The following is a 57,671-nucleotide window of genomic DNA, read 5'->3' as shown; positions in this document are numbered from 1 at the left end:
CTGTTGCAGGCAACCTGATTCAGACCGCGCCAGTGCCGGTTATGGTTGTCCCATAGGTTGCAGTTTCGCCAACACAATAATCCTTCATCGAAATTCGAGGAGTTCGGGATGAACCGAATTATCATTGCCCTTCTGGCAACCCTCGCCTTTGCCAGTCAGGCACAGGCAGGAATAGACGAATCGATCAATGCTTTCACCGCCCCCATCGCCCAATTCGTAGGCACTGTTGTTTTCTTCAAAATCTCCGTAGCTGGTGCTCAGTTGCCCTTAGTGGTGCTGTGGCTGGTCATTGGCGCAGTGTTCTTTACCATCTACATGGGCTTCATCAATTTGCGCGGGTTCAAACACGCGATCGAACTGGTTCGTGGCGACTATGCTGACCCAAACAGCTCGGGCGAAGTATCCCACTTCCAGGCCCTAGCGACTGCCGTCTCCGGTACCGTTGGTATTGGTAACATTGGTGGCGTTGCCATTGCTGTTACCATAGGCGGCGCGGGCGCCACCTTCTGGCTGATCGTGGCCGGCTTTCTGGGTATGTCCACCAAATTTGTAGAATGTACACTAGGGGTAAAGTACCGCACCGAAAATCCAGACGGGTCTGTCTCGGGAGGACCAATGTACTACCTGCGCAAAGGATTTGAAGAGCGCGGCATGCCAGGGTTTGGCAAATTCATGGGTACATTTTATGCTGTTGGTATCTTCATCGGCGCACTCGGCATCGGCAACATGTTCCAGTCGAACCAAGCTTATGTTCAGCTGAACACCGTAGCTGGTGGTGCACTGGACGGTTACGGGTGGCTTGTTGGCCTAATCCTAGCTGGTGTGGTTTTCGCAGTAATCATCGGTGGCATCAAATCCATCGCACGCGTCACTGAAAAAGTTGTGCCATTCATGGCCATCTTTTACTGCTTCTTCGCCATCATCGTGATCTTACTGAACTTCTCATCCCTTCCTATGGCAATCAGCAACATCTTTACCGGAGCCTTCACAGGTGAGGGTGTAGCAGGTGGTGCACTTGGCGCTTTGATCATTGGTTTCCAGCGGGCAGTATTCTCAAACGAGGCCGGTATTGGTTCGGCTTCGATTGCGCACGCTGCTGTCCGGACAAAAGAGCCGGTGACCGAAGGCTATGTGTCGCTGCTAGAGCCCTTTATCGATACCATCGTTATTTGCACTATTACCGCACTGGTGATCGGCACAAGTCAGGTTGCTGATCCCAACTTTGCGGGCGACGCAACAGGCGTAGCAATGACGTCAGCCGCGTTTGAGCGCCACATGAGCTGGTTCCCAGTCCCGCTTGCCTTTGCAGCGCTGCTGTTTGCCTTCTCGACGATGATTTCCTGGTCTTACTACGGGCTCAAAGGCTGGACCTACTTGTTTGGCGAAGGTCAGATGGGCCAGACCGTATACAAGGTGATCTTCTGTGCCTTTGTGGCCCTTGGTTGCATTGTAAAGCTGGGTCCAATCCTGGATATTTCAGATGCGTTGGTCTTCCTGATCTGTGTACCGAACATCCTGGGTCTGTACTTCCTCGCCCCAATCGTTCGGGCGGAAATGGAAGCCTACAAGGCCAAATTAGAAACTGGCGAAATCCGCAAGTTCGCCTAATAGGCAAAGATACTATAGCCCCCGGCGTTGATTTGGCGCCGGGGCGCCCAAATTCCAACCTCTTCCCCCTCCCCATTGAGTTGAGGATGTAAAAGGCCTATCTCCTGCATCAGTTTCAAATAATGATCAGGACTGCATCCCTTGGCCAATCATCTGTATCAAAACGACCTCCCCGATGGGCTTGACCTTGGCCCGATCGTTGCCATTGATTGCGAGACCATGGGATTAAACCCTCACCGCGACCGGTTGTGTGTTGTCCAGATGTCCGGCGGCGACGGCAACGCGCACATGATCCAAGTCTCTAAGGACCAAACTGAGGCACCGAACCTGTGTCGGATGCTGGAGGATCCCAAGGTCCTGAAACTATTTCATTTTGGCCGCTTCGACATCGCAGCGATGTTCAACGCTTTTGGTGCTCTGACGGCACCGGTCTACTGCACCAAAATCGCCAGCCGCCTGATCCGTACCTATACAGACCGTCATGGGCTAAAGAATCTGACTCAAGAATTGATAGGCGTTGATATTTCAAAACAACAACAGATGAGCGACTGGGGGGCTCCCAAACTGACCAAAGCACAGCTCGATTACGCCGCCTCAGATGTGTTGCACCTGCACCGCCTCCGCGAAGAGTTAAACAAACGCTTGGCCCGCGAAGGCCGCACCGAAATGGCCCAGGCCTGTTTTGATTTCCTACCGATGCGCGCCAAACTTGATCTGGCTGGCTGGCCCGAAACCGATATTTTTGCCCACTCATGAGCAATTTTCAGAACATAGCCCGCCGCGTCATCAACATCGAATCACAGGCTCTTCAACAGCTGGCCGACGGATTGGACGACAGCTTTGACCGTGCCGTTGCTACCCTCTTGAACGCCACCGGCCGGGTGATCATTTCTGGCATGGGGAAATCCGGACACATTGCCCGCAAGATCGCAGCCACTTTGGCCTCAACCGGTACTCCAGCGCATTTTGTACACCCAGCCGAGGCCAGTCACGGGGATCTTGGTATGATGGCCAAGGGCGACGTTGCCCTAATGCTGTCCAATTCTGGGGAAACGCCGGAACTAGCCGACATGGTGGCCCATACCCGTCGCTTTGGCATTCCGCTGATTGGGGTAGCTAGCCGAGCGAGCTCGACTCTTTTGAAGCAAGCAGACGTAGCACTGGTTTTGCCACAAGCGCCCGAAGCTTGTGGTTCCGGCATTGTACCCACAACCTCTACCACCATGACACTTGCCTTGGGTGATGCGCTCGCTGTCGCTCTTATGGAGCATAGGGAATTCACCCCCGAAAACTTCCGCGATTTCCATCCCGGAGGGAAGCTGGGTGCTCGCTTGTCCAAAGTTAGTGATTTGATGCATAGCGATACAGCACTGCCCACGGTTTCTCCAAACGCACCAATGTCAGACACCCTGATTGAAATCAGTCAAAAAGGCTTTGGCGTGGTTGGTGTAACCGCGGATGACGGGCAATTACTGGGGATTATCACAGATGGTGACCTCCGCCGTCATATGGATGGGCTTCTGTCGCTAAATGCCACCGACGTTATGACTAAAGATCCTACTACAATTGCACCCGGCGCATTGGCTGAAGAGGCGGTTGCCATTATGAATCAGCGCCATATCACCTGTTTGTTTGTGGTAAACCCAGACAACGGTCAAAAAGCCGAAGGCTTACTGCACATCCACGACTGCCTTCGCGCAGGCCTGGGCTAGGGCTAGAGGGCACTGAATATGGATCGCTACTCCCGCATGGTGGCATTTCTTAAGGTGCTATTACCGCTTACGGCACTGGTTCTTTTGTCCACCCTGTTCTTGATTTCACGCGGAGTGGACACTGACGCAACCATTCCCTTTGCCGAACATGAAATCGAAGAGCGCATGCGCGGCCAGCAAGTTACTGCGCCATTTTTTTCTGGCACCACTGCCCAAGGAGACGAAATCACCGTCACTGCAAGCATCGCCCGACCAGGCGGGCTTGCTTCCCCGGCAGTGGCTACTGATTTGCAAGCAGTCATCAAAATGGCAGATGGAGGCCGCCTTACGCTGACTTCAAACAGCGGAGAAGTGTATCTTGACAAGGATATCGCAAGCTTTTCCGGCGATGTTGCAATCACTTCTACTTCGGGTCTTGAGGTAACAACTGACCTACTGAACGCAACCCTCAGCGGTATATCTGCCAACAGCCCTGGTCCTGTGACGGCAACAGGCCCAATAGGGGTACTAAACGCTGGCAGCATGCAACTGGAAACAAAAACTCAAGGTGGCCCGCTGCAAATGCTATTCAATAACGGGGTAAAACTGGTATACGATCCTCAAAAATCAGAAAGATAACTTGTGTCATATTTCCGTACCCTGATCTTCTGCCTGCCGCTGGCCCTCATTTCGGGCCTGGCGACGGCCCAATCTACCTCGATTGCCTTTGGCACGATCAAGGCGGATCCATCGCTTCCAGTCGAAGTCACCTCCGACACACTTGAGGTCAACCAGGTCGACGGTTCGGCGCAATTTCTAGGTAGCGTTTTGGTGATACAGGGTGTGATGAGGCTATCTGCAGACAACGTTCTGGTGATCTACAAGCCTGAGCAAAAGGGTATTGACCGTCTTGAAGCTACTGGCAACGTCATTCTCGTCAACGGCCCCGACGCCGCAGAAGCCGAACGTGCTGAATATACCATCGACAGCGGCACCATTGTGATGAACGGTAATGTATTGCTCAGTCAGGGAAATAGCACCCTTGCCTCCAGTCAGATGGTAGTAAACTTGAATTCTGGTACCGCCCAGATGTCAGGCCGCGTCAAAACCATCCTCAACCCCGACGGCAACAACTGATGGCGAAACCGGCTCTTACCGTTACGCCAGGTTCGTCAGGTCTAAAGATCGACAAGCTACGCAAGTCCTACAAGAAGAAGGTGGTAATTCGCGATGTCACCATGACCCTGGATAGAGGGGAAGTCGTGGCCCTGCTTGGCCCTAATGGATCCGGCAAAACCACCAGCTTTTACTCTATCGCTGGCCTCGTATTTCCAGAAGCAGGTACGGTGACAATCGACGGCCAGAACGTCACTACGCTCCCTATGTACCGCCGGGCGCGACTAGGTATTGGCTATTTACCTCAGGAAATGTCAATTTTTCGAGGTTTGTCAGTTGAGGATAATATCTCGGCCGTGCTCGACATCGCAGTTCCACACGCCCACAAGCGTCGCGAGCGGTTAGAAGAATTGTTGTCGGATTTCTCGATTGAACATCTGCGTCGTGCCCCCGCGCTCGCTTTGTCCGGGGGAGAAAGACGCCGGGTCGAAATCGCGCGCTGTCTTGCTGCTGAACCTAAGTACCTGTTGTTGGACGAACCCTTTGCTGGTGTCGATCCAATTTCAGTTGGAGACATCCGCCATTTGGTCTCTGATTTGAAGAAACGCGGCATCGGTGTGTTAATTACCGATCACAACGTGCGAGAAACTTTGGAAATTGTAGATCGCGCCTATATTTTGCACGACGGGCAAGTGCTCATGTCTGGCACACCCGAAGAAGTGGTTGAAAATGAAAACGTTCGCCGCGTCTACTTGGGCGACAATTTCCGTATTTCCTAACCTGCGATACGTTACCACCTTTCGGCCAATTCCCGCCAAATTGGGTAATGCTCCTTAATGTTGTTGTCAGGTTTGCCATTGACTCTCCCTCTTTCTTGGCATCGAATTGACCTATGGCAATAGATCAGCTTGATGCAATTCTCGACCTGACCTTGGAAACAAGGACCGGTTGGATGCAACCAGAAGATCAGCCTATTTCCCCCCATCCTAAGCTGAGTGAACCTTCCGGACCCGGTCCGGCTGGAGCTTTGGATGTCCATACGTGAAGGAGATCACATGCGTTACCAAATCAGCGGAAAACAGATCGACATTGGCTCGGCCCTGCAAACTCATGTGCAGACCGAACTTGGCGAGGCCGTGGCAAAGTATGCACAGCGACCTACCGACGCCACCGTCGTCTTTTCCCGTTCGGCGCATGAATATGTGTGCGAAACCACCGTGCATCTTTCGACTGGACTGACCGCCCAGGCCAAGGCGCACGAAACTGAGATCTATGCCGCCTTTGACAGCTGCTGCGAAAAAATGGAGAAGCAGCTACGCCGGTACAAGCGCCGCCTCAAAGACCATCACCGTGACCGAAGCGTGCCTGTTGAACTTTCAGCTGCCAGCTCTTATATCCTCGCTTCAGAAGATGCACATACCGAGGATGAACCGTCTTCGCTACAACCCATCATCGTGGCTGAGCTAGAGACAAAAATTCCTTCCTTGTCGGTTGGAGAGGCTGTAATGCAGATGGAACTGGCGGGCGCCCCGGTGCTGATCTTCCGGCAAGAAGGACAAGATGGGCTGAATGTGGTCTATCGACGGGACGACGGCAATATCGGCTGGATTGATCCGTAACTATTAGAACTCTAGGTGCCCTTCAGGGCACCCAAGTGGAGCACAGGGAAATGCAACTTTCCAACATCCTCAAGCCAGAGGCAGTCCGAGTCATTAGTTCGGCCTCTAGCAAGAAACGGCTGTTTCAGGAAATCGCGGATGTGGCCAACTCGGCCTATTCCCTGCAAGCTCTGGCCACTGTCGAGGCCTTGCTTGACCGTGAGAGCCTCGGCCCAACTGGGGTTGGGCATGGTGTTGCCCTGCCCCACGCCAGGATCAGTGGCGTCGAAGAAGTCATCGGCGTTTTTGTGATTTTGGAAAAACCACTCGATTTTGGCTCAGTTGACCGCCAACCTGTAGACATCGCGTTTTCACTTTTGGCCCCCGAAGACGCGGGTGTTGAGCACCTGAAGGCACTGGCCTTAGTATCGCGCACCCTGCGCGAGCAAAGTTTTTGTACGAAACTACGCGCTAACCCCGATGCTGCAACGCTCTATACTATTCTTACCGAAAGCCAATCGGTTCAGGCAGCCTAGCCCCCCAAGCCCGGATGATCGCTGAGATTTGGTTGCTGTCCCAGACCTAATTCAGAATGCTACCGCCAGGGGCCAAAGCCAAACATCAAGTAGTCTCGATGGTAGATTTTGGCTACTTTCTCCTCTAACGCGGCATCATAGATGTCTTCCAACGCGTAGGGCGTGTCTTTTGCAGCCGTAACCAGCTCACCAGGCTCCATCCGCCCAACACGACGTGCCAGATGTGGCAATTCCTCAGCGAGCTCCTCCTCGCGGAACACAAAATCCGGCACACTCAAGTCGGAAAAACCTGAAATTGACTGTGATTGACTTGCCCAGGCGTCATCAACGCGAATTGCCGTCTGACCTGCCAAATTGACGCGCAGGAACTCCAAGAATCCCTCAAATGCAGCGCGATGATCAACAATTGAATAACTTGCGTCAGGTCCGTTTTTAGGCAGCGGAACCTTGAATTTTCTCCGTAGGGTCTCGCGGATCTTTCGGTAATTATCCGGACCCGCCGACAAGATTTTTTGACAGAATACTGTATGAGCTCGAGCCACAGGATGACGCAATACAGTAAAACTGCGATATCCTGGATTGCCTCGCCGCCATATCCGCAATTGCTTTTGGTTCATCTTACTAATCAACCCGTCTACCGCAACGCGATCCAGCCCGGCCAACCAGTTAATCACCTCTGCCTCGGGGCCGCCTTTGATTGGCATATACAGCAGCGGTGTTACCACTCCAGCCACGTAACCAGGGACTGCTGGGCCACGACGAGGTTCAAAGTTTGGCGTGCGTGAGAGATTGAAACGGTCCATGCCTGACAGCGCGGTTTCCATTTCTTCGACATTGGCCACCTTGGCTGTAACTGGTGCAGGGTTCTGACGCTTCAAACTATCATCCAGCGCCTCCACTTGCTCATCCAGCCCTAACCAACGTGCTAAGCCATTCATCACTTCGACGCTCGGTAAATCCTCATAGGCAACATAAAACGGAGACTGCCCGCTCTTTTGTAGGCGGTTAAGCAATAGCACTTGAAAATCCTGCAAGGCATCAACGTGATGCGCAAATTCTGCGCCGTCGAACTCTGCCAACGCCTCTTTGCGGCGCGTCACATTTGTCAGCTTCCACTGACCAGTCGCTACAGCAATTTTCCAGGACACATAGCTGTCCAACGGATTTCGGGTCAGGATTATTTTAGCACATCGCGGGTCTTCCAGAGCGATATCTAACACACGCGGGTCGTGATCATGGAAGTAGCGAAACCCGCCCAACGCCCCGGCTTGAGACTTTATCTCACCGATCAAACGCGCGGGGTCGTTGTCTCGATCATCCTGACTAACTCCCAAAATCTCAGTAGAGTTTGGATAGCCAATAAAGTGCGGGTTAAAAGCCTCACCATGACAGCAAAGACCAGAAAAACCATTCAGATTGGTCTCTAAAAAATTGGAACCCGTCCGCATTTCGGCAAAACAATAAAGTAATCATACTTGTCTGTCATAATGGATTATCGCACCAAATAGGGTTTACGAGGTGGTTTCGGCATGTTGACCGGTCCCTGCTCTACAGGGAAATCCCCCATCAAATAGGGATGCATGCCCTGATTTTTGAGATTTTGAAGAAACTGGCCAAACCCATCCAGATCCAACATTGTCGGTGCCTCGCTCAACCGGCGTTGCTGCAACAGGCCAATTTCATCGACAATGGTCTGAATAGGCTCCATGGGCGCCTCAATGAATTCTGCCATTGTCCAAATCCGAACTCGCGCCTTGGTGTAATGCGACCGTAAGACAGTCAAATGCTCGCTCTCGATCCGTTGCAACCTTGCGGCTTCTTTTCTGAGATCGGCAAAATTGCGGTTCGACTTGAACAACGGAACAGCCCAAGCCCCTGAGATGACCGAAACCTGCGCATTCGGATCACGCGCAACTAACCAGTTGATTTCCTGATTGTCACCGGGACCGAACTGAAAACACTGTCGTTCCCCACGAGTGTTCCAGATCAAATTTGTAAGAAAGCTATCAGCGTTATAGTCGCGGGTTTTTGGATTATCGGTCAGTGCTCCGTTTAACAAAACCTGACCATCTGCAAACTCAACCCGTTCGGGCGCAAACAAGTGCCCATGAACACGGGTACCAGTGGCTCTTGCTAACCAAGGTTCAAAGTCTTCGAACAGTTCCGCAAACCCCTGAAAAATGGAATATGGATTCGAGGTTATCCCATTTTCAGCGCCATGCCGTGGTACCCGACTTTGCATATACAACCCTTGCCGACCACGAGTCCGTCGCTCTACCGCTTTTGCAAAAATGCGGTCGATTTTGCCTGGGTTAGGCTCGGTTCTCTTCATCGCGCCAGCCTGATCGGTCAGGAACGCCTGATACAACCGCCCGGCTCTTGGCCAGATTTTGCGAGCTACAAAACAATCTGATCTGCGAAGCAACTGCAAATGATCATCGTAGAAAATATGTGGCTTACCTTGAAAATCAAACTTGGATAGTGTCAGTGACCGACTTTCGATATTGCCGGAGTACTGTCGCACTAAAGTCTGATAGTAACTTTCATCGGGGATCCACACCTTTTGGAAGTACCGATCATAAATCGCCCTGTCTGGGTCTTGTAAAATCGCTGACAAAGTCTGCCGTGTCAAACACCACCATTGACTGCCCATGTGCGGAACAAGACCAGCAGGAATCTTGCGCTTCATTCCAAGTTTACGTTGAAGATCAACATAGCGGTCAAACAGAAGCCGATGTTTTTTCCATGAGAACGGGAAGCGAAGGGTAAATCGTTCAACATCCAAGCCACCAACGGTCCAGGGTACATCCGCAGTTGTGGCGCTTTCGATAAAATCGGTGCGCGGCCTTGCTGCCAGATAGTCGATCAGCTCTTGCACCGGTCGCAATGGCAAACAAGACCCTGATGCCAGAAAGACATGGTGGACGTTCGCAAACTCTTTCAACATAAGTTCTGAGGCACTTTGCGAAGCTGCGACAATCCCCCAGGTTCCCCATTCACAGCGGTGGCGTCGGGAAAATCGCACCAAAGGATCATCTGCGAGCGCAGAAGCAAAGGCACGATACGTCGCGTTAGGAACATTTCCGTCTACGTGTAGCACAACCGGACAACCACCAGCGGTCCAATGGCGGGCCACTTGCTCAGCCCGGTCAAGTGCCGTGTGCACCAGCATGACGACACCAACAGTACTCACGCCCAGTTTCCTTTGGACATCAATCCAAGGATCTCTATCTGGCGCCAGTTGATATATTTCTCACTCCATTTACACCACAGGTCAGGTTGACCCTGCATTGTATCTGCGTAGGCCTTATATTCTGCAGATTGGGCATAGTGTTGGTTACGCGTCACTTCCTCAGTTGCTTTAGCGGTAAAGGTATCCAGGAATTTTGTATGTAGCAGTGCTCCACTGGCCTTTTCGCCGCCATTGGTCTCGTAAACTTGGTTCAGCCCGCGTGGTAACAGCGCATGTGTCGAGCTGACATAAGCATAACGGCGGTCCCATTTCACCAGTGGGATCTTGTTCAGTGCCGGTGCTTTTTCGGGTTCGTCAGCAAAGAACACCCGACGCCGGGGGCCGCCTTGGATCCACAAATTGCCATAGGTTGGGTTTTTCTTGACCGAATAGTTTCCGCTGTCAAACCAAGGAGTTATTTCCAGTGGATTTTGACCCGCGCTATAGGGTACTTCGTCGATCCTCCCCTTCGGGTAGACATCGATTAACATCGCCGAAAAACTGCGGATATCAGAGTTATCCAACCAATCTGTCAAAGCACGAATTGGCCGTGTATCGCAAAATGGGTAGATAAAAAATTCATCCGGATCGACGACCAAGGTCCAATGCCCATGCGCAAACTTGCGCTTCAGGTGGTTCATCCAATCGACACCAAACGTTGCCCGTCTATAGCTGGCAGTAGTATGCCACAACGAGACATCCTGCTGCCCACGCAAATATTCTTCGGTGCCGTCTGTGCTGTCATTGTCTACGAACAGGAAATGATTGACCCCTAACCCACGGTAGTAATGTAGGAAGTACGGCAGCCGGATTTTTTCATTGCGGACTGTGGAGACCAGCAAAATATCATCAGGTCGAATGTGGTTGGTGTTGTTCTGCACGACACGCAGTTCGTTGGACTTGCGCAACGCCCTCACAATGCGTCGCTTCCGCCGCACTCGCATCCGGTATGAATCCCAAAGGCTCAACGTTTAGTCCATCCACAGATCAAGAGAAACCCGCCCAATTTAAGGCGCGCGCCGCCCCTTATTTTTAGGCAGTATGTCATGGATATCTTTCTTTAATCAATGGACTTAGAATCTGAGAACGCACGTTGAACTCTCGCGCGTTCAACGCCAATTCCCTCGTGTCATCATGCCAAAGGCTTCAAGCTGCTGCCACCCCTGATATTGAACCGATTGGGGGTACCACAGATCTGGCCCCGCAGTTAACTGATCATAGTAATCGCCATATCGATCCGTATGCGTAAAATGTTGCTGGCGGATCTTCTCCTCAGCGGACTTGGCGACCACTTCATCCAAAAATTTGCTGTGCAAAAACACACCAGTAGGCAGATCCAACCTCGCATCAAATACCCCATTCAGATATGCAGGCAAAGCTATGTGGGTGGAACTAACGTAAGCAAAGCGACGGCTCCAACGAACCAGCGGCACTTTATGCAAATGTGGCGCGTGGTCTGGGTCCTGCTGAAAGAACACCCGCTTACGTGGGCCGCCCCGGATAGAAACATGACGATACCGGTCCAGATATTCCCAGGTGTACCCATGCGCATCGAACCAATTCAGCGTTTCAAACGGGTCAGCTCCCGTTTGATAACCATGAATGCCAAGAGGTCCTTTAGGATACATATCCAGCATCAGCGCACCAAAAGCCGACACACCCTGCTGATCGAGCCAATTGGTTAGATCACGAAGTGTCCGGGTGTCTACGTGCGGATATGTCAGTATTTCGTCTGCATCTGCGGTCAAGCACCAAACCCCATGCCCATAGCGCATTTGCAAACACGTTAGCCAATCTACTCCAAACCGAGAATCTCTATAGCTTGCCTTGGTGCTCCAGATCGAAACATCCGGTTGCTGGGCTAGATAGTCGGCAGTCCCATCATCACTGTCGTTGTCCACAATTAGAAAATGAGACACACCGATCCGCCGGTAATGCTCCAGGTAGTGGGGCAGCCGTGTGATTTCGTTACGCATGGTTGCGAAGCAAAGAATTGGCTCACCAGTGATATCGCTTGTGCGATCCATCCTGATGTTCAATTGATGCCGAGCACGCCACGATCGCCACAACAAATGACGTCGACGCCACCGCATGCGGTAAGCGGCGACGGCAGTTACAACCGATTTGGCTGAAGCGCCCTGCCGCTTCATTTCAGGCCTCGTAGTGGCCTGTTTTGTGCCACTTCCAAGCGTCGTGAATCATAGTTTCCAATGTTGATCGCGTTGGCTCCCAACCCAGTTCACTTGCTGCACGTGTCGACCCCGACACCAGCTTCGTGCAATCACCAGCGCGACGTGCACCGGTGTTACAGGGGACATCTTTCCCTGTAACAACTGCGGCCTTATCCATCACTTCACGGACTGAAAACCCAGTACCGGTCCCCAGATTAAAGACGCGGCTCCCTTTGCCATCCTGCAACCACTTCAAACCCAATACATGTGCATCCACCAAGTCACAAACATGCACATAGTCGCGAATGCAGGTTCCATCAGGCGTGTCATAATCGGTACCAAATATCGTCAGGGAATCACGTTTGCCGTTAATTGCATCCAATACTAAAGGCACAAGATGTGTCTCAGGACGGTGGAATTCGCCCACTTCGGCTTCGGGGTCAGCCCCAGCCACATTGAAGTAGCGGAAAACAACCGAGCGCAGACCATGAGCAGCCTCAAAATCGGTCAATATATCTTCAACTGCTCGTTTGCTGGCACCATAAGCATTCAGCGGCAACTGCGGCGTGTTTTCATCCAACACCACATTGTCATGTTCACCGTAGGTGGCACAAGTTGATGAGAAAACAAAGTCCCTAACGTCAGCAGCGACTGAGGCCTCGATCAAATTCAATGACCCCCCAACATTGTTTGCCCAATACCGCCCTGGTTGGCTCATCGCTTCCCCAACTTGGCTGAGAGCCGCAAAATGCATGACTGCGGTAGGCTGGTATTTGGCAAACACCTGATCCAATCGCGCGCGATCGTTCAGATCACCCTGTTCAAACGGGCCGAATTTTACTGCATCTTTCCAACCCGTTATCAAATTATCATAGACGACAGGAGTATAACCCGCCTGTTTCAATGCCTTACAGGCGTGCGAGCCGATATAGCCAGCGCCACCCGTTACCAAAATATGTGCCATTGCTATTGTGCCTTCTGCCTACAATTCGCCAGCATTTAGCTTATTCCGCTGCTTTGGTCACCTGAGAAATACTTTCAAGGTACCGACTTAGATCATCGCGCAGATCATCGCGCGCTAATGCAAAAGCAACTGTGGCCTGCAAAAATCCTGCTTTGGAGCCACAATCAAAACGCTGCCCACGGAACCGGTAACCAGAAACGGGCACGTCTGTACCAATGTCTTTTGCGATGGCATCTGTCAGCTGGATTTCTCCACCAGCCCCCGATTTGATCTTGTTCAGGTTCCGCAATACAGAAGGTCCAAGAATATAGCGGCCTATCACAGCCAGGTTCGACGGTGCGTCTTCCGGTTTGGGTTTCTCAACCATGCCTTTGACTGAAACGACAGAACCCGTGTCTTTCTCAATGTCCAACACGCCATAAGATGAAGCTTGCTCAGGTGGCACTTCCATAGCCGCAACCATATTGCCACCTACCTCTTCGTAGGCTTCAACCATTTGTTGCAGACAAGGGGTTTCAGCAGCAATCACATCATCAGGAAGAATGACCGCAAAAGGTTCATTAGCGATCAGACGACGCGCGCACCAAACGGCATGGCCCAAACCCAGAGCGCGGTGCTGACGAAGGTAAGCAATAGCACCCGAATCCATGTAGGTGGACTTCAGAATACTCAAAAGTTCATCTTTGCCCTTTTTGCGCAATTCTTGTTCCAAAACAGGCGCGTGGTCAAAATAGTCTTCCAGTGCCCCTTTGCCACGGGAGGTAACAAAGATGAATTCTTTGATACCCGCAGCGCGAGCCTCATCGATGGCGTATTGCACCAATGGGCGATCCACTAAGGTCATAATTTCTTTGGGTACAGATTTAGTCGCCGGAAGGAACCTAGTTCCCATGCCAGCCACAGGAAAAATAGCTTTTGTTACTTTTTTACGCATAATAAGCTCTCAATATCTTACTCTTCAGACACGATCGCAACCGTGCAGCAATCGTTGTATGTATTGGCCAAGTCGAAATAAAATTGAACAACGGTCAAAATCTTAGCCGCATCAACTCAATAAGTAGCTCAGCGTATACACATTCCAACCACTGTTAACATAGGCATATTGCCATCATGTTACCTCATTTTCTATGGATGCCCCATCTCCCGCATCATCTTTTCCAGCCGCGGTACATCCTCGGGATTGTTCAGTTCCCAAAATTGCCTGCCGCGCGCATCCACTTCAACGCATAGCAATGTACGACCGTGTTCCATAAACCGTAATTGCTCCAGTCCTTCCAGTGTTTCCAATGGTCCCGCCTCCCAGCGTGGGTAGGCGCCCAGCGCCGACGGGCGATAAGCATAGACTCCTACATGATGAAACACGGGCGTCGCCTCGTCATCACTGTATACCCGAGAGGTGTAGGGCACCACTTCTTTGGAGAAATACAACGCGTGCCGGTCCTGAGTGAAGACTGCAGTTGTACCACCAACCCGATCCTCCTTGCGGTCATCCAAAAACCCATTCAAGGCGCGACCATCACAGCGCAGCACGGGAGTGGCCACTTCAGCCATCGGATCGTCCTGCAAGCCCTTAATCAAGTCCTCGACAAACCAATGCGGCGTCAACGGCGCATCACCCTGCAGGTTCACCACAACATCGAAGCCGCCACCCAACGCATCAAAGGCCTCTGCGCACCGCTCGGTACCATTGACGCATTTTGACGAGGTCATCACCACTTCAGCGCCAAAACTTTGTGCTACAGCTTGAATTTGATCATCATCTGTAGCCACAACCACCCGATCAACGCCAGCTACAGCCGTCGCTGCCCTCCAAGACCGTTCGATCAATGTACGTTTCTCGCCGGTGGCCCCTGTCAACTCAACTAACGGCTTCCCGGGATAACGACTCGATGCATAGCGCGCGGGAATAACAACAAGAACAGACATCAGGCTTCCTTCAACTCAACACTAGGAGCATAGGCAATAAAGAACGGGTTGGCGTAGTCATCCTTACCATACACCAACGGCGTGTGATCATCGAACCGCACCACTTTTCCGCCAGCACCCGTCAACACAGCGTGCCCTGCAGCTGTATCCCATTCCATGGTTCGACCAACGCGAGGGTAAATATCGGCTTCACCGGTGGCGACGAGGCAAAACTTCAAAGAAGACCCCGCACTCTTACTATCTTTGACATTGTACTTATTGATGTAGTCATCCGTTGCCTGATCTCGGTGCGACTTTGAAGCGACAACCTCCAAAGCATCATTGTCTGACTTCCGGACCGATATCGGTTCTGGCCTTGCTATATGCTCATTGAACTCAATTGGGTGAGCGTCGGCTCCAACAACCAGCACTTCCTCAACTGTTTGCCCTTCCGGCCCAGTGTAAAATAGCCGATTTTTTGCCGGAGCATAAACAACCCCGCGCGTCGGAACGCCCTTTTCTACCAACGCAATGTTAACAGTAAAATCGCCACGGCGGTGAATGAACTCCTTTGTCCCGTCCAACGGGTCAACAATCAGAAACGTGTCACCTTTGATTTTATGTGAGTCCACCTGCTCTTCTGTCACCAACGCCATCTCTGGGAAAGCAGACCGCAGACCGTGCGAAATCAACGCATCCGCCGCCTCATCCGCCGCGGTTACCGGACTATCGTCAGATTTCTGCTTCACGTCAAAATCGTCCGAATTGTAGATTTCCATAATTTTATTACCCGCCTCGATAGAAAGGCGACGGATCACGGGAATAAGATCATTGTAGTTCACCAGAATACTCCACAGCACAGGATTTGTTGAAAAAACACCTTTTCCCTTATATGCTGGCGTAGCAACGGAACAGCAAGAAATCCGTGCTAGTTTGAGCAGAGTATCACTGTCGCAGGTCCCATGTTTTACCAAACCACAAAACCGTCAGCATTTTCCGGCTTCCTCTCAATGTGTGAGGTGGTCTTTCATTCAATCGTGCGCAGCGTGCGATCTAAGCACAACAATGCATTTATGGCACTTGGGCTGAACCTTCTGCAGACCATTTTGATGGTTGCTGCCTTCTATGTGATGTTTTCGGTGCTGAACATGCGCGGGTCCGGTGTTCGCGGTGACTTTTTGCTTTATGTGATGTCCGGTATTTTTCTATTCATCACCCACACAAAAGCTGTCGGTGCTGTTGCAGGCGCTGAAGGACCCAGCAGCCCAATGATGCAACACGCACCAATGAACACAATGGTAGCAATTTTGTCGGCTGCCATTGGCTCACTGTATATTCAGGTTCTATCTCTGTTCATCATACTGTTCGCCTATCACGTCGTCATCACTCCGGTTCACATCGAAGAACCAATCCCCGCCTTTGGGATGTTGCTATTGTCATGGATATCCGGCGTTGGGGTTGGCCTGATTCTTCTCGTAATCAAACCATGGGCTCCAAATTTTGTAAGCATTGTTACAACAGTTTACCAACGTGCGAACATGATCGCATCTGGCAAGATGTTCCTTGCAAACATGCTGCCATCTTACATGCTGTCGATGTTCGATTGGAATCCGCTATTCCATTGTATTGACCAGGCACGGGGTTATGTTTTCATCAACTACAACCCCCATAACAGTAGCTGGGAATATGCTGCTTGGGTGTCGCTAGTCCTGATCATGATCGGGTTGATGGGCGAATTTTACACGCGCCGTCATGTCTCGGCCAGCTGGAGTTCGCGTCGTTGATACGCCTCGCTTTCACTTTACTACTTGCCTGCATTTCGGCCTTGTCAGCATCCGCGCAAGAATTTCCCGCTCTGCATGACGTGGCAGGCGTCGCGAGTAACGACGTCCTTAATATTCGCAGCACGCCTAATGCTTCATCCACCATCATCGGCTTTCTTGGGCCAGATCAAAATTGGGTGGAAGTCATAAGGAGTGATTCTTCTGGGAAATGGGGGTTGGTGAATACAAACGAGACATCAGGCTGGGTCTCCCTTCGGTACATGGCCCGTGCCCAAGCGGGATCTTGGCTCGACCTGGAACATAAGCTGTCTTGCTCGGGCACTGAGCCGTTCTGGTCCTCATCCCTAGACGGCACCCGGGCATTTCTTGATATCAACGGAGAAATGGCAGACTATTTCCTGGTAGCCCACAACCGCGTTGAAAACCGCAATCACAAGACGGGCTTTAGCGCCAGATCAAGCGCGAACCCACGAAACACGCTTGCCGGCATCATATCCGCGCGATCCTGTAGTGACGGTATGTCGGACCGGGAATATGGTATTTCGGTAGACCTGCTGATACAATATGGCATTGATTTCAAAGTAATAACTGGGTGTTGCTCTCTGCAGCCTTGACGTTACACACCTTTCCAACGATTCAGCAGCCAGTACCATTGATCAGGGTGTGCTCGAATACGTTCTGATAGGCTGTCATTAAACGTCTGCGTCATGGTCTCCGCATCACTATGTGCAATTGGCGCTTCATAGTTGACTTCAAAGTCACTGCCATCACCGATGCGGGTTCCATAGGCAGGAACCATGGGCAAATCATACTTTAGAGCCAGCTGTGCCGCTGCGAGTGACGTCAGTGCCGGATGGCCTAGAAATGGCAATTTGGCCCCGTCAGGGTGCTTTTCATCCAACAAAATTGCAACCACTCCACCAGCTCGAAGATGCCGAACCAACGTCTTGGTACCAACCCGCCCGGTTTCCATAATTGGCAACCCGCCTGCTTCGATTCCAGCCAAAAGTCGTCGCTGATAATGCCGGTTGCTTTGGCGGCGATACACCGCCCCGACTTCGATGCCACGTGCTTTAAGAGAGGCGCGCACAGCTTCCCACTGGCCAAAATGGCCAGACACGATAATGGCCCCCTTTCCAGCAGCTTGGGCTGCTTCAATCGCATCCAGTCCGGGACCTGAAACATGGAAACGGTTCAAACGGGTGTGGAATTCTGCGTTGTGGTAGATTTCGAACAGGGTTTGACCCATGTTCTTCCCCATCTGACGTCGCAAAGAATTCCGCTCATCCCGGGTCATTTCAGGAAACACCCGCTTCACTTCGCGGTTAAAACGACGTCTTGCAATCGGGAACCAGCGCATTACTCCACCGACCGCACGCCCCAGAGCCGCCGAGCGTGTCTCAAAAGAACGCCGACGGGATAAGGTCAGCATAGACCAGAGAGGGACATACCTGACATGTTGCCAAGCGTATTTGACCGGACGTGTAATCATGCAATCTATATGGTTAGTTTCATGGCTTGCGCCAAGTACCCCTTCGGCAAGTTTCCGCCACGTGAGGTGATCAAGTCACCACCCTCAATGTCAGGTTGATTCGCCCGCCCTTGGGCAACAGTCGGGAAGACTTGAAACGGATCCGATCTACACCGTGGTAGATCAGTCGTGCCTCACCGCCCATCACAACCACATCTCCCGAGCTCAGCCAAATAGATTCGCTCTTACCGCCTCTCGTCTGATTGCCGATACGAAATAGTCCATCATCCCCCAAGCTAATGGACACCACTGGATAAGAGAAATCTTCCTCATCCTTATCCTGGTGCAGCCCCATTCGGGCGTTTTCGCCATAAAAGTTTAATAAACAACACTCAGGAGACCGCTCGACACCGGTAAGTTTCCGCCAAATCGCTAACACCGGCTCAGGGATGTCTGGCCATACCTGCCCTTTAGGATGGGTTTGAGAATAACGATATCCCGAGGCATCTGAATACCACCCAAACGCACCTGCCGAGGTCATCCGCACTGACATTTGACCACCTCCCGGCACCGTGGGCGAAAACAACGGTGCGGCTCTTAATACGGGCCGAAGGGCTTCGATCAGCGCTCGCTGTGCCGCCACATCTATAAAGCCTTTGTGAATTTCAAACCCACGCAACCGCAGCAAGGTCATCGCCATTCACCCATTCTTAACCAACCCCATTCAAAAAACCCTCAAGATTCGCATAAACCGGTGCCATGTGACGGTTGCAGGGCTCATTTCTGCTCCCTATATACGCCGAGACGCACAATGGTGTAGGCCATTGCGCACATGAATCGGGGTTTGGATGCCGAAACGGGTTCTGACCTCGGGTAATCGCCTTATGAAGTAAAGGGATCAAATAGTATGAGCAAAGTTATCGGCATTGACCTGGGTACCACCAACTCTTGTGTGGCTATCATGGACGGATCGCAGCCTCGCGTTATCGAAAACGCAGAAGGCGCCCGCACAACACCTTCGATCGTTGCATTCACTGACGACGAGCGTCTGGTTGGCCAGCCCGCAAAACGCCAGGCTGTCACCAACCCAGAAAACACTGTTTTTGGTGTCAAACGCTTGATCGGCCGTCGTAACACCGACGCAGCCGTCGCAAAAGACAAGAAAATGGTTCCCTTTAGCATTGTCGATGGTGGCAATGGCGATGCATGGGTAGAGGCGCAAGGTGAGAAGTATTCACCTTCGCAAATCTCAGCCTTCACACTGGGAAAAATGAAAGAAACCGCTGAGAGCTATCTTGGTGAAGAAGTCACTCAGGCGGTTATCACCGTTCCTGCGTACTTTAACGACGCCCAGCGTCAGGCCACTAAAGACGCCGGCAAAATTGCTGGCCTTGAAGTACTGCGCATCATCAACGAGCCGACTGCGGCTGCGTTGGCTTATGGCATGGACAAAGAAGAGACCCAGACTATCGCGGTTTATGACCTTGGTGGCGGTACCTTCGATGTGACCATCCTAGAAATCGACGACGGTCTGTTCGAAGTCAAATCGACAAACGGTGACACCTTCCTAGGTGGCGAAGACTTTGACATGCGCATCGTCAACTATCTTGCCGACCAGTTCAAAAAAGAACACGGCGTTGACCTGTCCAAGGACAAGATGGCCCTGCAGCGTCTGAAAGAAGCCGCTGAAAAAGCTAAGATCGAGCTGTCCTCGGCCAGCCAGACCGAAATCAACCAACCGTTCATCTCGATGGGTAAAGACGGCGCACCACTGCACTTGGTTCTGAAACTGACCCGCGCCAAGCTGGAAAGCCTGGTTGCAGATCTGATCAAAGCCTCGCTGAAGCCTTGTGCTGCGGCATTGAAAGATGCTGGCATTTCCGCGAACGACATCGACGAAGTTGTTTTGGTTGGTGGTATGACACGCATGCCGCGCGTCACCGAGGAAGTCAGCAAGTTCTTTGGTAAAGAGCCACACAAAGGTGTGAATCCAGACGAAGTTGTTGCCATGGGTGCCGCCATTCAGGCCGGTGTTCTTCAGGGCGACGTCAAAGACGTAGTTCTGCTCGACGTAACGCCTTTGTCTCTGGGTATCGAAACTCTGGGTGGTGTGTTCACACGTCTGATCGATCGTAACACCACGATCCCAACTAAAAAGTCGCAGGTATTCTCGACCGCCGAAGACAACCAGAACGCCGTGACCATCCGTGTGTTCCAAGGTGAGCGCGAAATGGCTGCGGACAACAAGATCCTCGGCCAGTTCAACCTGGAAAGCATCCCACCAGCGCCGCGTGGCCTGCCGCAGATTGAAGTGACCTTTGACATCGACGCCAACGGCATCGTGTCAGTTGGCGCCAAAGACAAGGGCACTGGCAAAGAACAGCAGGTCACTATCCAGGCATCTGGTGGTTTGTCCGACTCTGACATCGAACAGATGGTTAAAGACGCAGAAGATAATGCGGAATCGGATAAAGAACGCCGCGAGTTGATCGAAGCGAAGAACCAGGCCGAAAGCCTCATTCACTCGACTGAAAAGTCGATGGAAGAACACGCTGACAAGGTGGATCCAACCACCATCGAGGCAATCGAGTTGGCGATCGTTGCGTTGAAAGACGAGATCGACACGGACAACGCCGAGAAAATCAAGTCCGGCATCCAGAACGTAACCGAAGCGGCTATGAAGCTGGGTGAGGCGATCTACAAAGCTTCCGCAGCAGAAGAGGGTGACGAGCCCACAGCTGCCGATGCGGGTCCCGTTGACGACGATATCGTTGACGCCGACTTTGAAGACCTGGACGACGACAAACGCGCCTAAGCAACTAACCTAGGCCAAAGCGGGCCGGTCCGAAACCAGGGCCGGCCCACTTTCGTTGAGGCAGAAGGGATAAACCGATGTCCAAGCGTGACTACTATGATATTCTAGGCGTGGCCAAAGGGGCCTCTGCCGACGAAATCAAAAAAGGCTATCGCAAGAAAGCCAAGGAACTGCACCCCGACCGGAACCAAGACAACCCGGACGCTGAATCGCAGTTCAAAGAGGCCAACGAGGCCTATGACGTTCTGAAAGACGGCGACAAGAAAGCCGCCTATGACCGTTTTGGTCATGCCGCCTTTGAAAACGGCATGGGTGGAAACGGCGGCGCGCGCCCAGGCCAAGGCTTTGGCGGCGGCGGCGGCGACTTCTCATCTGCCTTCTCTGATGTTTTTGACGACCTGTTTGGCGACTTCATGGGTGGCCAACGCGGTGGTGCTGGTGGCGGTGGACGCCGCGCTGCGCGTGGTGCAGATCTTCGCTATAATCTCCGCGTTACACTCGAAGAATCTTTTGCCGGGCTTCAAAAAACTATCAACGTTCCAACCGCCGTCAGCTGTACCGGCTGCGAGGGAACCGGGGCCGAAGGTGGTGTTGAACCTACAACTTGTCCGACGTGCTCAGGCATGGGCAAGGTGCGCGCTCAGCAGGGATTCTTTACTGTTGAACGTGGCTGCCCGACCTGTTCAGGCCTTGGACAAGTTATCAAGAACCCCTGCAAGAGCTGCGGTGGTCATGGTCGAGTCGAAAAAGACCGGGCTCTATCCGTTAACATCCCGGCTGGCGTCGAAACCGGCACCCGCATTCGTCTATCCGGCGAAGGTGAGGCCGGAATGCGGGGCGGCCCTCCCGGCGATCTCTACATCTTCATCGAAATGTCGCCGCACAAGCTTTTCGAACGTGATGGCCTAAACCTTTACTGTCGGGTTCCAGTCAGCATGGCCAAAGCCGCATTGGGTGGCGCCATCGAAGTACCTACCATCGATGGCGGGCGTGGACGTGTGCAAATTCCCGAAGGCAGCCAGTCCGGCCGCCAGATGCGCCTACGCGCCAAAGGAATGCCAGCCCTGCGTGGTGGTGCTTCAGGCGACATGTTCATTGAACTAGCGGTGGAAACTCCGGTCAGCTTGACCAGCCGCCAAAAGGAATTGCTACGCGAGTTTGAGGATCTTTCAGAAGATACCACCAACCCAGAATCTGGTAGCTTTTTCTCTTCCGTGAAGAGTTTCTGGGATTCGATGAAAAGCCAATAAGGTCTGCAATATTGATCATTAAAAGGCGCCAGCTCACCAGTTGGCGCCTTTTTCATACGCCGAAGAAAAGCTTGTTGTCGCCAATAGACCCAATCGGCACTTTTTTGGTCAGCCATCAAACCATCGACGTTAACGCTTTATCAACCATAGAGGCAGAAAACTGTCCCTATGACACGGCGAGGCGCCTTTCACGACACCTCTCTGCCGCTGTTTCAGGGCGGGGAAGAAGCGACGTTAGAGCCGCTCCCAAAAGGTCGGCTACCTTCGTACATCCAAGACCACCGAGCCCGTCTTCGTGAACGGTTCACGCAAGGTGGCGCAGCTGCAATGCCCGACTACGAGTTACTGGAACTTGTCCTGTTCCGTTCGATTCCGCGCCGCGACGTCAAACCTGTAGCCCGTGCTTTGCTAGACAAATTTCAAGACTTCAACCGAGTCGTAACCGCGCCTCCTGAACGTTTGAAAGAAGTTGTGGGCATTGGTGCAGCAGTCATCACCGACCTCAAGATACTTGAGGCCGCGGCACACCGGATGGCCCGGTCCAAGGTAATGCAAAGACAGGTTATCTCAGGCTGGGATGCTGTTCTGGACTATTGTCATACAACCATGGCGCATCGCGAAACTGAACAATTCCGTGTCTTGTTCCTTGATCGCAAAAATGTCCTGATCGCCGATGAAGAGCAGGCCCGAGGCACGGTTGACCATGTCCCGGTTTATCCGCGCGAAGTCGCAAAACGCGCATTAGAGCTAAACGCTAGCGCACTGATTCTCGTTCACAATCACCCCTCTGGGGACCCAACCCCTTCGGAAAGTGACATAGACATGACCGATAGGATAAACACCGCACTACTGGCGTTGGGGTTGGTGCTCCATGATCACCTGATTATCGGAAAATCCCGAGAACTGAGCTTTCGCACCGAAGGCTATCTATAGAAACCCGTGCACCCGCGGCACCAGTCAGCGCAACCAGACCTCAACCCGGCGGTTCACTTGACGGCCCCATCCACTGTCATCGCAAGCCATTGGAAGAGCTTCGCCAAAGGCATCTACGTCAACCTGCAAACGCTCCATATTGGCGGTCTCTGCGGCTTTGACCACTGCATCTCTCACCGCTTCGGCGCGCTTCATCGCAATTTTCCGATTACCCTCAGCCGGTCCCTCCCCGTCGGAGAAACCTACAAAGACCAACCTCTTGGCATCATAATCCCCGACTTCAATCGCGCGGGACAGCTGGGCGATGTTAGCACGGGATTGCGCATCCGGCCGTGTTGATCCGGTTTCGAACCGAAAGGACGTAGTCAGACGTTGCATTCCCCCCAGTAAAGCGACCAAGCGCTGAAGCTCTACGAGATCAACTTCATCACCAGCGGCCTGAATAGCATTTGCCAGCCGTTGCCCCTGTGCTTTCACCGGAATTTCCTCGGGAGCCTGGTCAACAAACCCTGCACGACGAATCACAATTTGGGCGGCCGGCCCACGTGCATAACTCAGAAAATCGCGAGCAATCTTGGGAAGTCGCCGCGCTGGCAAATACAAGAACATTGGCGCACTCAGCGGGTAATCCTCAGTCTTAATAGCGCGCCGTCCTGCTGCGACCGCAAAACCACAAGCGCCGCTTAAGGTCAGCGTGCGTGCTGTACCCGTCTCAGCATAACTGGCAATACCGATGGCAAATGGATCCGTCGTCACAGCCCGCGCCAAACCGCTGCTCCGGTCGTGGCGACGCAGATCCTGAGACAGAGACACGTTTGCGGGTTTCAACAGTCGATCTTCGACGGCCTGAGCCAATCCCGATCCGGCTACCGGGAGATGAAGTGAAATCGGGGCATCCGGGCCGCCGAGTTCCTGCCAATTCGTAATTTTTCCAGCAAACACCTGTGCAAGCTGTGGAACCGGTATGTTGGTTACAGGATTAGCCGGTGCCACTATGGGCACCAAAGCATCCAATGCCAGGACGCGGCTGCGGCTGGCGCCAGTCATATCACCCATACCAGCGTCTTGCGCCAACTTGCGCTCTTCTGGCCGGATCTCACGTGATGCCATCACCATGTCCGCTTCGTTAGCCAAAAGATCAGCAAAACCTTCGTCTGTGTTGCTAACCAAAAAGGTGAACCGCGCGACCGGGATTTGGTCCCCTTGCAAAAGAAGATAGTCAAAATTTCCGTCGGGCAGGCTGTCACGGCGGGTCTGATAGCCGTTTCTCAACGCAAATCCTTCGATCAGCGCAGGTAGCAGCACCTCGGCCATCGTTGAAGATCCTGACAGGGTCAGCTCGGCAATAAAGCTCGATAGACTTGGGCAACCCGGCCCATCGCAGGTCACCCCTGATCCATCCACAGTCAATTCACCAAACTGGGTGTCTACCCGATAGAACTGACCGTCAAACCCCAACAGATCGCCAGTGATCGCAACGGCTCCGTCTGGTGAGGAGAGCGTTACGTCCTGCGCAGTTGCAACAAGCGTTGAGCTAAAAAGAAAGAGTGCGGCACTAAACGCCGCACGATACCAAGCCATAGGAAACCCTGATTAACCGCAAATCACTTTGAGGCGATTTTCAGGTCTTCTACAAGATTATTCAACACCAGAAAATCACCAATTGCATTACAATTTGGCATCGACAACTCCAGATCCCGAGTTCTCAACTTTCGGTCTTCACGCAATTCAAGCGTCTGTGCAGAAATTTCACGACCACAGTTGATAGCCGAAACTTCAGCCTCGATGCTCAGGGCAACTATTCCGCTGTTTTCGGCTGTATTTCGGGCGAAACTGTAGACCTCGACCATACGGGGCGCCAATTGGTTCGCATCACCCAGCCGCTGTACCTGACTAGTCTGACTATTCGCATTTGCTCCCGACCAGATATGACCAGCCTGACCATATTGCGCACCAAATTCACGTGCGTGGATTTCGAAACCGCTGTTTCCTGTCCATTGCAACGCCACCCGGTCTATCTGATCTAGACCACTCACCTGAGTAGAAGCGACAGCACCAGGTCCCGAGGCCAGCTCGACAATGTAGACCGCCGTTTCAGTCAACGCAGGTACCTGCATGTCCAGGTCGCCATCATCATTCGTGGTTGCTGTAAACATAAGCCCCGAATGATGCACGGTAACCCGCGCGTTTCCGTGGCATGGGGCAGAAAACGTAAGATGAACATTGGCTTGTTCAACAGCCGTAGCCGAAGCAGTCGCCTCACACGAAGCGCCAACCGGTCTTACTTCGACCCGTTTTGCTTCGAATGCTACAGCATCACGTTCTGCAGCAGCAGGGGGCTCAGCTGATGCAATAGAGGTCAAGGTGATTTCCTGCAGTATCAAGTCAGCCTCAGCAGCAGCGGTTTCCTGAGGGGCTCTGGCTGCCGAGCCTTCCTGCATGACGAATCCAATAGCAAGCGCCGAAACCAACGTTGCTCCGCTCATAACCATCATACGCTTGTTTAACATCACATTCTCTCCACCAGGTAAGTGAATATAGAATGACGCAGAAAGGCGACCAGTTTGTGGCCGCCTTTCGGTTTGATTCAGGCAAATTTAACTAATTCACCCCTATCGGACTATGAATTAGGCCAGTTTGCCGTGGCAGTGTTTGAACTTTTGGCCGGATCCACAAGGACATTTATCGTTACGCGACGGGCTACCCCAAGTTGTCGGATCATCTTCAACAAAACCTGGCGCTGCCTCTCCCGCTGGGGCTTGCACAGGCGCACTTGCTGCACCTTGAATTGCCGCTTGTCGAGCAGCCATTTCAAGTAGCATTTTCTGCTGCTCTTCTTCGTTCATTGGACGAATATGGCTCAACTGCTGGCTAACAGTTTCCCGTAGCCCATCCAACATGCTTTCAAACAGCTGGAAACTCTCGTTTTTGTACTCGTTCAGCGGGTCTCTCTGAGCGTAACCACGGAACCCAACAACTGAGCGCAAATGCTCCAACGTTAAAAGATGCTCACGCCATTTTGTATCAATGGTCTGCAACAAGATCTGCTTTTCAATGTTGCGCATATTTTCCGGGCCAAAAGCAGAGGCCTTTTTGGCCATCAACTCGTCGCTTTCCTTGATCAGGCGCTCACGGATTTCTTCATCATCCACGCCTTCTTCGGCAGCCCAATCAACAACGGGAACGTCAATACCCAACTTTTCCAAAGCCTGATCGTGCAGAGCTTCAGTATCCCACTGATCAGCGTAGGTTTTGGGTGGCATGTGAACATCCAGCAGGTCATCAATGACCTCGTGCCGCATATCACCAACAATATCAGATAGATCCGCAGCGGCCATAATCTCACGGCGTTGGCCAAAGATTACTTTACGTTGATCATTCATCACATCGTCGAACTTCAACACGTTCTTGCGCATGTCAAAGTTACGACCCTCGACCTTAGCCTGAGCACGCTCCAGCGACTTGTTCACCCAGGGGTGAATGATGGCTTCGCCCTCTTTCATACCCAGCGTTGTCAACAACTTGTCTAACCGCTCTGAGCCAAAAATACGCATCAGATCGTCTTCAAGGCTTAGGTAGAACCGGGTTAGGCCTGGATCACCCTGACGACCAGAGCGGCCACGAAGCTGGTTGTCGATACGACGGCTTTCGTGGCGTTCAGACGCCATGACCATCAATCCGCCAGCCTCGATCACTTTTTGCTTTTCTTCAGTGTGGCGCGCCTCTTCTTCAGAACGCAAAACCGCTGGGTCAGCGTCTGGGTTTGCTTCCAGTACCTCCAGAACCTTCATTTCGACGTTACCGCCAAGTTGAATATCCGTACCGCGACCAGCCATGTTGGTAGCAATAGTTACCGCATTCAGACGACCCGCATCCGCAACAATCTGTGCTTCCTGCTCATGTTGGCGTGCGTTCAGAACGTTGTGTTTAACGCCTTCCTTCTCCAGAAGTTGGCTTAACAGTTCAGATTTTTCAATCGACGTTGTACCAAGTAGAACGGGCTGCCCTTTGGCATGAGCCACTTTGGCCTCATCAATCATGGCAGTATATTTTTCGGCTGCCGTTCGATAAACACGGTCGTCTTCGTCGACGCGTGCAATCGGTTTGTTGGTGGGAACTTCCACCACTCCCAACCCATAAATCTCGGCAAATTCCTCAGCCTCGGTCAGTGCGGTACCCGTCATGCCCGATAGTTTGTCGTACAGACGGAAATAGTTCTGGAAGGTAACCGAAGCCAGTGTGGTGTTCTCCGGCTGGATCGTCACCTCTTCCTTAGCTTCAATCGCCTGATGCAGACCCTCGGACATGCGACGCCCGGCCATCATGCGACCCGTAAATTCGTCAATCAAAACCACCTCGCCGTCACGAACGATGTAGTCTTTATCGCGTTGGAACAGTTTGTGAGCGCGCAACGCCTGATTTACGTGGTGTACAACAGTAGTGCTTTCCGGATCATACAGTGTGGCGCCTTCGGGTAGAAGACCGCGCTCTAGTAGCTGCTGTTCCAGATATTCGTTGCCATCCTCGGTGAAAGTTACACCGCGGGTTTTTTCGTCCAGTTCATAGTGATCATCATTTAGAAGCGGAATGACGGCATCAATAGTTGAATACATCTCCGATCGGTCTTCGGCAGGGCCAGAGATGATCAGGGGTGTCCGCGCTTCATCAATCAAAATACTGTCAACTTCGTCGACAATTGCGAAGTTGTGAAACTTTTGGAACAGTTGATCCAAATCGGACTTCATATTATCGCGAAGATAGTCGAAGCCTAATTCGTTATTGGTGGCATAGGTAATATCACTGGCATAGGCAGCCTTTTTCTCGGCCTCAGGCATATTGGACCAGATGACACCCGTGGTCATACCCAATTGGGCAAACACCTTACCCATCCACTCAGAATCTCGCTTGGCAAGGTATTCATTCACCGTGACCACATGAACGCCTTTGCCGGTTAGGGCATTCAAATAGGCCGGGAATGTTGCAACAAGAGTTTTACCCTCGCCAGTTTTCATCTCGGAAATGCTGCCCTGATGCAAAAACGTGCCACCCATCAATTGGGTGTCAAAGGCGCGCAGGCCTAGGGCGCGTCGCGCTGCTTCACGCACATTGGCAAATGCTTCAGGCAAAAGCTCGTCGAGCGAAGTGCCATCAAGCGCCCGCTTGCGCAGTTCGTCAGTCTTTTCCTTAAGGCCCTCGTCGCTGAGTTTTTGAAACTCGGGTTCCAGCGCATTGATCTTTGCGATCAGCGGCTTTGTCGCCTTGATCTTGCGGTCATTCGGTGTCCCGAAAACCTTTTTGGCGATTGTTCCGATACCCAGCATGTGTTCTCCAACGTCCTGTCTCTGGCCCTAAAATTAGGTAGGCTTGCCCGTCCTGCCTGCAACCCATAAACAAAGGGAGAAAGACGGTCCTGCCGAAGGCCACAAATCGATGTAAGCGGCAGGGTATACAGTGTCAACGCTATGCCCGTTTTACGGCATAAAAATAGGAAGAATTGAATGCGCAAAGGTATCACTTTTTTGTCCGGTGTGGCTATGTCCGCTCTATTGATGTTGCCGGTACCTGTTACAGCTGCCCCGCATGCCAATACAGTTGTTGCCGTTGTTAACGGTGAAGAAATTACTATTGGCCACATGATTTTGTCGCGCGCAACATTACCCGCGCAGTATCAACAGCTGCCCGCAGACGTTTTATACAACGCGATTTTGGACCAATTGATCCAACAGACGGCCCTAAAGCAAGCATTGCACGGCGAAGTTCCTCATTACATCGAACTCTCGCTTGAAAACGAGTCGCGGTCACTGCTTGCCGCAGAAGTAATTGAAACAGTAATGCGAAAAGCTACGACCGAGGAAGATTTGCTCGCCGCTTATGATGCCGAATACTCGGATGGTGATGGTGGCGATGAGTTCAATGCTTCGCACATTTTGGTCGAAACCGAAGAAGAAGCTCAAATCGTGAAATTGGAGCTGGATGCCGGCGCCAACTTCGCAACACTTGCTCAAGAAAAATCTACCGGCCCCTCTGGCCCCAGTGGAGGCGAGCTTGGTTGGTTTGGCAAAGGCCGTATGGTACCCGAATTCGAAGAAGCCGTGCTTAAGTTAAAGTCGGGTGAGGTCTCCGATCCCATCCAAACACAGTTTGGCTGGCACGTGATTATTTTGAATGAACGCCGAAAAACATCCGCTCCAGAGTTTGAGGCTGTTCGCGAAGATTTGGCCACCAAGCTGCAAAACGAAGCGGTTGAAGCGCGTGTAAACGAACTAACCACCTCAGCTGAAATCGAGCGTCCGGAAGTTGAAGATCTAGACCCGGCGATTCTTCAAAACCTTGATCTCGTAAGGAACTAACTATGGCGCAATCGCTGTCTCGCTCGCCTCTGGCACCTGCTGCATTCCCGGATCTCCCTGTTATCAAGGGAGTTCGCTTTGCCTCGGCGGCGGCTGGTGTCAAGTATCAGGGTCGGACTGATGTTATGCTGGCCCAAATGGATCCAGGTACCACGGTAGCTGGGGTATTCACCAAGTCAGCCACGCGCTCAGCACCAGTGCGCGATTGTCAGGATAAGCTAGGCGCTGAGTCTCAGGTGGGCACAGCAATTTTGGTCAATTCAGGTAACTCCAATGCTTTTACCGGACATTTTGGCCAAACTTCAGTGGCTGAGATCACTGAGGCCGTTGCAGTAGCAACCGGCTTGCCTGCCTCCCGTGTCTTTACCGCCTCAACTGGCGTGATTGGCGAACCGCTACCTCATGATCGCATAACTGCCAAAATCAACTGCTTGGTGGACGATCTTAATGAAGTCGGGATCAAAGACGCTGCTGAGGCCATCATGACAACCGACACCTTTGCGAAGGGTGCATCGGCACAGATCCAAGTTGACGGTCAAACGGTCTCTATTGCAGGGATCGCCAAAGGTTCGGGAATGATTGCGCCGGATATGGCCACTATGCTGGTCTACATTTTCACCGATGCCAAACTGGCTGACTCTGACCTACAATTGCTGCTGGCTAAACTCTGCAACCGTTCCTTCAATTGCATCACTGTCGACAGCGACACCTCAACATCCGATAGCCTAATGCTCTGTGCAACCGGAGCGTCAGGCGTTGACGTTAAGGGTAACAACGACTTTGCTGTCGCATTGGAATCCGTAATGCTGGATCTGGCGCACCAGGTTGTTCGCGATGGAGAAGGCGCGACTAAGTTTGTTGAAATTCAAGTTACCGGTGCGGTCTCAGATGCAGAAGCCAAAGTTCATGGACTTTCGATTGCCAACTCACCTCTAGTTAAGACAGCCATCGCTGGTGAAGACCCAAATTGGGGGCGCGTGGTTATGGCCGTTGGGAAATCTGGCGCGATGGCAGACCGTGATCTGTTGTCCATTTCATTTGGGGATGTTCTTGTAGCTGAAAAGGGCTGGGTATCGCCTGACTACCGTGAAGAGGACGCCGCCGAACTTATGAAGCGCGACGAAATCATTCTTAAGGTCGACTTGGGGCTGGGCGATGGCAAAGCTACCGTATGGACCTGCGATTTGACCCACGGCTATATAGAAATAAATGCGGATTACCGATCATGAAAACGGTTCTTGTTTCGGCTGTAGCCCTAATCGACGTTGAGGGGCGGGTATTGCTTGCTCAGCGTCCTGAGGGGAAGTCTATGGCTGGCCTGTGGGAGTTTCCAGGTGGCAAAGTAGAGCTAGGCGAAACCCCAGAAGCAGCTTTAATCCGGGAGTTAGAAGAAGAACTAGGTATCAACACCTGGTCTTCGTGCTTGGCTCCGCTGACATTTGCGAGTCACAGCTATGATGACTTTCATTTGTTGATGCCGCTCTTTGCTTGCCGAAAGTGGCAGGGCATACCGCATCCTCAAGAAGATCAGACACTTAAGTGGGTCAGACCCGGAGATTTAAGAAGTTATCCAATGCCGGCAGCTGATGTACCTCTAATTCCGGTGCTGCGCGACTGGATCTAAAAATGTCGCTCGCGGCTTGAACCATTCATGGCAAACCACCTCATATAGTGTCTTTTCGTCATATGTGCGCCAATTAGGTAAAGTTTGGCGGGATTTATGAACACTTTGTTAACGTTTATTGTGTCAAAATCATGTCAACTAGGGTTAGACTTATTCCAATGTAGTTCCTTTGGGGAGGATTTGACATGCTACGTACAATCACAATGGGCTCATGTGTTTCAGTTCAAGGCACCTATGTCCGTGCACTACCAGATGGAAAAATCGCCGTAAAAGTCGGCCAAAAAGTATACGAAGGTCGTCCAATCAAAGCGGCGGCGTAACACTTCTACCTACCACACTCACGGCACAGATTTGCGAGGGCTACTCCAGAAGTAGCCCTCTTTTCTTATATAGGCGCAACGAAAAACCCCAGCGCTAGGCCGGGGTTTCTTAAGTAGAACGCTATGTCAATTTACTTAAGCGTTCTGGTCACTTCTTCGCGTTCGAAGATTTCGATAACATCGTCAGGTCGAATATCGTCGTAGTTTTCAAATGCCATACCACATTCTTGACCAGACTGAACTTCGGGCACTTCATCCTTAAAGCGCTTCAGAGTTTTCAGTGTGCCTTCGTGGATAACTACGTTGTCGCGCAGCAGACGGACACCCGCAGAACGACGCGCCACACCTTCGGTAACCAGACAACCAGCGACTTTGCCGATGCCAGTAACCTTGAAGACCTCTTTGATATTCGCGTAACCGATAAAGTTCTCGCGAATTTCGTTGCTCAACAGGCCAGATGCAGCCGCTTTGACATCATCAACCAAGTCATAGATCACAGAGTAGTACCGGATCTCTACGCCCTTTTGGTTGGCAGTGTTACGGGCCGATGTATTGGCACGAACGTTAAAGCCAAACACTGGTGCACCCGATGCTTCGGCAAGGCCGATATCGGTTTCAGTGATCGCACCAACACCTGAGTGCAGAACGCGGACCCGAACTTCGTCGTTACCGATTTTGGCCATCGCCTGAACGATCGCTTCGGCTGAACCCTGCACGTCTGCTTTAACCAGAATAGGCAACTCAGAGACGTTTTCGTCATCTTTAGCCTTAGCCATCAGCTGTTCCAGGGTAGTCGCAGCGCCAGCAGCAGCGCGCTTGTCTTTCGCTGCCTGTGCCCGATACTCGGCAATTTCACGTGCCTGAGCTTCGGTTTCGGTCACGTTCAACACGTCGCCTGCTTCAGGTGTACCGTTCAGGCCCAGAACCTCAACAGGAACCGAAGGACCGGCTTCTTTGATCCGCTCGCCCTTGTCGTTGATCAGCGCACGGACCTTACCGTACTGCTCGCCTACAACAAAGATATCGCCTTGGCGCAGAGTACCGTTCTGAACCAGAACAGTCGCAACCGGTCCACGGCCAACATCCAACTGAGCCTCAATCACGGCACCTTGGGCAGCACGATCAGGGTTAGCTTTCAGTTCCAGAATTTCTGCTTGCAGCGCAATGGCTTCCAGCAGTTGGTCTAGCCCCTGACCAGTGGTCGCCGAGACTTCAACGTCCTGAACTTCACCAGACATTTCTTCAACGATAACCGAGTGCTGCAGCAGATCGGTGCGCACTTTGGTCGGGTTCGCAGCAGGTTTGTCGATTTTGTTGATTGCAACAATCATCGGCACGTTAGCAGCTTGGGCGTGGTTGATCGCTTCGATGGTCTGCGGCATGACCGCATCATCAGCAGCAACAACCAAGATCACGATGTCAGTCACATCCGCACCGCGCGAGCGCATTGATGTAAATGCCGCGTGGCCAGGAGTATCCAGGAAGCTAAGGACTGCGCCCTCTTTAGTTTGTACCTGATAGGCACCGATATGCTGGGTAATACCCCCAGCCTCGCCAGCCACAACCCGCGCGTCGCGGATCGCATCCAGGATCGAAGTCTTACCGTGATCAACGTGGCCCATGATAGTCACGACAGGTGGCCGCGGCTTCAGGTCTTCATCTTTGTCATCGATTTCGTTGATTACGTCTTCAACGTCTGAATCCGAAACCCGTACCATCTTGTGGCCGAATTCCTCGATGATCAGTTCCGCTGTGTCAGCGTCGATGGTCTGGTTCTGAGTAACCATCAGACCCATGTTCATCAGCGACTTAACAACATCACCAACACGTTCCGCCATCCGGATCGCCAATTCAGACACCAAAATGGCTTCTGGAAGCTGAACTTCGCGGAATACCTTTTCGCGCTCAACTGTACCCATGGCTTTTTGACGGGCACGTTCTTGCTTGCGCTTCATCGACGCCATTGAACGGTGACGGTTACCGGCACCACCAGTGGCCTGACCCAATGTCAGTTTACCCGACCGACGACTGTCCGCTTGGCCTTTGCCACGGTTTTGGCGCTGATCCCGCTCACGATCTGATTTACGCGGCGTAGCTGCAGGGGCTGGTTTCCCAAAGTTCGCAGTACGCGGTGCAGCACCAGCTGGTTTTTCCGCAACAGGGGCAGGAGCAGCTCGTTCAGCTGCCACTTCAGCTTCGCGCTTCTTGCGCTCTGCTTCTTCGATTTTAGCTTTGGCACGCTCTTCAGCTTCACGCTGTTCACGTTCCTTCTGCTCCATTTCGGCTCGGCGGCGCGCACGACTTTCTTCGCGTTCTTTTTCTTCAGCCGCTCGTTTAGCGATATCTTCCGCTTCACGTGCCTTGGCGAGCTGCACCGCTTTTAGTCGGCGAGCCATTTCTACATCGGTGATACCAGCAGGCCGACGTGATGGATCACCAACAGGGGCAGAACTCGAACCACCCCGGCCGGCACCCGGCTTGGGGACCACAACGCGCTTACGCTTGGTTTCCACCACGACACTCTTGGTCCGACCATGGCTGAAACTCTGTTTCACGTTCCCGGGCCGGGCCCCACCACGAAGTCCCAAAGTCTTTTTGCCGTCACTATCGCTCATTAAGATTTGTATCCTTCTGTGCGGCCGTTGCCGCCCACTGTTTTACGCATGCCCTGCAATCGCTGCGCTTCCTCTACAACACGTTTGCTGAGTCCACCAGAGGCGAGCGCTGCATGTATCACAGTTTCTCGGCCAAAAGCCATGCCTAGTTCATCTGCGGTTAGGCAACCAATATAGCTACCTAAGTGTGGCGTGCTCAATTTTGACTTACCACGCCCGGACCCATCTATGGCTTGTATCAGCACCTGGGCCTCTTCTTTGGACAGCCAGTCTTTGACTTTTTCATAGCCACCTACTGCTGCCCCTGACTTACGCGCCAGACTGAGCAACTCGACCAGGCGGCGCAGAATCTGCCGCTCCACCTCATCAACCAGCCCATCAGGCATTGTCACCTGGGTTTTAAAACCGCGCGAAAAGAGTTTTTTCTTTACTGCAACTTCAAGAGCTTCCCGCTCGGCGGTCACATAGACCCCACGACCGGGTAGCTTACCCATAATATCCGCAACGACCTGCCCATCCGGACCGACGACAAAACGCACCAATCCGTGTTTTGGCTGCACCTCACCTGTGGCAAGACATTTGCGATCTGGACCACTACTCAGGTCCATTGAGTTGCTAGCGCCACCCATGTTCAAACACTCGAGGCCTGAAATCAGGCCTCGGCCTCCGATTGTTGTTCATCTTCATCTGCATCTTCGGAAACTTCTTCTTCCACTTCCAAATCTGCCGGATCAACCCAGCCCAACAGAACACGTGCTGTCATGACCAATGTTTGTGCTTCTTCTAGCGACATCTCAAAGGGCTCTAGAATGCCGTCATCTTTGATTCGCTCTCCGTTCTCAGTGGTCCAGCCTCCGGCAAGTTCCCAATCAGCACAGGTTGCAAAATCTTCCAGCGTCTTAACGCCGTCTTGGGCCAGAGCCTCAATCATTTTCGGGGTCAGACCCTCAAAGTTGATCAAGCTGTCCTCAACACCCAGAGCCCGGGCCGCTTCGATGGCCGCTTTGGCCTGCGCTTCAATATGGTCACGCGCGCGGGCTTGCAGTTCAGCAGCTGTCGCGTCATCCACACCATCAATGACGAGCAACTCATCTAGCTCGACGTAGGCGACTTCTTCAAGGTTGGTAAAGCCTTCTGACACCAGAAGCTGAGCAAAGAACTCGTCCAGATCCAGAACTTCCATGAACAACCCAGTGCGGGCCTCAAATTCTTTCTGGCGACGGGCGCTTTCTTCTTCTTCAGTCATGATGTCGATATCAAGACCAGTCAGCTGGGACGCAAGGCGAACGTTCTGGCCACGGCGACCAATCGCCAAGCTCAGCTGTTCTTCAGGTACCACAACTTCGATTTTTCCAGCTTCTTCATCCAGAACAACTTTGGAAACTTCGGCAGGCTGCAACGCATTTACAAGGAACGTCGGTTGATCATCATTCCATGGAATGATGTCGATCTTTTCGCCTTGTAGTTCGTTCACAACAGCCTGAACACGGCTACCGCGCATACCAACACAAGCACCAACCGGATCAATCGAGCCGTCATATGAAATCACAGCGATCTTGGCGCGCGAACCAGGGTCACGTGCTACGGCTTTGATGTCGATGATGCCATCATAGATTTCAGGCACCTCCATCTTGAACAGCTCTGCCATAAACTCAGGGGCTGTCCGGCTCAGGAAAATCTGCGGGCCACGAGGCTCGCGGCGCACGTCCTTGATGTAGCACCGGATGCGGTCGTTCGGGCGATAGCTCTCGCGACCGATCTTCTCGTTGCGGCGCAGAATTGCTTCGCCGGCGCCCACGTCAACGATGACGTTGCCATATTCTTCACGTTTGACCAGCCCATTGATAATGCTGCCAGCGCGGTCTTTGAACTCTTCGAACTGACGGTCACGTTCCGCTTCACGAATTTTCTGCAGAATCACCTGCTTGGCTGACTGCGCCGCAATACGGCCCATTTCAACTGGCGGCACTTCTTCGACGAAAGTCGCGCCAACTTCTGGCTCTGCCATGTATTGCTTGGCTTGTTCGACGGTGAATTCAGACTGGTAATTCTCCAGCTCTTCATCCTCGACCACTGTGCGCACACGGGTAAATGTGGCTTTACCGGTTTTGCGGTCGATCGCTACCCGGATATCCATTTCGCTACCGTAACGGCTCTTGGCTGCTCGGGCCAAGCTTTCTTCCATCGCGTCGACAACCAGGCTGGGGTCGATCATCTTCTCGCGGGCTACCGCTTCGGCGGTCTGCAAGAGTTCCAGCTGGTTAGCAGAGGTGATTGCCATTATTCTTTCTCCTCTTCGGACCCTTCGGTCTCGATCTCGTCGAATGCATTCTCGTTCAAAGCGCCTGCATCTTTACGCTGGCGCAACATTTCCTTGATCAACTCGTCGGTCAACACCAATTTGGCATCGCTCAACCAGTCGAACTGCAATCCAATGGTGCCTTCTTCAACGTTGATCAGCACCTCTTCGCCTTCGACACCCGCCAGTTCGCCTTTAAAACGACGCCGACCACCGATCAGTTCACCAGTCTCGATCTTGGCTTCATATCCTTCAAACATGGCGAAATCTTTCAGCCGTGTCAGCGGTCGGTCGATTCCCGGGCTGGATACCTCTAGAGCATAAGCGTCTAGGATCGGATCTTCTACATCCAAAACTGCACTCACAGCATTTGAGATCACGGCGCAGTCATCCACCTCAATGCCACCTTCAGGCTTGTCAGCCATGATCTGCAAAGCGGTTGTTTTACCGGACATCAGTCGGACACGCACCAACTCATAACCAAGATCTTCAATCACAGGAGTGATAATCTCGGCCATACGGCGATCAATGGCAGCTTTGGCAATCAGGTCGTTTGTCATCATGATCCATCACATGCGTTACAGCACAAAAAAACGGGCGCGCGGCCCGTCGAAAATTCCGATGGTGCTTCGTACCCAAGGCCCGACGCGCCGCTGTTGAATTGGGATATAGGCGGGACTGAGCGAATCTGCAAGCCCTCAGTTCTTCTCGTCCCAATTACCTCCTCCCGAGGCATTGAGAGGCAGTAACATTTAGACCCGCCACCACCGTTCAGCAATACGGCCGTCGTCTAATGCAACCCGCTTGCCAATCACTTTTGGCACACCAATTCCTGAGTGAGTCGCCAGCGCCATTTCCTGCTGGGACGGCAGATAGCGGAAATCCCCTCGCTTAATCAGGCCGCTGGGATCAGGTAGAGCCGATATATCAACATACCCATCGCGCAGGGCCTCGGCGCGAACTGATGCGTCTGGGATCACAATCACTTCGATCTGATCTGCCCACCCTGCCTGTCCGTCTTTATGGTTCCTCTCGAACTTCGTTGCGCGAAAGTGCCGGTCTTCCTGAAAATGCTCGACATGGTAGCAACCTGTACCGCAAGCCACTGACAGTGGCGCATCAATATGACCCGCGCGAGCAATGATGAGCGATGGGTCAGCCAATAGATATGGGAAACCAGGGTTTGATATCACTAACTCTAGCTTCAATTTCTGATCAGAAAGAACAGTAACGTGCTGGATCTTCGCGCTTTCAGGCAGATCATGCGCCAATAGCGAAGCCGCAACATCATTTGCTGTCATTGACTGGCCATCATGAAAACGAACACCTGCGCGCAGATCGAATGTCCAGACACGTGCATCCGAATTGCTTCGCCATTTACTGGCCAGCTCACCGCGCAAAACCCCATCGGGCGCAATTTCGGTCAGGGTATGATACAGGGCTCCGCGCGCCACCAAATTAAGAAAGCCACCTTCGCGTGGCACAGCCAACCGCAATGTGCCGCCCGGCTGCGGCGCCGCGGACAACGACGTTCCAGTTGCGGCCAGCAATGCAGCAGCAGCACCCGAAGTAAACAGTGCGCGGCGGTCGATCCGGCTCATCTTATAGGTCCTCCGCAATGCGATTCATCACCAAAACCAGTTCTGCGCTGATTCCCGGTTCAGACAACGCGTGCCCTGCTCCGCGAACCATTTTCAACTCACCTGCTGGCCACAACTCATTTAAACGCCAAGCCATGACAGGTGGGCATATCATATCATAACGCCCTTGCACGATGACACCTGGGATGTGCGATATACGGCCCATGTTGGCCAATATCTGTCCATCTTTTTCAAGAAACCCATGATTGGTGAAATAGTGATTCTCCAACCGGGCAAAAGCACGGGCATAGTCTCCTGGGCTTTCGCCTGAGGTTCCATTGGAATGAATTGAAGCAAGCGCATTTTCCCAAGCAGACCACGCGCGACCATAGCGAATTTCTTCTGAAACATTTCCGGAAAACAGCCTCTTATTATAGGCTGCAATCATATCACCACGTTCATTCTCAGGGATCAATGCCACAAATCTGGCCCAGGTCTCAGGCCAGAATTTTCCAGCGCCGCCGCCATAGAACCAGTCCAGCTCTGCTTCAGTCATCAAGAACACACCACGCAGAATTAAATGCCGAACCCGGTCAGGGTGTGCCTGCGCATAGATCAACGACAAGGTGGCGCCCCAGCTGCCGCCAAACACCATCCAGCTATCAATTTCCAGCTGGCGGCGAATCAGCTCCATATCAGCCACTAAATGCCAGGTCGTATTATCCTGACACGATGCATGAGGCGTTGATCGCCCGCAGCCCCGTTGGTCAAAAAGAATCACCCGATAAACATCAGTGTCAAAATAGCGTCGCATTGCCGGGCTACTGCCGCCACCGGGGCCACCGTGGCACACAACAACGGGCACACCTTGCGGATTGCCGCATTGCTCCACATATACGCGATGCCCTTGCCCAACATCGATCATCCGCTGATCAAATGTTTCAACTGGCGGGTAAAGATATTGCACTGCGTGCTTTTGATCTCGGTATTTGTCCATTACTGACCTGATTGAGAATGTCTGACCTAAAAGAACATACGGAGACAGGAATGCAAGCGCCTCAATCCACGGTGGATCCTTCAGAGATCGCCAAATTTGAAGCTATGGCCGCAGAATGGTGGGATCCCAACGGTAAATTCAAACCGTTGCACATGCTGAATCCTTGTCGACTGGACTATATCACACAACAGATCGCTGGCGAATTTGATCGCGATCTGACCTCCCGCAATCCGTTTTCCGGATTACGGGTGCTGGATATTGGATGCGGTGGCGGGTTGTTGTCAGAACCAATGGCGCGCTTGGGTGCCACAGTGATTGGAGCAGATGCCGCCGAAGGCAATTTACCCGTTGCACGCATCCACGCAGAACAATCCGGACTGGAAATCGACTACCGCCACACCACCGCCGAAGCAATGGCTGAAGCAGGTGAGCAATTCGATGTCGTGTTGAACATGGAAGTGGTGGAACATGTTGCAGATCCGTTGGCGTATCTAACTGCGACCCAACAACTGCTACGCCCTGGGGGCTTGGAAATTTGTTCGACCATTAACCGAAACGCCAAAAGCTTTGCCATGGCAATTGTTGGCGCCGAAATTGTCATGCGCTGGCTACCACGAGGCACACATGAATGGTCAAAATTCATCACGCCGGACGAACTCTGCGATTTGCTCTCTAAGGCAGGGTTGACACCGGTGGATCGTAAGGGCTTTCTCTTCAATCCAATCACTTGGGGTTGGTCAATCTCTGCCCGCGATCTTAGCGTAAACTATGTCACTGCCAGCACTAAACCCAAATAGAAGACCTATCCTTTAGGATAGATCTTGATCCTTCTGCACCTTTGTTAATGTTCGACACAGTTGGTAGATATAACCCAACACTCAGGAATGACCCTGGGGGTTAATGGGGCATAATTTCGCCCTTAACCGAGTGAATGCTACAGTGTTCTAATAGGGAATTCTCACTCACGGGACCTATCAGAACGGCGGGGTGTCTGGGAGCAGGCGCCCCGCTTCCACGTTTAACCGACGTTCAGATCAACCGTCGCTTTCCAGTTTTGAGCGTAACTCACGTAAAATGGGTAAGGCTGCACGGACCCGGTCGCCGCCCAAATCACTTACCACCTCAGAAATCATCGGCGTTATACTGGCCAGAGCCCGATCACGCGCCTGACGACCAGCCGGGCTAATCGCCACCATCTTGCGACGCGCATCGTCCCAATCCGGACGAATATGGATATAGCCAGCCACTTCCAGTTTACTTAGCGTATTCGTCATAGCGCCACGTGTGACGTGGAACGCCTTAGCGAGCTGTGCTGGGGATCTCTCCAAACCGGCACCTGCCAAATGATTTAGCACTGAAAAATGCGACAGCTCCATACCTTTGGGCAGCGCCTTGGTCAGTCGCGCACGAGCTAGTTGATCAGCCATTAAAATCTCGCTGAACAGCGAAACCGCAAGAGAATTATTATCGTCCATTAGGGTCCGTCGAAATCCCGATCATGAGTCAGTGAAGGCACGCGCCTGCGCGCTTCTGCCACTTTTTCCATATCAAGATCAACGTAACTCACACCTGAGTTAATTCCAGCATCCACCAAGACTTCTCCCCAAGGAGCGACCACGAGTGAATGACCATAGGTCTGCCGACGGGCACCTACACTTGCCAGATGTCGGCCGGTTTGAGCAGGAGCCAAGATATAACAACCCGTCTCAATCGCGCGGGCGCGTAGCAACACATGCCAATGCGCTGCGCCCGTCACATGTGAGAACGCCGCAGGAACGGTCAGGATTTCAGCACCCGCATGGGCCAGTGCCCGGTGCAGGTATCCGAACCGGACATCATAACAAATGCTCATGCCCACCCGACCAAACGGTGTGTCTGTCACAACTGCCCTGTCACCAGGCCGATAGCCGTCGGATTCGCGATAAGTTTCTTCTGGCGTCACATCCACGTCAAACATGTGGATCTTATCATAACGTGCTGTGATCTCGCCCTGTGGCGAAATCAGGAATTGTCGATTGGCAAACCGACCCTCGGCATCATGTGTCTTGACCGCCAATGAGCCCAACAACAGCCAGATCCCATGCCGCGCTGCTGCATCTTGCAGCGCCGCTAATGTTGGATCGTCTTCTTCGTGATGCAATACGGCCTGCTGGTGCCTGCGACTGGCACTCAGACAATTGGTAACTTCTGGGGTCAGCACAAATCCAGCACCGCCCAAGACGGCCTCATCCAACATCTTTTCAACCATGCCCAGATTTTCACCCGGGTTATCACTTGATGTCATCTGCAACAGGGCCGTACGCATAAAAAGACTCCGGTATTAGGCTGCCAGGAGCGGATCCAGCTTACCTGCTTGCTCCAGTGCGAACAAATCATCGCAGCCACCCACATGAGTGTCGCCTACAAAGATCTGCGGAACTGTACGACCGCCGTTGGCACGCTGGATCATTTCTGGCTTGCGGTCCGGTTGAGCCAGTACATTCACCTCAGCAAAGTTCACGCCCTTTTGGGTCAACAGCCGCTTGGCTGCATGGCAAAATCCGCACAGTGGCGAAGTATATATTTCGACCGTTTTCATTTGGGTCTCCGTTTCATTCAGCTTTGACGTTGTGGGGGATTTGGGGGGGCAATGCAACAATTGCGAGGGCCACGCGAAAACGTGATCGATAATTCACTGCTTGGTGACACGGGCCAGTGTTACCACCCGAACATCAGCTGCGCCCCCTTGCAGGCAAGCGTCGCTGCAGGCAGTCAGAGTGGCGCCTGACGTCATTACGTCATCCACCAGCAAAATGACCCGCCCTTGCATCAGCACCCGATGTCGGGTGTTTGCCGATATGGCATCGCCCAGCGCCGCAAATCGTTGCGCACGGGTCTTTCCGTCAAGAGAGGCAGTGCGTCGACGTCGTTGCAGCATGTCGACGCAGTACTCCAACCCGGTTTGTCGCGCCAGTTCACGCGCCAGCAAGGCTGATTGATTATAACGCCTCTTTAACAGACGGGTCCAATGCAACGGCACTGGCGCAATCAGCGGCGCATCATCCAGCAAGGCAGCTGAGGCTCGCACCATCCAGGCTGCAGCGGGCTTGGCAATATCAATGCGATCACCATGTTTAAGCGCCAGTATCAGCGCCCGCGCCTGATCCCGGTACAACAATGCCGCCCTTCCCCGGCTCCAAGCTCGTGGATGCGCCATGCAGTCATCGCACTCCAACCGAAAACCGTCGTTCGCACCCGGAACAGGCAGACCGCACCCATCACATATGGTACCACCTATAAACGGGGTGTCGCGCCAGCATGAACCACACAAGCCAAAATCGCTCTCGACCAAACCACCGCAGCCCAGACATCGCGGTGGGTAGATCAATGCAACAGCCGTTTGTATCTGCCTCAGCATCACCCTAAATAGCCCCCATGACCAAAGCATCCCAGACTCCGCCGACCTTGTTCGACCGCCAGGCTCTTCGCTTCCACCGTGACCGACACAAACGGGCAGCGTTGTTTCTGCATGATATGGCACGGGATGAGGTCGAGGATCGGCTTTCCATGGTTAATAGAACCTTTACGGACCCTGCCGTCGTCACCCCTTTTGCGGAGATTTGGCAAAACAGCCTCCCAAATGCAAAAATCGTGGCTGACGAAGATCTGATTACGTTGCAACCCGATGCCCATGATGTGGTTGTACACGCCATGTGCCTTCATTGGGCTAACGATCCTGTAGGGCAGTTGATCCAGTGTCGTCGCGCGCTAAAAGAAGACGGACTCTTGCTGGTGCTGATGTTGGGAGGTCAAACCCTGCATCAATTACGAAGTGTATTGGCCGAGGCTGAAACCAGAATCACGGGCGGTCTGTCACCGCGTGTCGCCCCTATGGGGGAAATTCGAGATCTGGGCGCGTTGTTGCAACGCGCCGGGTTGAATTTGCCGGTTGCGGATTTGATCCCACTGACTGCTGAATATCGCGATCTATTCCACCTGATGCACGACCTACGCGACATGGCTGAAACCAATGCCCTTGCCCATCGTCAGAAACAGCCGTCCTCAAGGCTGCTATTTGACATGGCGGACCACTTGTACCGCCAGCATTTTGCCAATGATCAGGATCGGTTGCCAGCCACGTTTGAGATGGTTTGCCTAACTGGCTGGTCACCTTCAGAGACACAGCAAAAACCACTGCGACCCGGATCTGCCCGTTCTCGTCTGGCGGATGCGCTAAAAGTCCCTGAAACCAAACTTCCAGAATAGTTCAAACGCGCCATTTGTCCGATTGACCCGCAGTGGGTTATGCCTATTCATCCGCCCGACCAAGCCTAACAGGATTCCGCTATGCTGGACGCTAAAACAAAAGCCACCTACCCTGCCAATCACCAAAAAATTCCGGCCGAAAAAGTGGGAATTCTGCTGGCCAACCTCGGCACCCCAGATGATTACTCATACTGGCCGATGCGGCGCTATCTGGGTGAGTTCCTGTCAGACCAGCGGGTTATCGATTATCCGAAGTGGAAGTGGCAGCCTTTGCTGCAACTGATCATCCTAACCAAACGTCCGTTCAGCTCCGGTGCTGCCTATAAATCGATCTGGAATCACGACAAGGGCGAAAGCCCGCTGATGACCATCACTAAAGATCAGACAGCAAAAATGGCAGCTACAATGCAGGAACGCTATGGCGATCAGGTCATGGTTGATTTCTGTATGCGCTACGGAAATCCCTCAACCCAGTCCAAAGTCCGGGCAATGGTCGATGCAGGTTGCACAAAGATTCTATTCCTGCCTCTCTATCCACAATACGCCGGTGCCACCTCAGGCACCGCCAACGACGAATTTTTCCGTGCACTGACGAAAGAGACTTGGCAGCCCGCCGCACGGACAGTCCCAGCTTATTTTGACCACCCCAGCTATATAGATGCGCTGGCAGGATCAATTTCCGAAGCCTATACCAAGATGGAAAAACGCCCTGATATTCTGGTTTGCTCTTATCACGGAATGCCAGAACGCTATCTTCAGCAAGGCGACCCTTATCATTGCCAGTGCCAAAAAACTACACGGCTCCTACGCGAACGGTTAGGCTGGAACGACACTGATCTGGTCACAACCTTCCAGTCGAAATTCGGCCCGGAGGAATGGTTGAAACCCTATACGGTGGACCATGTTGCCGACTTGGCCAAACAAGGTAAGAAATCCATCGCTGTGGTGGCCCCCGCATTTTCCGCTGACTGCATCGAAACATTAGAAGAGATCAACGACGAGATCCGCGAGAGTTTTGAACATGCGGGCGGTGAGAGCTTTACCTATATTCCTTGCTTGAACGACGATGATGCCCATATCGCCGCACTGGCAAAGGTAATCGAAGAGAATTTGCAAGGCTGGCTGGACTAACCAGTCAGTAGCAATAAAGTGGCGAAAACCTAAAAACTAGGCGAGCCATTCCGATTGGCAATCGCCATAAATGCCGATTGGGAAAGAACAAATGAGTGAACATCATTGGGCAGCAACCCTGCAAGAACACTGGGACATCACTGCTGGCCTAAGCCGCTTGGACGGCGAATATGATCTGAACTTCCTTGCCGAAGGACACGATGGTCAGGGTTACATTCTGAAAGCAATGCGCCCCGGGTGTGAACCTTGGTTGGTTGAAGTACAGATCTTAGCCTTGGAACACATCGCTACAGAACAGCCCGATCTACCCTGTCCCCGTGTGATCCGGACCCCTTCCGGATCTGCGATGTTGGAACTTCCTGATAACAATGGGGATCTGCGGTTGGTCTGGCTGCAAAACCGGTTACCGGGACGCTGTTATGCCAAGACAGAACCCAAGACACTGGAGCTTATTCATGAGATTGGCCACGTTCTTGGGCTATCGTCTGATGCACTAAAAAATTTCCGCCACGATGGCCTGGAGCGTGATTTCAAGTGGGACTTGATGCAAGCTGGTTGGATTGCAAAGGAATTGGACTGCGTCACGGATCCAAGCCGACGCGCTATCCTGAGTGAAGTCGCGTCAGGTTTTTCGGAGATTGAGCCATCATTGGCTAACCTGCCAAAACAGGCGATCCACAATGACGCAAATGATTACAACATCTTGGTTGCCGGCGAACTGAACGATCCGCGAAAAGTGTCTGGCCTGATAGACCTTGGCGACATGTGCACCGCGCCTAGAATTTGCGACCTGGCGATCGCCGGAGCTTACATTGTCTTGGACCATGCCAAACCCGAACAAGCGCTGGCTGCATTGGTTGCCGGATATCACGCCGCGAACCCACTTACCCCTGCTGAAGTTGATCTGATCTGGCCGCTTTTACGCGCCCGACTGGCGGTCAGCGTAGTCAATTCGACCCTTATGGCGGCAGACAACCCCGATGACCCCTATGTGGTGATATCTCAGGCCCCAGCTTGGCGTTTTCTGGAGAACCACCCTATTCACCAGGGTTTGTTGACCGCACAGTTACGCGCAGCCTGTGGCTTGCCAGTAGTTGATGGGGCCGATCGAGTATTGGCCTATTTGGATACAGAACGTGGTAGTTTTGCGCCCCTGATGGGCACAGATTTGGCTAACACACCCATGGGATCCCTATCTGTCGAAAACTCGACATGGCCACAAAACCCGTTTCACATGTCGCTGGAAGAAGCTGCCCGGGTTGGTGAGGAATTCGGCACAGATCTGTGGTTGGGGTACTATCATGAGCCTCGATTAATCTATGCGGAACCCGCTTTTCGAAAAGGCCCATACAAAGCCAGTAACCGACGAACAGTTCACCTTGCTGTGGATGGCTTTGCACCAGCGGAGACACCCCTTTATGCGCCATTGCAGGGTGAAGTGTTTGTGGTCGAGAATCGCAACAACCATCTGGATTATGGCGGCGTTATTATCCTGCGCCATAAGACCCCGGATAATGACTCATTTTACACGCTCTATGGCCATCTAAACCCAGAGTGCTGTGACCGATTGAACCCTGGTGACATCATTGAAAAGGGTTCTGAGTTTTGTCGTCTGGGCAATGCCAACCAAAACGGTGGCTGGGCTCCGCATGTTCATTTCCAACTGGCCCTTACAACAGAAGGCATTGAAACGGATTGGCCCGGCGTGGCGGATCCGGATGAAATGGTTTTGTGGCAGGCAATTTGTCCCAACCCCGCAGCACTGCTAAACTTGCCAGACGATAAGGTAATATATCAGCCAACCAACAAAGATGAGGTTCTGGCTGGGCGCAAAGCGCATTTCGGTGGCAATCTATCCCTTACCTATTCGGACCCGGTAATGTTAGTTCGTGGCTGGAAACACCATCTGTTTGATGAATGGGGTCGCCCCTATCTGGATGCCTATAACAACGTTCCACATGTTGGTCACGCTCACCCACGTATTCAGGCTGTCGCTGCGGATCAGCTGAAGCGAATGAACTCGAACACCCGCTACTTGCATCCCGCACAAACCGCATTTGCCGACAAAGTCCTGTCCAAGCTCCCTGATTCATTCGAAGTCTGTTTCTTTGTCAATTCGGGCACAGAGGCCAACGAACTGGCCCTGCGACTGGCCCGTGCTCATACTGGCGCCAAAGGCATGGTAACACCCGATCATGGCTATCACGGCAATACCACTGGTGTGATTGATGTCTCGGCCTACAAATTCAACGCCAAAGGTGGCAGCGGCCAGGCGGATTGGGTGGAACTTGTCGAAGTTGCTGATGACTACCGTGGGTCGTTCAAACGTGATGATGCCAGCCGTGCAGAAAAATTTGCCGATCTTGTCGAACCGGCAATTGAGGTTCTTCAGAACAAAGGTCACGGTGTAGCTGGCTTTATTGCCGAAACCTTCCCTTCGGTTGGCGGTCAGATCATCCCACCCAAGGGATACCTATCCTCTGTCTATGAAAAAATCCGCGCAGCTGGCGGTGTCTGTATTGCTGACGAAGTGCAAACCGGGCTTGGACGCCTCGGTGACTTCTACTTTGGCTTTGAACATCAAGAAGCGTTGCCTGACATCGTGGTGATGGGAAAACCTATTGGAAATGGGCACCCCTTGGGAGTTTTGGTAACAACCAAAGCAATCGCTGACAGCTTTGCCCAGGGACCGGAGTTTTTCTCTACCTTTGGTGGGTCCACTCTGTCTTGCCGAATTGGCAAAGAGGTTCTGGATATTGTCGATGATGAAGATTTGCAGGGCAATGCCCGTCAAATGGGTGCTCTGTTGATCGACGGGTTACGCACGTTAGAGCAAAAATATGATTGCGTTGGCGATGTACGCGGCATGGGACTGTTTCTGGGGTTGGAGTTGATCAATCCTGACGGATCTGAAGCAACTCAGATAAGTTCTTACGTTAAAAACAGAATGCGCGACTATCGCATTCTAATCGGTAGCGAAGGACCCAAGGACAATATCCTGAAAATTCGACCACCTCTGACGATTGATGATGAAGGCGTCGAAATGATCCTGACCGCTCTGGACAAAGTACTATCTGAAATTGATTGACCTGAACTTCAGCTAAGATTGATGTAGTAGCAAACAAAAAGGGCGGTGGAAAACCACCGCCCTTTCCGTAACTGATAGTAAGCAATATTAGCTGCTCGCTACAGCCGCGCCAACCAGAACCAGCAGCAGCAATGGCAACAGGATACCATTCGAAGAGCTGCCAGCTTCTTCGATGATTACAGGTGGCTCAACTTGGGGCTCAGCATAGCTACCGGCAAATGCGGTTGAAGCAGCACCGGACAGAGCAGCGGCGAGAACGAGTTTTTTCATAGTAGTCTCCAATGTAGGCAAGGTTATCTAACCATGGCCTATTTTACCAAATCATTTCCGGGTTCTTTTACACTACTAAAACCCTGAATTGTAAATATCTGTTAGTAAATAATCAAACTGGCAGCAAAAAAGGCGATGGAAAACCACCGCCCTTTCCGTAACTGATAGTAAGCAATATTAGCTGCTTGCAACAGCCGCGCCAACCAGAACCAGCAGCAGCAGTGGCAGCAGGATACCGTTGGAAGAGCTACCAGCTTCTTCGATGATTACGGGTGGCTCAACGATGGGCTCAGCATAGCTACCGGCAAATGCGGTCGAAGCAGCAGCGGACAGAGCAGCGGCGAGAACGAGTTTTTTCATATTAACCTCCAGAAAAAGGCGCGACCATTCAAATATGGTCTACGCAGCCAAGACATACCTCGTGGTTTTTTCTAACCAGTAAAAACCCGAGATTGCAAATGCTTGTTGAGAGAAACCGACCTAGCCGGGACATAATGTGGTCAAATAAGCAACACTTGGGTGCCTATCTTAGCCATCCCAAAAAGCTGTGCAATGTGTTCATTATAAAGGCCAATACAGCCATTGGAAGACTTTCGTCCAATTTTACGCGTATCATGGGTTCCATGAATCCGATAATACTTCCAGCTGAGATACAATGCGTGGCTTCCCAAAGGATTGTCCGGACCCGGTGGAACATAAGACGGCCACTCTGGATTGCGCTTTCGCATATTAGGGGTCGGCGACCAGGACGGGCCTTCGACTTTACGTATAATGCTGGTGCGACCACGGCGGGTCAAATCATCAGACACTGGCACTGATGATGGGAACAGTTTGTAAGTTGCCCCATCTGCGGACCAGTAATGTAATGCGCGACTGTCGATATCGACCAAAATCGCACCACCACGCAGGTTGTCGAAATATGGTTGCCAGTTCTTGGCCCGAAACGCTGAGATATTGCGGCGCACTGGGGCTTCTGCTTCTGCCGCTGGGCGCAATGGATCGATAACGGGGTCAGCGTCGGGGTCAGCAGTGACTTGCGCCAAAGCTGGGGCACCCAGAATCGCCGCTGAGCCGGTCAAAAACAACCTGCGGGACGGGGTTTGGAATGGCTTAGAAGACATGAACGTCATTACCTGCACAAATGGAATCTATCATGGCGCATATTATGGCGTGAATGCCTCAGTCGCAAATCAATCCCTTGTCACCACGAGCATTTTACCGCCAGCACGTTTGCGCCAAAGCCACACTAAGGCTAAGTGCTGTAGCTAGATATTAGACAAGGTGCAAAATGAAGCGTGTATTATTGATTGTTGTCGCAGCCGTGCTGACCCTAGCTGTCGCCTGTACCCCAGTGCCCAATGGAGGTTCAAGTGGTAGCGGCAAGGCCTATCGAATCCGCAATGCCGACAAGGTTCAGTTCCGCATGCTTGATTCGGTAAATGCGTTGCGACAGGCCTCTGGCAACCCAGTGGTGCAGCTGAACGGTCAGCTAAACGCTGCGGCCGCTACACATTCTCGTGACATGTCCGTACAAAACAGACCGTGGCATTTTGGATCTGACGGGTCGTCGCCTTTGGACCGTGTTGCCCGTACCGGATACACTGGCACCATGCTTGGAGAAGCCATTTCTGAAACCTATGAAGGCGAAGTGGAAACTCTTTCAGCCTGGATGGAAGACCCCAGCACCCGAGCAGTCATCATGGACCCCAAGGCAGTCAATTTGGGTTTTTCCTGGTTTCAGGAAAGCAACGGCAAAATTTGGTGGACGCTGGTTATGGGCGGGTAATTCTACAGACCAGCTAGCACCTACAAAGGCGGCCCTGAGCCGCCTTTAGTTGTTTCTGGCAATGTGAAATTCTGAGAATTCAGACCGCAAACACTTATAGTTAGCCGCCAGACTTACAGCCGTAGGGTAATCGTGGTGCCATTGCCGACCATGGAATAGATTTCTTCGATCTCATCGTTTGACACGGCAATACAGCCAGCAGTCCAATCATCTACCCGTGCAGCCCTCCGACGGGCCTTTGCGTCATTGGGTTGTCCGTGAATGAAAATTTCACCACCGGGCCTTTTACCCAGAGCATTGGCTTCGGCAACGTCCTGAGTATTGGGATATGAAATACCTACCGACAGATGATAGGAACTATTGGGATTACGGCGATTAATCACATAAGTACCTTCGGGCGTTTTCCCATCGCCTTCTACCGTCTTGGCGCCTGAAGGCGCAAACCCCAGATCGACTTTATATTCACGCAGCACTTCTTCGTTGTGCAACAGGTACATTTTGCGTGCACCCTTGTTGATCACCACTGAGGTAACTTCGGGGCCATGGTAACTCTGGAATTTGTTGGATGCATTACCACAACCAGCTACGGATAATGTAGCGGCTGCGCCCAACCCAAATGCTCGTCTGTTCATTTTGATAGCTCTGGTTTCTGCTCGTTTTTAGCTTTTTGCCAGACTATCCCTAAACACTTCGTTAACCAAAATCACTTCTTAGCAATTTGTTCATTTTGCGCGGGCAACCGCCGCTCGATGGCTTCGAGCCGGGCCAGAACCTGATCACGATAGGCATCAGTACGTTCGGTGTCCTCGACACTGTGGGCGTCTTGCATCGAATTCACAATCAGACCCACGAGCAAGTTCACTACCGCAAAGGTGGTGACCATGATGAAGGGCACAAAGAACACCCAAGCATAGGGGAACACCACCATCACCGGCCGTACAATCCCCATTGACCAGCTTTCTAGCGTCATGATTTGGAACAAGGAGTAGGCGCTGTGCCCTAACGTACCAAACCATTCTGGAAACGTTCCGCCAAACAGTTTGGTCGCAATCACCGAACCAATATAGAAAATGATCGCCATCAACAAAAACACCGAGCCCATACCGGGCAAGGCCGTAATAAATCCTTCGACAACCCGGCGCAGGCTGGGCGCAACGGAAATCACGCGTAGTACCCGAAGGATTCGCAAGGCACGCAAAACTGAAAGCCCCTGTGCGCCAGGCACCAACGCTATTCCAACAATGATAAAATCAAATATATTCCAGCCACTAAAAAAGAATCTGTGTCGCCGCACCACTAGTTTAGCCAAAATTTCGAGAACAAAAATAGCCAGACACATCTCGTCGATCAGCGTAATGACCCCACCGGCTCGTGCCATAATAGATGGCGCGGTCTCCAAACCCAATGTCACTGCATTCACCAGAATGACCGCGGTAATGAAGTGGCCAAACCGGGCGCTGTCCAAGATGGCCGTAAGGCGTTGAAGAATATTCATAATGGGGTTTCCGGATTTGGGATCAGTCGGCAAGGGTGAAGGATGCAACCAGTTCGGTATGGGATGACCAGCGAAACTGGTCAACAACTTGAACCCAGTTCAGATGATAGCCGGCCTCGACCAACACCTTGGCATCACGGGCAAAACTGACCGGATTACATGACACATAGGCGATGGTCTTGGTGCGGGCCTCAATCAGCTCAGCCACCTGTGCCTCGGCACCGGCGCGGGGTGGATCGAGAACTGCGGCCTCGTAAAAGGCTCCAAAAGGATTCAGCTCATCAGGCATCATTGGACGGCGGTACAAGTCACGAGCAACCGCTTTGACCAGTTTCAAACCCTTGGCCTGACGCCATCCGGCCTCTAGTGCCTGGATCATTTCCGGGTCACCTTCAACTGCCAGCACCTCAGCCTGCTTTGCCAGGGGCAGCGCAAAGGTGCCACAGCCTGCAAACAAATCAACAATGCGCTTAGCGCCCTGAACGATGTCTTGCACTGCTGCCAGCAGTGCCGCCTCACCATCACGGGTGGCCTGCAAAAAACTACCCGGTGGCGGACAGATCTTTGCATTGCCAAATGTTTGGGTGGGTGGCTGGGTCATGGCGATTTGCTCATCATCCCAAGTCAAACGGGTGATACCCAGTTTTTCAACCGATTGAGCCAGCGACAATCGCAATGGGCCATCCAACGGTTTGCCGTTTTTGACCAGCACATCCAGGCCAATGTCAGACAGGGTCACGGTGACCGCCAGTGGTGTTTTGCGACTGGCACCGATCAATGCCAAATTTTCAGCCATCGGAATCGCAGCCAACAGGTCTGGATCCAATAAGTGACAATCCGGGATTTGTGTAATCACGCCTGAGGCACGGCCGTGAAATCCTGCCATTGCACCTTTTTTGGTACGCCGCACCGCCAGTGTCGCGCGGCGGCGAGAGTGCGACGGAGAGGTGTGAATAGGGCGAAACTCTGTTTCCAGCCCCTGCGCGGTCAATGCATTGCGCACGATGCCTTGTTTCCACTCAGCCACGAACCCATCATCCGCGTGTTGCAACTGGCAACCGCCACAGGATTTATAGTGGCGACAAGGCGCCTGCACCCTGTGGTCCGACGGCGTTTCAATACGAATGTCGCCCAGCGCACTGCCATCGACAATACCGGTAATCACCTCACCCGGCAGGGTACGAGGGGCAAATAATGGGCCTTCGGCGACTCCGTCACCTTGGTGTCCGAGACGAGTGATGCTGGCGGTGGTTCTGGCTGATGTACTCATAAGCGCCCTGATACAGTCCGCAGAGCGCTTTGGCAAAAGCCTTATTCCGCCGCCTCGGCCTCCGTCTCAGTTCGAATGAACCCACCCGACTGTCGGGCCCAAAATTGCGCATACAATCCACCCTCAGCCAGTAGCTGATCGTGGCTACCACTTTCTGCAATGCGGCCCTGATCCATCACAATGATCCGGTCCATTTCGCTAAGCGTCGACAATCGGTGTGCAATTGCCAAAACGGTTTTACCCTCCATCACCCGGTGCAGGGCAGACTGGATCGCTGCCTCGACTTCAGAATCCAGAGCCGAGGTCGCCTCGTCCAAGACCAGAATTGGCGCGTCTTTTAGGATTGCGCGGGCAAGAGCAATACGCTGACGCTGCCCACCAGACAGCTTCACACCGCGTTCACCTAGGTGGGCATCGTATCCCTGCCGCCCCTGGCCATCCTGCAGCAAGGCAATGAAATCGTCCGCTTCGGCTTTACTGGCCGCATCAATCAATTCGGCTTCGCTGGCATTTGGGCTTCCATACAAGATGTTATCGCGTGCTGAGCGGTTGAACATCGCGGTTTCCTGCGTGACCATGCCAATCTGACGACGCAAAGAGTTTTGGCAAACATTTGAGATGTCTTGACCGTCAATTAGAATACGTCCAGATTCGCCGTCATAGAGCCGCATTAGCAGTGAAACCAAGGTGGATTTCCCAGCACCCGAAGCGCCAACGATGCCTAGTTTTTCGCCTGGCTTGATCGTCAGAGAAATGCCCTGAATGCCCCCAATATCGCGACCGTAAGCAAATCCGGCATTGTCAAAAACGATCTCACCACGGGGGACAACAAGATCCACCGCATCATTGGCATCTTCGACACGATTTCGCACGGTCAGTGTTTTCATACCGTTTTCGATTTCACCGATGTTGGAATAGATCCCCATCAAGGTGAAGCTAACCCAACCGGTCATCTGAGCAATCCGGATCGACACCGCACCTGCTGCAACAATATCGCCTTCGGTCGCTTGCCCCGACTGCCAGAGTAGCAGTGTCGCTCCGATCAACAGTACCGGTAGCAACCCAGCCAGTGTCATCAGGGCGAACCGAAAACCCGCCGCAAGATAGCCAAAGCTCAGCGCCTTAGTTCGAAAATCACCCATAGCATCTTGAGCAGTCTTTTCCTCGTGATCAGCATGGGCAAACAACTTAACCGTTTTGATGTTGGTGATGGAATCCACAACCTGCCCTGTAACCATCGCTTTGGCCCCGGCCCGTGTACCGGCCCGTATACGCACCCGTGGCAAGAACCAGCTGATCACCGCGAAATAGCCAACCAACCAAACAAGAAACAGTACCGTAATACGCAGATCAATTGCTCCAAGCAGCGCCATTGTGCCAATCATCGAGGCCAGAGCAAATGCTACGACATTGATGACCTCTGACGCGACAGAGGTCACCGCACTGGCAGTTTGCATTTGTTTTTGCGCAATGCGACCGGCAAAATCGTCATCAAAAAAGCTAACCGACTGCCCTAAGACCCATCGATTCAACCGGGACAGAACCATTGGGTTTACGTTTGGCTGCACGATGATCGAATTCGACACCGCAGACAAAGTGAACAGAACCGGGCGAATGATCAGAAAGAAACCGATAGCGCCCGCGATAATCAGTAGGTTTTGAGATGTGAAAAACACCTGCGGACCGCTGGACACTGCAGTATCAATGACAAGACCAAGGATATAAGCGGTTCCAGCCTCCATCCCGCCAGCCAATGCCGAAAACATAGCTGCCAAGATCAACATCGGCCAAGCCCCGGACAGGCTCCAGCGCAGGAAGGGCCAAAGAGTTTGCGGCGGCGGCCCTACTGCAGGGCGAAATGCGTCGATCCAATTTCCAATATTCATTCTGCTGCCTCGATATTCAGGAAACCACCCGACTGTCGCGCCCAAAATTGGGCATATTGCCCCTGCGCAGCCAGTAGATCATCGTGACTACCTTGTTCCACTATCCGACCCTGGTCCAGCACCAGAATTCGATCCATCTGTGCGATGGTGGACAGCCTATGTGCAATTGCGATCACGGTCTTGCCCTCCATCATTCCATACAGAGTTTCCTGGATCACCGCCTCGACCTCGCTGTCCAGCGCGCTGGTTGCTTCGTCTAACAGCAGGATCGGCGCGTTTTTTAGAATTACGCGCGCCAGGGTCACCCGCTGACGCTGACCGCCAGACAGTTTGACCCCCCGTTCACCCACCTGCGCATCATAACCGGTGCGGCCCTGTGGATCCTCCAAATCTAGAATAAAATCATGTGCTTCAGCCTGTTTTGCCGCAGCAATCATCTCTTTTTCACTTGCCTCAGGACGGCCATATAAAATATTTTCGCGAACTGAACGATGCAACAGTGAGCTATCCTGCTGCACCATACCGATATTACTGCGTAGACTGTCTTGGGACACGGAGCGTATATCCTGCCCATCAATCAGAACCTGCCCACTTTCGGTGTCATAGAACCGCAGAAGCAGCTTCACCAAAGTAGATTTACCCGCGCCCGAGCGTCCAATTAGGCCAATCTTCTCGCCCGGTTTTATGGTTAGGTTGATATGATCCAATCCGCCTGTTTCTCGGCCGTAGTGGTGAGACAGATTACGTAGTTCAATCCCGCCCTCGGCCAGCTGCAGCTGAGTCGCATTGGCTGCATCAACCAAGTCGATAGGTTGGGCAATGGTCTCCATACCTTCGGCCACCACACCAAGTTGGCGAAAGAATGAAGTCAATGCCCACATTATCCAGCCAGTCATTGCGTTTAGTCGCAGAGTTAACGTGGCCGCTGCAGCAATCACCCCAACAGAAGACTGCCCAATCATCCATAGATAAATTGCCCAGCCGACAACACCGACAATCAGCAACCCATTCAGAGAAACCAAAACTGCATCCATGACAGTAAAAATGCGCATTTCCGTCTGAAACGTCTTGCGTGTATTTTCAATTACCTTTTTGGCTCCCGTAAGCTCCAGATCGTGATGCGCGAACATCTTGACAGAATGGATATTGGAGTAGGCATCCACCACCAGCCCCGTCACTGCCGACCGCGCATCCGAAGACGCTTGTGAAGCAGGCCCCACGTGTTTCACAGTCCAACGGACAAGAAATCCATAAAGAAGAAACCAGACCAGTAAGGGCAACAACAACCGCACATCTGCCACCATCAGCAGCAGCGCAGCGCCAATTAGATAGGCCAACGAGTACGAAATCGCGTCAAACACCTGAAACACCACTTCTCCCGCTGCGGGGGGCGTTTGCATGATACGATTGGCAATTCGGCCGGCAAAATCGTTCTCAAACCAGCCAACGGATTGCCGCAACACATGCCGATGGGCCCGCCAGCGGATCAGGGTACCAATGTTTGGTAGAATCGCATTATTCAGCAAGGCCACGTCCAGAAGCTGCAGAGCGGGCCGAACCAGTAAAATAAACAGCGCCATCAGGATCAGTTCGGTACCGTGCTTTTCCCAGACCTGTTGAGGTCCCTCACTTAGGAAATCGACCATATGGCCCATATAGTAGATCAGCCCGATTTCAATCGCGGCGACAACCAGCGACATTAGCCCGGTCCAGACAAAGACTCGGGTAAAAGGGCGGCAATATTCGCGCATAAATGGCCACAACCGCGTTGGCGGCGTGTCCTGTTCAGCATAGTCGCAATAGGGATCTACAAGGTTTTCAAAGTATCGAAACATGGGGGTGCTCCAGTTGAGCAAAATTTGAATGCAAATGCGGACAGCGGTGCCAAAGCACCCGTGTCAATCAGACAGGATATTGGCTTTAGGTGAACCAGATCCCACGATACATTTGCATTCCTCCGTCATTTGACAGGTTATTGATGGCCAATAGTTAGGACAGATTTTTATCTTTGTCACGCGCTTTGGTTGTGCTGTCGTTATTTTCGATTGGCCAATAGCGCCTCACGGGTCAGCGTAAACCCTGAGGTGATCCAATCAGACTCAAGTTGTTTCAACGTTTCTCCCAATTGTTTACCTGTAATTTCTGGCATCAAATCGCGCGCCGACAGCGGAAATTTCGCAGATTCACCAAAGGCAATTTCAGTCTCTAAATTGGACAATAAGGGTTGTTCCAACAATGCTGATCTCAATAGCAGCACATCCATCGCCTTTGTGGCGCCAAGCCGGTATCCCAGTTCAGATGGAGATGTGGTTCCCACAGCCTGATCGCGCAAAGTGATCCAATTGACGACCTGCGCCTTGCTTAGCCGCAAGTGTTCCCCGATGTCTGCACCGCCGAGCGCGGCCAATCGGCGTATAGCATCAGGAGCCTGCCCTGCTTCAAAACAGACCAGTGGCGCCAGCGCACGGTCATCCGCTCCGGGGAGCAAGCGAAGAAGCGCGCCGGACTGCCGCATTGCTGCGACTGCCGGGGCCGGATCATCAGCTGACAAAAGCTTAATTAGCTCAGCGCCAACCCTTTCACGCGACAATTGATCCAGACCATCCAGATTGGCTGCAATTGCCGCCAAAGCATCGGAATCAAACCCAGCATCTGGGTCACCGTACCAAGCATGAAACCGGAAATACCGTAGTGACCGCAAGTAGTCCTCGCGAATGCGGTTTTGTGCCGTACCAATAAATCGCACCTGGCGAGCCTGCAGATCTGCCATGCCGCCCAGAGGATCAACGACTGTTCCATCAGGACGTGCATACAGGGCGTTCATCGTGAAATCGCGCCGAGCAGCATCATCAGCGATGTCACTGGAAAATGCCACGGTAGCGCGGCGACCATCAGTCGCTACATCCTTGCGAAAGGTGGTGATTTCAAAGGGTATACCACCACTAACGAGTGTAATGGTTCCATGATCGATCCCAGTTGGAATCGCCTTGATCCCTGCCCGTTTGGCCAGTTGCATTACCGTTTCAGGCTGTGCATCCGTAGCCAAATCCAGATCCGAGACAGCGACACCCAAAAGCGCATTGCGGACACAGCCGCCGACAAAGAGCAACTGTGCTCCATCGGCGCAGATGGCATCACAAACCGCTTGAGTGTTGGGATCACTTAGCCATGGTTGATCAATCCGTGTCATCATTGCATCCGATCTGCTAGCCCGCGCAGCATTCGTGCAGTGGCACCCCATATATAGTAGGGACCATAAGGGACAGTAAAATAGAGCCGCCGTTCGCCCCGCCAAAACCTTGATTCAACAACATAGTTTTCGGGGTTCAGCAAATGGTTGAGCGGAACGGAAAACACCTCGTCGACCTCGCCCGGTTCGGGCTGTAACTGAAAATCACGGTCAATTATTGCTACGACGGGTGTGACCCGGAATCCAGTAACGGTTTCATGTTCGGGTAACTGACCGATAACTTTTGGAAGATCACGCGGCAGACCGACCTCCTCCCAGGCTTCGCGCAGAGCAGCAGCGGTAACATCGGCATCACCGTCATCCTGCTTGCCGCCCGGAAATGCGATTTGGCCCGGGTGATGCTTCAGTGCCGATGACCGCTTGGTGAGAATTACATGTGGTTCGCCACTAG

Annotated in this window: 55 protein-coding genes and 1 pseudogene (2 of these 56 only partly in view); 23 read left to right on the top strand and 33 right to left on the bottom strand. The window is 52.5% G+C overall.

Annotated elements, in window-relative coordinates; genetic code table 11:
* The 9 genes from FEE96_RS09410 to FEE96_RS09370 all read left to right on the top strand — a co-directional run.
* Positions 1 to 56: the final stretch of a universal stress protein gene (locus FEE96_RS09410; protein WP_138162780.1), read on the top strand. The gene continues 382 nt to the left of window position 1, outside the view; 56 of the gene's 438 nt are visible here — the last part of the coding sequence; its start codon lies beyond the left edge, outside the window; it ends in the stop codon at positions 54 to 56.
* A gap of 52 nt (positions 57 to 108) precedes the next feature.
* Complete coding sequence (locus FEE96_RS09405) at positions 109 to 1,608, top strand: alanine/glycine:cation symporter family protein (protein ID WP_138162779.1); 1,500 nt, start codon at positions 109 to 111, stop codon at positions 1,606 to 1,608.
* Positions 1,609 to 1,749: 141 nt separating this feature from the next.
* The gene (locus FEE96_RS09400; protein ID WP_138162778.1) at positions 1,750 to 2,364 is read left to right on the top strand and encodes a ribonuclease D; all 615 of its coding nucleotides are present in this window, start codon (positions 1,750 to 1,752) and stop codon (positions 2,362 to 2,364) included.
* Positions 2,361 to 3,320 carry a KpsF/GutQ family sugar-phosphate isomerase gene (locus FEE96_RS09395; RefSeq protein ID WP_138162777.1) on the top strand — a complete coding sequence of 320 codons (960 nt, stop codon included), beginning with the start codon at positions 2,361 to 2,363 and terminating at the stop codon, positions 3,318 to 3,320. The genes FEE96_RS09400 and FEE96_RS09395 overlap by 4 nt, the downstream gene beginning before the upstream one ends.
* A gap of 18 nt (positions 3,321 to 3,338) precedes the next feature.
* Positions 3,339 to 3,938 (top strand): LPS export ABC transporter periplasmic protein LptC, encoded by a 600-nt coding sequence (gene lptC / locus FEE96_RS09390; RefSeq protein WP_138162776.1) that lies wholly within the window; start codon positions 3,339 to 3,341, stop codon positions 3,936 to 3,938.
* Positions 3,939 to 3,941: 3 nt separating this feature from the next.
* On the top strand, positions 3,942 to 4,436 hold the full coding sequence (locus tag FEE96_RS09385; protein WP_138162775.1) for an LptA/OstA family protein: 495 nt from the start codon (positions 3,942 to 3,944) through the stop codon (positions 4,434 to 4,436).
* Entirely contained in the window at positions 4,436 to 5,194 is a 759-nt protein-coding gene (gene lptB, locus FEE96_RS09380) for an LPS export ABC transporter ATP-binding protein (RefSeq protein ID WP_138162774.1), read from the top strand. The genes FEE96_RS09385 and lptB overlap by 1 nt, the downstream gene beginning before the upstream one ends.
* A 276-nt stretch (positions 5,195 to 5,470) precedes the next feature.
* Positions 5,471 to 6,034 (top strand): ribosome hibernation-promoting factor, HPF/YfiA family, encoded by a 564-nt coding sequence (gene hpf, locus FEE96_RS09375; protein ID WP_138162773.1) that lies wholly within the window; start codon positions 5,471 to 5,473, stop codon positions 6,032 to 6,034.
* A 50-nt stretch (positions 6,035 to 6,084) separates the two neighbouring features.
* Positions 6,085 to 6,549, top strand: coding sequence for a PTS sugar transporter subunit IIA (locus FEE96_RS09370; RefSeq protein ID WP_138162772.1), 465 nt, complete (start codon positions 6,085 to 6,087; stop codon positions 6,547 to 6,549).
* Positions 6,550 to 6,608: 59 nt separating this feature from the next.
* Here the strand turns inward: FEE96_RS09370 and FEE96_RS09365 are convergent.
* The 8 genes and pseudogenes from FEE96_RS09365 to cysQ all read right to left on the bottom strand — a co-directional run bounded on the left by FEE96_RS09365 (position 6,609) and on the right by cysQ (position 15,663).
* Positions 6,609 to 8,035, bottom strand: a pseudogene (locus tag FEE96_RS09365) (sulfotransferase family 2 domain-containing protein).
* A gap of 6 nt (positions 8,036 to 8,041) precedes the next feature.
* The gene (locus tag FEE96_RS09360; RefSeq protein WP_138162770.1) at positions 8,042 to 9,742 is read right to left on the bottom strand and encodes a DUF5927 domain-containing protein; all 1,701 of its coding nucleotides are present in this window, start codon (positions 9,740 to 9,742) and stop codon (positions 8,042 to 8,044) included.
* The gene (locus FEE96_RS09355) at positions 9,739 to 10,725 is read right to left on the bottom strand and encodes a glycosyltransferase family 2 protein (protein WP_138163015.1); all 987 of its coding nucleotides are present in this window, start codon (positions 10,723 to 10,725) and stop codon (positions 9,739 to 9,741) included. Before FEE96_RS09355 ends, FEE96_RS09360 begins: the two co-directional genes overlap by 4 nt.
* 165 nt (positions 10,726 to 10,890) lie before the next feature.
* A complete protein-coding gene (locus tag FEE96_RS09350) occupies positions 10,891 to 11,808 on the bottom strand; it encodes a glycosyltransferase family 2 protein (RefSeq protein WP_342770965.1) in 918 nt (305 codons plus the stop codon).
* Positions 11,809 to 11,932: 124 nt separating this feature from the next.
* On the bottom strand, positions 11,933 to 12,916 hold the full coding sequence (gene galE, locus FEE96_RS09345) for a UDP-glucose 4-epimerase GalE (protein ID WP_138162769.1): 984 nt from the start codon (positions 12,914 to 12,916) through the stop codon (positions 11,933 to 11,935).
* A gap of 40 nt (positions 12,917 to 12,956) precedes the next feature.
* The gene (galU, locus tag FEE96_RS09340; protein WP_138162768.1) at positions 12,957 to 13,850 is read right to left on the bottom strand and encodes a UTP--glucose-1-phosphate uridylyltransferase GalU; all 894 of its coding nucleotides are present in this window, start codon (positions 13,848 to 13,850) and stop codon (positions 12,957 to 12,959) included.
* Positions 13,851 to 14,041: 191 nt separating this feature from the next.
* Positions 14,042 to 14,842, bottom strand: a complete 801-nt coding sequence (locus FEE96_RS09335; RefSeq protein ID WP_138162767.1) for a 3-deoxy-manno-octulosonate cytidylyltransferase — start codon at positions 14,840 to 14,842, stop codon at positions 14,042 to 14,044.
* On the bottom strand, positions 14,842 to 15,663 hold the full coding sequence (cysQ, locus tag FEE96_RS09330) for a 3'(2'),5'-bisphosphate nucleotidase CysQ (protein ID WP_138162766.1): 822 nt from the start codon (positions 15,661 to 15,663) through the stop codon (positions 14,842 to 14,844). The genes FEE96_RS09335 and cysQ overlap by 1 nt, the downstream gene beginning before the upstream one ends.
* Positions 15,664 to 15,783: 120 nt before the next feature.
* Here cysQ and FEE96_RS09325 point away from each other — a divergent pair, with 120 nt between their 5' ends.
* Entirely contained in the window at positions 15,784 to 16,605 is an 822-nt protein-coding gene (locus FEE96_RS09325; RefSeq protein WP_138162765.1) for an ABC transporter permease, read from the top strand.
* Positions 16,606 to 16,685: 80 nt separating this feature from the next.
* On the top strand, positions 16,686 to 17,219 hold the full coding sequence (locus tag FEE96_RS09320) for an SH3 domain-containing protein (protein ID WP_281278361.1): 534 nt from the start codon (positions 16,686 to 16,688) through the stop codon (positions 17,217 to 17,219).
* Between the two features lie 2 nt (positions 17,220 to 17,221).
* Here the strand turns inward: FEE96_RS09320 and FEE96_RS09315 are convergent, their stop codons facing one another.
* Together FEE96_RS09315 and FEE96_RS09310 are read right to left on the bottom strand one after the other, a co-directional pair.
* Entirely contained in the window at positions 17,222 to 18,097 is an 876-nt protein-coding gene (locus FEE96_RS09315; RefSeq protein ID WP_138162764.1) for a lysophospholipid acyltransferase family protein, read from the bottom strand.
* A gap of 70 nt (positions 18,098 to 18,167) precedes the next feature.
* The gene (locus tag FEE96_RS09310; RefSeq protein WP_138163012.1) at positions 18,168 to 18,770 is read right to left on the bottom strand and encodes an alpha-ketoglutarate-dependent dioxygenase AlkB family protein; all 603 of its coding nucleotides are present in this window, start codon (positions 18,768 to 18,770) and stop codon (positions 18,168 to 18,170) included.
* Between the two features lie 213 nt (positions 18,771 to 18,983).
* On the opposite strand from FEE96_RS09310, the gene dnaK reads away from it, so the two are divergent.
* The 3 genes from dnaK to radC all read left to right on the top strand — a co-directional run bounded on the left by dnaK (position 18,984) and on the right by radC (position 23,074).
* Positions 18,984 to 20,891, top strand: a complete 1,908-nt coding sequence (gene dnaK / locus FEE96_RS09305; protein WP_138162763.1) for a molecular chaperone DnaK — start codon at positions 18,984 to 18,986, stop codon at positions 20,889 to 20,891.
* A gap of 77 nt (positions 20,892 to 20,968) precedes the next feature.
* A complete protein-coding gene (dnaJ, locus tag FEE96_RS09300) occupies positions 20,969 to 22,141 on the top strand; it encodes a molecular chaperone DnaJ (protein WP_138162762.1) in 1,173 nt (390 codons plus the stop codon).
* A 168-nt stretch (positions 22,142 to 22,309) separates the two neighbouring features.
* Complete coding sequence (radC, locus tag FEE96_RS09295; RefSeq protein WP_138162761.1) at positions 22,310 to 23,074, top strand: RadC family protein; 765 nt, start codon at positions 22,310 to 22,312, stop codon at positions 23,072 to 23,074.
* A 24-nt stretch (positions 23,075 to 23,098) separates the two neighbouring features.
* On the opposite strand, the gene FEE96_RS09290 is transcribed toward radC, so the two are convergent.
* The 3 genes from FEE96_RS09290 to secA form a co-directional block, all read right to left on the bottom strand.
* On the bottom strand, positions 23,099 to 24,655 hold the full coding sequence (locus FEE96_RS09290; protein WP_138162760.1) for a substrate-binding domain-containing protein: 1,557 nt from the start codon (positions 24,653 to 24,655) through the stop codon (positions 23,099 to 23,101).
* 23 nt (positions 24,656 to 24,678) lie between these two features.
* On the bottom strand, positions 24,679 to 25,584 hold the full coding sequence (locus FEE96_RS09285; protein ID WP_138162759.1) for a hypothetical protein: 906 nt from the start codon (positions 25,582 to 25,584) through the stop codon (positions 24,679 to 24,681).
* A gap of 117 nt (positions 25,585 to 25,701) precedes the next feature.
* On the bottom strand, positions 25,702 to 28,395 hold the full coding sequence (gene secA, locus FEE96_RS09280) for a preprotein translocase subunit SecA (protein ID WP_138162758.1): 2,694 nt from the start codon (positions 28,393 to 28,395) through the stop codon (positions 25,702 to 25,704).
* A 177-nt stretch (positions 28,396 to 28,572) separates the two neighbouring features.
* Between secA and FEE96_RS09275 the strand changes: the two genes are divergently transcribed.
* From FEE96_RS09275 to FEE96_RS23970, 4 genes are all read left to right on the top strand, one after another.
* Complete coding sequence (locus FEE96_RS09275; RefSeq protein WP_138162757.1) at positions 28,573 to 29,424, top strand: peptidylprolyl isomerase; 852 nt, start codon at positions 28,573 to 28,575, stop codon at positions 29,422 to 29,424.
* A gap of 2 nt (positions 29,425 to 29,426) precedes the next feature.
* Positions 29,427 to 30,653, top strand: coding sequence for a bifunctional glutamate N-acetyltransferase/amino-acid acetyltransferase ArgJ (argJ, locus tag FEE96_RS09270; RefSeq protein ID WP_138162756.1), 1,227 nt, complete (start codon positions 29,427 to 29,429; stop codon positions 30,651 to 30,653).
* Positions 30,650 to 31,048 carry a (deoxy)nucleoside triphosphate pyrophosphohydrolase gene (locus tag FEE96_RS09265; RefSeq protein WP_138162755.1) on the top strand — a complete coding sequence of 133 codons (399 nt, stop codon included), beginning with the start codon at positions 30,650 to 30,652 and terminating at the stop codon, positions 31,046 to 31,048. The genes argJ and FEE96_RS09265 overlap by 4 nt, the downstream gene beginning before the upstream one ends.
* A 185-nt stretch (positions 31,049 to 31,233) precedes the next feature.
* Positions 31,234 to 31,368 carry a hypothetical protein gene (locus FEE96_RS23970; protein WP_280817677.1) on the top strand — a complete coding sequence of 45 codons (135 nt, stop codon included), beginning with the start codon at positions 31,234 to 31,236 and terminating at the stop codon, positions 31,366 to 31,368.
* A gap of 131 nt (positions 31,369 to 31,499) precedes the next feature.
* Here the strand turns inward: FEE96_RS23970 and infB are convergent, their stop codons facing one another.
* From infB to pip, 6 genes are all read right to left on the bottom strand, one after another.
* Complete coding sequence (infB, locus tag FEE96_RS09260; protein ID WP_138162754.1) at positions 31,500 to 33,983, bottom strand: translation initiation factor IF-2; 2,484 nt, start codon at positions 33,981 to 33,983, stop codon at positions 31,500 to 31,502.
* Entirely contained in the window at positions 33,983 to 34,591 is a 609-nt protein-coding gene (locus FEE96_RS09255) for an RNA-binding protein (RefSeq protein ID WP_246079378.1), read from the bottom strand. The genes infB and FEE96_RS09255 overlap by 1 nt, the downstream gene beginning before the upstream one ends.
* 44 nt (positions 34,592 to 34,635) lie before the next feature.
* Positions 34,636 to 36,264 carry a transcription termination factor NusA gene (nusA, locus tag FEE96_RS09250; protein ID WP_138162752.1) on the bottom strand — a complete coding sequence of 543 codons (1,629 nt, stop codon included), beginning with the start codon at positions 36,262 to 36,264 and terminating at the stop codon, positions 34,636 to 34,638.
* Positions 36,264 to 36,842, bottom strand: a complete 579-nt coding sequence (gene rimP, locus FEE96_RS09245; RefSeq protein ID WP_138163011.1) for a ribosome maturation factor RimP — start codon at positions 36,840 to 36,842, stop codon at positions 36,264 to 36,266. The genes nusA and rimP overlap by 1 nt, the downstream gene beginning before the upstream one ends.
* A gap of 192 nt (positions 36,843 to 37,034) precedes the next feature.
* On the bottom strand, positions 37,035 to 37,883 hold the full coding sequence (locus tag FEE96_RS09240; protein WP_138162751.1) for an ABC transporter substrate-binding protein: 849 nt from the start codon (positions 37,881 to 37,883) through the stop codon (positions 37,035 to 37,037).
* Position 37,884: 1 nt separating this feature from the next.
* Positions 37,885 to 38,859 (bottom strand): prolyl aminopeptidase, encoded by a 975-nt coding sequence (gene pip, locus FEE96_RS09235; protein WP_138162750.1) that lies wholly within the window; start codon positions 38,857 to 38,859, stop codon positions 37,885 to 37,887.
* Between the two features lie 50 nt (positions 38,860 to 38,909).
* Between pip and ubiG the strand changes: the two genes are divergently transcribed.
* A complete protein-coding gene (gene ubiG, locus FEE96_RS09230; RefSeq protein WP_138162749.1) occupies positions 38,910 to 39,656 on the top strand; it encodes a bifunctional 2-polyprenyl-6-hydroxyphenol methylase/3-demethylubiquinol 3-O-methyltransferase UbiG in 747 nt (248 codons plus the stop codon).
* A gap of 237 nt (positions 39,657 to 39,893) precedes the next feature.
* Here the strand turns inward: ubiG and FEE96_RS09225 are convergent, their stop codons facing one another.
* The 4 genes from FEE96_RS09225 to FEE96_RS09210 all read right to left on the bottom strand — a co-directional run bounded on the left by FEE96_RS09225 (position 39,894) and on the right by FEE96_RS09210 (position 42,256).
* The gene (locus FEE96_RS09225) at positions 39,894 to 40,334 is read right to left on the bottom strand and encodes a MarR family winged helix-turn-helix transcriptional regulator (protein ID WP_138162748.1); all 441 of its coding nucleotides are present in this window, start codon (positions 40,332 to 40,334) and stop codon (positions 39,894 to 39,896) included.
* A complete protein-coding gene (locus FEE96_RS09220; protein ID WP_138162747.1) occupies positions 40,334 to 41,164 on the bottom strand; it encodes a carbon-nitrogen hydrolase family protein in 831 nt (276 codons plus the stop codon). The genes FEE96_RS09225 and FEE96_RS09220 overlap by 1 nt, the downstream gene beginning before the upstream one ends.
* A 15-nt stretch (positions 41,165 to 41,179) precedes the next feature.
* Positions 41,180 to 41,437: a glutaredoxin 3 gene (grxC, locus tag FEE96_RS09215; RefSeq protein ID WP_138162746.1), complete on the bottom strand. Its 258-nt coding sequence runs from the start codon at positions 41,435 to 41,437 to the stop codon at positions 41,180 to 41,182.
* A 93-nt stretch (positions 41,438 to 41,530) separates the two neighbouring features.
* Positions 41,531 to 42,256, bottom strand: coding sequence for a ComF family protein (locus FEE96_RS09210; RefSeq protein ID WP_138163010.1), 726 nt, complete (start codon positions 42,254 to 42,256; stop codon positions 41,531 to 41,533).
* A 17-nt stretch (positions 42,257 to 42,273) separates the two neighbouring features.
* On the opposite strand from FEE96_RS09210, the gene FEE96_RS09205 reads away from it, so the two are divergent.
* The 3 genes from FEE96_RS09205 to FEE96_RS09195 all read left to right on the top strand — a co-directional run bounded on the left by FEE96_RS09205 (position 42,274) and on the right by FEE96_RS09195 (position 47,323).
* Entirely contained in the window at positions 42,274 to 43,104 is an 831-nt protein-coding gene (locus FEE96_RS09205; RefSeq protein WP_138162745.1) for a methyltransferase domain-containing protein, read from the top strand.
* An 81-nt stretch (positions 43,105 to 43,185) separates the two neighbouring features.
* Positions 43,186 to 44,235: a ferrochelatase gene (gene hemH, locus FEE96_RS09200; RefSeq protein ID WP_138162744.1), complete on the top strand. Its 1,050-nt coding sequence runs from the start codon at positions 43,186 to 43,188 to the stop codon at positions 44,233 to 44,235.
* A 91-nt stretch (positions 44,236 to 44,326) separates the two neighbouring features.
* Positions 44,327 to 47,323 (top strand): aminotransferase class III-fold pyridoxal phosphate-dependent enzyme, encoded by a 2,997-nt coding sequence (locus FEE96_RS09195; protein WP_138162743.1) that lies wholly within the window; start codon positions 44,327 to 44,329, stop codon positions 47,321 to 47,323.
* An 87-nt stretch (positions 47,324 to 47,410) separates the two neighbouring features.
* On the opposite strand, the gene FEE96_RS09190 is transcribed toward FEE96_RS09195, so the two are convergent.
* From FEE96_RS09190 to FEE96_RS09180, 3 genes are all read right to left on the bottom strand, one after another.
* Positions 47,411 to 47,593 (bottom strand): hypothetical protein, encoded by a 183-nt coding sequence (locus tag FEE96_RS09190; protein ID WP_138162742.1) that lies wholly within the window; start codon positions 47,591 to 47,593, stop codon positions 47,411 to 47,413.
* A gap of 177 nt (positions 47,594 to 47,770) precedes the next feature.
* A complete protein-coding gene (locus FEE96_RS09185) occupies positions 47,771 to 47,953 on the bottom strand; it encodes a hypothetical protein (RefSeq protein ID WP_138162741.1) in 183 nt (60 codons plus the stop codon).
* Between the two features lie 140 nt (positions 47,954 to 48,093).
* On the bottom strand, positions 48,094 to 48,714 hold the full coding sequence (locus FEE96_RS09180; RefSeq protein ID WP_138162740.1) for a L,D-transpeptidase: 621 nt from the start codon (positions 48,712 to 48,714) through the stop codon (positions 48,094 to 48,096).
* A gap of 167 nt (positions 48,715 to 48,881) precedes the next feature.
* Between FEE96_RS09180 and dalA the strand changes: the two genes are divergently transcribed.
* A complete protein-coding gene (gene dalA, locus FEE96_RS09175; protein ID WP_138162739.1) occupies positions 48,882 to 49,379 on the top strand; it encodes a divisome-associated lipoprotein DalA in 498 nt (165 codons plus the stop codon).
* A gap of 113 nt (positions 49,380 to 49,492) precedes the next feature.
* On the opposite strand, the gene FEE96_RS09170 is transcribed toward dalA, so the two are convergent.
* From FEE96_RS09170 to FEE96_RS09140, 7 genes are all read right to left on the bottom strand, one after another.
* Positions 49,493 to 50,011 carry a L,D-transpeptidase family protein gene (locus FEE96_RS09170; RefSeq protein ID WP_138162738.1) on the bottom strand — a complete coding sequence of 173 codons (519 nt, stop codon included), beginning with the start codon at positions 50,009 to 50,011 and terminating at the stop codon, positions 49,493 to 49,495.
* A 71-nt stretch (positions 50,012 to 50,082) separates the two neighbouring features.
* Positions 50,083 to 50,874: an ion transporter gene (locus FEE96_RS09165; RefSeq protein WP_171021663.1), complete on the bottom strand. Its 792-nt coding sequence runs from the start codon at positions 50,872 to 50,874 to the stop codon at positions 50,083 to 50,085.
* Between the two features lie 22 nt (positions 50,875 to 50,896).
* Positions 50,897 to 52,144: a class I SAM-dependent RNA methyltransferase gene (locus tag FEE96_RS09160; protein ID WP_138162737.1), complete on the bottom strand. Its 1,248-nt coding sequence runs from the start codon at positions 52,142 to 52,144 to the stop codon at positions 50,897 to 50,899.
* Positions 52,145 to 52,185: 41 nt separating this feature from the next.
* Positions 52,186 to 54,030: an ABC transporter ATP-binding protein gene (locus FEE96_RS09155; RefSeq protein WP_138162736.1), complete on the bottom strand. Its 1,845-nt coding sequence runs from the start codon at positions 54,028 to 54,030 to the stop codon at positions 52,186 to 52,188.
* Positions 54,027 to 55,865, bottom strand: coding sequence for an ABC transporter ATP-binding protein (locus FEE96_RS09150; protein WP_138162735.1), 1,839 nt, complete (start codon positions 55,863 to 55,865; stop codon positions 54,027 to 54,029). Before FEE96_RS09150 ends, FEE96_RS09155 begins: the two co-directional genes overlap by 4 nt.
* Positions 55,866 to 56,065: 200 nt before the next feature.
* Positions 56,066 to 57,220 (bottom strand): CCA tRNA nucleotidyltransferase, encoded by a 1,155-nt coding sequence (locus FEE96_RS09145; protein WP_138162734.1) that lies wholly within the window; start codon positions 57,218 to 57,220, stop codon positions 56,066 to 56,068.
* Positions 57,220 to 57,671, bottom strand: partial view of a CoA pyrophosphatase gene (locus FEE96_RS09140; RefSeq protein WP_138162733.1) — the 3' portion only. The gene runs 142 nt beyond the window's last position; only the last 452 of its 594 coding nucleotides appear in the window; its start codon lies beyond the right edge, outside the window — the gene reads right to left on this strand; its stop codon occupies positions 57,220 to 57,222. The genes FEE96_RS09145 and FEE96_RS09140 overlap by 1 nt, the downstream gene beginning before the upstream one ends.

Source organism: Parasedimentitalea maritima, assembly GCF_005771405.1.
In the GTDB taxonomy this organism is placed as follows: Bacteria; Pseudomonadota; Alphaproteobacteria; order Rhodobacterales; family Rhodobacteraceae; genus Parasedimentitalea; species Parasedimentitalea maritima.
This window is presented reverse-complemented; position numbering and strand designations above follow the sequence as displayed.

Bases quoted from the DNA above. Each gene is read 5' to 3' on its own strand.
- FEE96_RS09405 (WP_138162779.1), top strand. From the start codon at position 109: ATGAACCGAATTATCATTGCCCTTCTGGCAACCCTCGCCTTTGCCAGT.
- FEE96_RS09395 (WP_138162777.1), top strand. From the start codon at position 2,361: ATGAGCAATTTTCAGAACATAGCCCGCCGCGTCATCAACATCGAATCA.
- lptC (WP_138162776.1), top strand. From the start codon at position 3,339: ATGGATCGCTACTCCCGCATGGTGGCATTTCTTAAGGTGCTATTACCG.
- lptB (WP_138162774.1), top strand. From the start codon at position 4,436: ATGGCGAAACCGGCTCTTACCGTTACGCCAGGTTCGTCAGGTCTAAAG.
- hpf (WP_138162773.1), top strand. From the start codon at position 5,471: ATGCGTTACCAAATCAGCGGAAAACAGATCGACATTGGCTCGGCCCTG.
- FEE96_RS09370 (WP_138162772.1), top strand. From the start codon at position 6,085: ATGCAACTTTCCAACATCCTCAAGCCAGAGGCAGTCCGAGTCATTAGT.
- FEE96_RS09355 (WP_138163015.1), bottom strand. From the start codon at position 10,725: ATGCGAGTGCGGCGGAAGCGACGCATTGTGAGGGCGTTGCGCAAGTCC.
- FEE96_RS09350 (WP_342770965.1), bottom strand. From the start codon at position 11,808: ATGGATCGCACAAGCGATATCACTGGTGAGCCAATTCTTTGCTTCGCA.
- galE (WP_138162769.1), bottom strand. From the start codon at position 12,916: ATGGCACATATTTTGGTAACGGGTGGCGCTGGCTATATCGGCTCGCAC.
- galU (WP_138162768.1), bottom strand. From the start codon at position 13,850: ATGCGTAAAAAAGTAACAAAAGCTATTTTTCCTGTGGCTGGCATGGGA.
- FEE96_RS09335 (WP_138162767.1), bottom strand. From the start codon at position 14,842: ATGTCTGTTCTTGTTGTTATTCCCGCGCGCTATGCATCGAGTCGTTAT.
- FEE96_RS09325 (WP_138162765.1), top strand. From the start codon at position 15,784: ATGTTTTACCAAACCACAAAACCGTCAGCATTTTCCGGCTTCCTCTCA.
- FEE96_RS09315 (WP_138162764.1), bottom strand. From the start codon at position 18,097: ATGATTACACGTCCGGTCAAATACGCTTGGCAACATGTCAGGTATGTC.
- FEE96_RS09310 (WP_138163012.1), bottom strand. From the start codon at position 18,770: ATGACCTTGCTGCGGTTGCGTGGGTTTGAAATTCACAAAGGCTTTATA.
- dnaK (WP_138162763.1), top strand. From the start codon at position 18,984: ATGAGCAAAGTTATCGGCATTGACCTGGGTACCACCAACTCTTGTGTG.
- dnaJ (WP_138162762.1), top strand. From the start codon at position 20,969: ATGTCCAAGCGTGACTACTATGATATTCTAGGCGTGGCCAAAGGGGCC.
- radC (WP_138162761.1), top strand. From the start codon at position 22,310: ATGACACGGCGAGGCGCCTTTCACGACACCTCTCTGCCGCTGTTTCAG.
- FEE96_RS09290 (WP_138162760.1), bottom strand. From the start codon at position 24,655: ATGGCTTGGTATCGTGCGGCGTTTAGTGCCGCACTCTTTCTTTTTAGC.
- FEE96_RS09285 (WP_138162759.1), bottom strand. From the start codon at position 25,584: ATGTTAAACAAGCGTATGATGGTTATGAGCGGAGCAACGTTGGTTTCG.
- secA (WP_138162758.1), bottom strand. From the start codon at position 28,395: ATGCTGGGTATCGGAACAATCGCCAAAAAGGTTTTCGGGACACCGAAT.
- FEE96_RS09275 (WP_138162757.1), top strand. From the start codon at position 28,573: ATGCGCAAAGGTATCACTTTTTTGTCCGGTGTGGCTATGTCCGCTCTA.
- argJ (WP_138162756.1), top strand. From the start codon at position 29,427: ATGGCGCAATCGCTGTCTCGCTCGCCTCTGGCACCTGCTGCATTCCCG.
- FEE96_RS09265 (WP_138162755.1), top strand. From the start codon at position 30,650: ATGAAAACGGTTCTTGTTTCGGCTGTAGCCCTAATCGACGTTGAGGGG.
- FEE96_RS23970 (WP_280817677.1), top strand. From the start codon at position 31,234: ATGCTACGTACAATCACAATGGGCTCATGTGTTTCAGTTCAAGGCACC.
- infB (WP_138162754.1), bottom strand. From the start codon at position 33,983: ATGAGCGATAGTGACGGCAAAAAGACTTTGGGACTTCGTGGTGGGGCC.
- FEE96_RS09255 (WP_246079378.1), bottom strand. From the start codon at position 34,591: ATGGACCTGAGTAGTGGTCCAGATCGCAAATGTCTTGCCACAGGTGAG.
- nusA (WP_138162752.1), bottom strand. From the start codon at position 36,264: ATGGCAATCACCTCTGCTAACCAGCTGGAACTCTTGCAGACCGCCGAA.
- rimP (WP_138163011.1), bottom strand. From the start codon at position 36,842: ATGACAAACGACCTGATTGCCAAAGCTGCCATTGATCGCCGTATGGCC.
- FEE96_RS09240 (WP_138162751.1), bottom strand. From the start codon at position 37,883: ATGAGCCGGATCGACCGCCGCGCACTGTTTACTTCGGGTGCTGCTGCT.
- pip (WP_138162750.1), bottom strand. From the start codon at position 38,859: ATGGACAAATACCGAGATCAAAAGCACGCAGTGCAATATCTTTACCCG.
- ubiG (WP_138162749.1), top strand. From the start codon at position 38,910: ATGCAAGCGCCTCAATCCACGGTGGATCCTTCAGAGATCGCCAAATTT.
- FEE96_RS09225 (WP_138162748.1), bottom strand. From the start codon at position 40,334: ATGGACGATAATAATTCTCTTGCGGTTTCGCTGTTCAGCGAGATTTTA.
- FEE96_RS09220 (WP_138162747.1), bottom strand. From the start codon at position 41,164: ATGCGTACGGCCCTGTTGCAGATGACATCAAGTGATAACCCGGGTGAA.
- grxC (WP_138162746.1), bottom strand. From the start codon at position 41,437: ATGAAAACGGTCGAAATATATACTTCGCCACTGTGCGGATTTTGCCAT.
- FEE96_RS09210 (WP_138163010.1), bottom strand. From the start codon at position 42,256: ATGCTGAGGCAGATACAAACGGCTGTTGCATTGATCTACCCACCGCGA.
- FEE96_RS09205 (WP_138162745.1), top strand. From the start codon at position 42,274: ATGACCAAAGCATCCCAGACTCCGCCGACCTTGTTCGACCGCCAGGCT.
- hemH (WP_138162744.1), top strand. From the start codon at position 43,186: ATGCTGGACGCTAAAACAAAAGCCACCTACCCTGCCAATCACCAAAAA.
- FEE96_RS09195 (WP_138162743.1), top strand. From the start codon at position 44,327: ATGAGTGAACATCATTGGGCAGCAACCCTGCAAGAACACTGGGACATC.
- FEE96_RS09190 (WP_138162742.1), bottom strand. From the start codon at position 47,593: ATGAAAAAACTCGTTCTCGCCGCTGCTCTGTCCGGTGCTGCTTCAACC.
- FEE96_RS09185 (WP_138162741.1), bottom strand. From the start codon at position 47,953: ATGAAAAAACTCGTTCTCGCCGCTGCTCTGTCCGCTGCTGCTTCGACC.
- FEE96_RS09180 (WP_138162740.1), bottom strand. From the start codon at position 48,714: ATGTCTTCTAAGCCATTCCAAACCCCGTCCCGCAGGTTGTTTTTGACC.
- dalA (WP_138162739.1), top strand. From the start codon at position 48,882: ATGAAGCGTGTATTATTGATTGTTGTCGCAGCCGTGCTGACCCTAGCT.
- FEE96_RS09170 (WP_138162738.1), bottom strand. From the start codon at position 50,011: ATGAACAGACGAGCATTTGGGTTGGGCGCAGCCGCTACATTATCCGTA.
- FEE96_RS09165 (WP_171021663.1), bottom strand. From the start codon at position 50,874: ATGAATATTCTTCAACGCCTTACGGCCATCTTGGACAGCGCCCGGTTT.
- FEE96_RS09160 (WP_138162737.1), bottom strand. From the start codon at position 52,144: ATGAGTACATCAGCCAGAACCACCGCCAGCATCACTCGTCTCGGACAC.
- FEE96_RS09155 (WP_138162736.1), bottom strand. From the start codon at position 54,030: ATGAATATTGGAAATTGGATCGACGCATTTCGCCCTGCAGTAGGGCCG.
- FEE96_RS09150 (WP_138162735.1), bottom strand. From the start codon at position 55,865: ATGTTTCGATACTTTGAAAACCTTGTAGATCCCTATTGCGACTATGCT.
- FEE96_RS09145 (WP_138162734.1), bottom strand. From the start codon at position 57,220: ATGACACGGATTGATCAACCATGGCTAAGTGATCCCAACACTCAAGCG.